We start from the raw sequence: 54,348 nt of genomic DNA on the forward strand, positions 1-54,348 counted from the left end.
TCGCTTGTTCATTTCACGCGGCGCGCCTGCGCCGCGACCGGAGACACCATGAAGATCCTGATCGTCGGCGGCACCGGCCTCATCGGCGGCCATGCCGCGCTGCACCTGCACGCGCAGGGCAACCACGTCACGCTCGCCGCGCGCAAGCCGCCCGCGGCCGGCAGCGCGCTCGCGCGGTTCGACGTGCTGCTGCGCGACTACGTGGCCGGCAATGTCACGCGCGACGATCTCGCGCCGTTCGATGCGGTGGTGTTCGCGGCCGGCAACGACATCCGCCACCTGCCGCCCGGCACCGACGAAGCCGCGCACTGGGAGCGCGCGAACGTCGACGCGGTGCCGCGCTTCTTCGCGCTCGCGCGCGATGCGGGCGTGAAGCGCGCGGTGCTGGTCGGCAGCTTCTATCCGCAGGTCGCGCCGGCGCTCGTCGACACGGTGCCGTACGTGCGCTCGCGCCATCTCGCCGACGAACGCGTGCGCGCGCTCGCGACGCCGTCGTTCGCGGTGTGCAGCGTCAATGCGCCGTTCGTGGTCGGGTCGGTGCCGGGGCTGCGCAACGAGATGTTCGCCGCGTACACAGGCTATGCGCTGGGCCGGCTCGCGGGGCTGCCCGTGTTCGGGCCGGCCGGCGGCAGCAACTTCATCTCGACGCAATCGCTGTCGGAAGCGATCTGGGGCGCACTGCAGCGCGGCGAAGCGGGCAAGGCCTACCTCGTCGGCGACGAGAACCTCAGCTTCGCCGACTACTTCGCGGCGTTCTTCCGCGCGGCCGGCAACCCGCGGGACGTGCCGTCGCTCGACCAGGAGCATCCGCTGCTGCCCGACATCGCGATCTACACGGGGCGCGGCAACGTGGTGTCGTACGAGCCCGATCCGGCGGATATCGCGCTGCTGCGCTACCGGCGCGGCGACGTGCAGCGCGCTGTTGATGAAGTTGTTGCGCATTGTCGCGCGCAGTGAGCGAACGGAGAGTGTGTGGTTTCGATGCAAAAACGTCCCGCCGCCGGCCACGAATGCCGGCGGCGGGACGTCGGGGGGTGTCTCCGAGCCTGTAGATACTCGGCGAGTACGACGTCGCAGTCGGTTTCAATGCATTTACTTGCCCAAGGCGTTGAACCAACCCGGACCGATCGGTGCATAACCCGCGGTGCCCGCGGCCGCGGCTCGTGCATTGATACCGAAATCCGGCCACGCGGGATAGTACGGACTCGATTGCGCCTGAGACGTACCTGCTATCTTTGCGACGCCGGGCGTACCCGTCGAGCCGGTCGTCGAACCGAGTGCGACGATTCCGAAATACGGCTCATAGATGTTCGTGCTGTTCGGCAACGACAGCGCCATGTCCGAATAGCAGTACGCATATACCGGACCGTATGCGCCCTTCGGTTGCTGCGCGATCCATGCCATCAGCGCGCGATATTCACGCGCCTGGTTGGCTTGCGTCAGGAATGGCGCATTCTGCATGGTCCGGAAATTGGCGTTCGTGTATTGCGTCGATGAACCGCCAAGTTGCCCGGTGAAGTTGGTCGCACCGTCCGTACCGGTTGTGGGCGCACCGAACTCGGTGAGCGCAATCGCCTTTGCGCCGTCGCCCGCCGCGTTCATCTGATCGCGCAAGCTCGTCCCGGTGTAGCTCGAAAACGTGTTGCCGCTGCTCGACGGCCACGCATACGACGGTGACGGGAAGGTATGCCACATCATGTTGAATGCATTCGAGTATTGCGGATACGTGGTGTTGAGCGTCGTACTCGGGCATTGGTCCGGAGCCGATTGCCAGTCGTCGGAATAGCAATACGGGTGATGGGCAAGTGCATCGAAATACCCGTGCGCGCCGCTCGCGTACATCACGGCCAGCCAGTCGCGCGGATCCCACTGCGTAGGCGCGGGATAATTCGGATTAGTCGAATTGACGAGCCCTGCCACACCATTCGAAGGCAGCGCGCCGCTCGTGTTGTTCGGATACGTCGTGCAGGCCGCGCTGCCGCCCGCATACACGTAGGCACCCGGATTCGCCTGCTTGATCGCCGGGTAGACGCTCTTCAGGATCTGCGTATACAGCACTGGATCGTGAGGCATGAAATCGATGCCGCAGTTCGGCTCGTTCCAGATTTCCCATGCATCGACCTCGCCGCCGTAACTGTCGCTACCGTAATGCTTGGCTGCGGCCCGCGCAAAATTGGTGTAGAACGCCGGATCCGGCGCGCACAGCCAGGATGAAACCCCGTTCGCTTGCTGATAGCTGCTCGAGCACTTCGAACTGGCAGCCCACGGCGGTGTCAGCAAGATCAGACCCAGCACACGCAGGCCATTGTTGCGAGCCGCACGAATGACCGTATCCGTCACGCCCCAGTTCAATCCGCTGCTGGCCCCCGGATTGGGATCATTGACGTCGATCGTGGTTTGGGATGGTTGAATGCGCGCCCAGTTGATATCGATCCGGACCCAGCGGGCATTCGTCGCCGCGAGGCCAGCCATGTAGTTGTTGATGGCTTGCGTGGGGTCGCTTGCGTTGCGGTTGATGATGTCGTTGATTTCGCTGCCCAGGTTGATCGCGGGCACGGGCGTATTGGTCTGGCCGATTGCGGATTGGCCCGCCAACAGCGCAGCGATGAACGCGGCCCACCTCAAACCGGCCCGAGCGGACGATAGCGCACCGCCAGTTGCGCTCGATAGCCATCTCATTGTTCTTGAAATCATCAAGGCTCCCTGTGAGTTTGTATCAAGGTGCCGGCAACTTCACTGCCGAATTCACGGGCAAGGATACTGTGCCCGATACGATAGCCGCCCCTGCCCGCGAGTCCACGGCCTGTATCGCTTGCGATCCGACAAGACTGGCCGGCTACCCAACGAGCACAACCGGTTTCGATTTTCCCGAACCTGCCAGCACGCAACCGTGCGGTATCGCACTCATCCATCTGACGGATGTTGCCGATACCACTACCACCCCGCCCGTCACGGCAGACGAGGCTACTGAAGTGCGCATCGTGCGGCACCAAGATGCAAAAACGTCCCGCCGCCGGCCACGAATGCCGGCGGCGGGACGTCGGGACAACTCCGCCGATGCGGATCGTCAGCCGTCGATACGCTGCTCGATCTTCTTCATCGTGTCGGTCATCTCGGCCGGCAGGCGCAGCTTCAGCATCTCGAACAGCTCCGCATGCAGTTTCAGCTCGTCGCGCCATTCGTCGGCGTTCATCGACGTCACCGCGTCGAACTGATCGCGCGTGAAATCGAGGCCGTCCCAGTGCAGGTCCTCGTACGCGGGCGACACGCCGAACGCATGCTCGCTGCCGCCGCCGGTGCCTTCCAGACGATCGAGCATCCACTTCAGCACGCGCATGTTCTCGCCGAAGCCCGGCCACACGAACTTGCCGTTCGCATCCTTGCGGAACCAGTTCACGCAATAGATCTTCGGCAGTTTGGCGCCCGCGCCTTCGAGCTGCTTGCCGAGCTTCAGCCAGTGCGCGAAATAATCGCTGACGTTATAGCCGCAGAACGGCAGCATCGCGAACGGATCGCGGCGCACGATGCCCTGCTGGCCGACTGCGGCCGCGGTCGTCTCCGAGCCCATCGTCGCGGCCATGTACACGCCTTCGACCCAATCGCGCGCCTCGGTCACGAGCGGCACCGTCGTCGAGCGGCGGCCGCCGAAGATGAACGCGTCGATCGGCACGCCGGCCGGGTTCTCCCAGTCGCCGTCGATCGACGGGCACTGCGCGGCCGGCGCCGTGAAGCGCGAATTCGGATGCGCGGCCTTGCGGCCGGTTTCCTTGCCAATCTCGGGCGTCCACGGATTGCCCTGCCAGTCGGTCAGCTTTGCGGGCGGCGTGTCGGTCAGCCCTTCCCACCACACGTCGCCGTCTTCCGTCAGCGCGACGTTCGTGAAGATCACGTTTTCCTTCAGCGTCGAGATCGCATTCGGGTTGGTCTTCACGCCGGTGCCCGGTGCGACGCCGAAGAAGCCGGCTTCCGGGTTGATCGCATACAGGCGGCCGTCGCGGCCCGGTTTCAGCCACGCGATGTCGTCGCCGATGGTCGTGACCTTCCAGCCGTCGAAGCCCTGCGGCGGAATCAGCATCGCGAAGTTGGTCTTGCCGCACGCGGACGGGAACGCAGCCGCGACGTGATACGTCTTGCCGGCCGGCGACGTCACGCCGAGGATCAGCATGTGCTCGGCGAGCCAGCCCTGGTCGCGGCCCATCGTCGACGCGATGCGCAGCGCGAAGCACTTCTTGCCGAGCAGCGCGTTGCCGCCGTAGCCGGAACCGAAGCTCCAGATCTCGCGCGTCTCGGGAAAGTGCACGATGTACTTGACCGGATTGCACGGCCACGGCACGTCCTGCTGGCCCGCTTCGAGCGGATGGCCGACGCTGTGCACGCACGGCACGAACTCGCCGTCCTCGCCGAGCACGTCGTACACGTCGCGGCCCATGCGCGTCATGATCCGCATGTTCACCGCCACGTACGGGCTGTCGGACAATTCGACGCCGACGTGCGCGATCGGCGAGCCGAGCGGGCCCATCGAAAACGGCACGACGTACAGCGTGCGGCCGCGCATCGAGCCGCGGAACAGCCCGTTGAGCGTCTCGCGCATTTCGGCGGGCTCGACCCAGTTGTTGGTCGGGCCGACGTCGTCGCGCGATGCCGCGCAGATGAACGTACGATCCTCCACACGCGCGACGTCGGACGGATCGGATTGTGCGAGATACGAGTTCGGGCGCTTCGCCGGGTTCAGGCGCGTGAGCGTGCCCTGGTCGACCATCGCCTGGCACAGCGCGTCGTTTTCTTCCTGCGAACCGTCACACCACACGACGCGCTCGGGCTCCGTGAGCGCCGCGATGCGCGACACCCAGTCGATCAGCTTGCGATGTTTGACGAAAGCCGGCGGAGCGATCAGCGGGCCGTGTGTTGCTGCGGCCAGAGTGTTTTGCGACATGAGGATGTCTCCAGATTATTGGGCGGGGATGGGGGATGCGGGGTGAGCCCGCCAGATGGGAAATGCGATTGGAGCGCAGGGGGCGGCGGCGCGCAGGACGGGACACGCGAGCGGAGCGCGTGTCGATGCCGCGATGCGAGCGAGAGAAGGTGATGTCTCTTTGGAAGATGCGAACGCGAGTTTCGCCATACAAGCAACCTGCCGTACAACTCCATGCCGGCCAGCATACCATCGCCGTTATTGGGCGGGCGTTGCGTTGCAACAAGAAACAAGTGTGACAGCGGGCCGGCACGGCGGTTGCCCGCCGATTATTTTTACGGCGCCGTTGCGCGCGCTTTGGGGACGAAACGGCCGGGACGTCCGCCCGGCAAGGGTTTCGCGCGCGCGGCAATTTCGGGCCGCCGCTGCCGCGTGGCGACAATGCGAACGCGGGCGGCGCGTATTCGTGTTTTCGCTACTCAGGCAAACCCTGAATTAGGTTGCGGACACAAACATCCGGCTCGGGCGCTTGACGATCGTCCCCGCTCAAAACGGCGCGCCCGGCAATCCGGGGTAATACGCGCCCGCCGCCATCCCGCCGTCGACGGCCAGTTCGGCGCCGTTGCAGTACGACGCTTCGTCGCTCGCGAGGAACAGCGTCGCGCGCGCGACCTCGTCGGGCAGGCCGACACGCTGCAACGGCACGTTCGCGTAGTGCTTGTTGATTTCCTCGAGCGGCGCGCCGGTCGGGTTCGACATCGCGGTATTCACGCCGCCCGGATGGATCGAATTCACGCGCACGCCCTGATGGCCGAGTTCGAGCGCCGCGACCTTCGTCAGCCCGCGCACGCCCCACTTGCTCGACACGTACGCGGCCAGCGCGTTCACGCCGCGCAGCCCGTCCACCGAAGAGATGTTGACGATCGACCCGCGCTTCTGCGCGATCATGTGCGGCGCGATCGTGCGGATACCGACGAACGTGCCGACGAGGTTGATCGACACCGCGCGTTCGAAATCGCGTTTCGACAGCTCGGTGATGCCGCCGAACGTCAGCACGGCCGCGTTGTTGACGAGCACGTCGATACGGCCGAACTGCTCGACCGTCGCTTCGGTCACGCGCACCCAGCTCGCCTCGTCGGCCACATCGAGCCGCATGAAGCGCGCCGCGCTGCCGAGCTCGCGCGCGAGCGCTTCGCCTTCCGCGTCGAGCACGTCGCCGATCACGACACGCGCGCCCGCTTCGACGAACAGCCTGCACGTCGCCGCGCCCATGCCGCGGGCGCCGCCCGTGACGATCGCTACCCTTCCTTCCAGTCGACCCATGTCGTCCTCTCTTCGATTCCGGTTTGCCGGCTGCCACGCGCACGCATGCCCGTGCTTGCCGGACCCATGACCGGCACGCGGCACGCGCCGCGCGCCTTCGGTGCCTGCCGTCAGCCCCAGTACGCCTGCCCGCCGTCGAGCGGCAGCGTCGCGCCCGTCAGGTACGCGGCATCGCGGCTCGCGAGAAACACGATCGCGCGCCCGATGTCGTGCTCGCAGTCGCCCACGCGGCCGAGCGGAATCGTGCGGAAGAACGCCGCGGCTTCCTGCGGATTCGCATCGACCCAGCCTTTCAGGCCCGGCGACAACGCATGCGGCGCGACCGCGTTCACGCGGATGCCGTCCGCGCCCCATTCGCAGGCGGCCGCGCGCGTCAATGCACGAATCGCCTCCTTCGTCGCCGCGTATGCGCCGTAACCCGACGCATCCCAGCGCACCGCGGCCGACGACGCGAAATTGACGATCACGCCGTCGCCCTTCAGATGCGAATGGCACGCGCGCATCATTCGCAGCGTCGCGATCGGCCCCGATTCGAGCCCGGCGAGAAAATCCGCGTCGGTCACGTCGAGCAGGCGGCCGAGCGGTACGACCTGCGCGTTGTTGATCAGGATCTGCACGCCACCGAATCGCTCGACGACGGCATCGACGCACTGTGCGATCTGCGCGGCGTCCATCACGTCGCACATGAACGGCTCCGCGATGCCGCCGCGCGCACGGATCGCGTCGCAGGTCGCGAGCAGCTTGTCGCGGGTACGACCGGCCACCGCGACCTGCGCGCCTTCGGCCGCGAGCGCATGCGCGACGCCCTGGCCGACGCCCTGCCCCGCGCCCGTCACGAGCGCGACCTTGCCCTTCAGGATGCCCATGCGCGCTCCTCAGGCGACGATCGCCGGATGGGCCTGCACGGGCCCGCCCAGCAGCTCGCGGTACGACGGCGGCTGCTTGCCGTCGAGATCGGCGATGCCGTACTGCAGCGCGGCTTCCGCGCCGACGAGCACCTGCCCCGACAGCGCCATGCGCTGCGGATCGCCGTGGATCGCGTGAATCACGCGGCCCGTGAACTCCGGGCTTTCGGCGACGAGCGAGAACTCCTTGTAGAGGTCCGGATGCTCTTCCCACACCCGTGTCGTGCGCTCGGTGCGCAACGGGCCCATCCAGATCGACACGGCCGCGACATCGAACGGCTTCAGGTCGACGGCCATGTCCTTCGCGAACTTGTCGACGCCGGATTTCTGCGCGCCGTACGCCGCGCCGTGCATGTAGCAGCTCGCGCCGAACGACGACGTGAACGCGATCAGCCCGCTGCGGCGCTTCGCCATCAGCGGCGCCGCGTGCCAGCTCGCGACATACGCCGAGCGCAGCCCGACGTCGAGGATGTTCACGAGATCGAGCGGCTTCTCCCAGAACGGGCCCGGCAGGATCAACTGGTCGTGCAGGCAGGTCGCGTTGTTGACGAGGATGTCGAGCCGCCCGCTGTCGCGTTCGACGCGCTCGAACAGCGCCTTGACCTGCGCGTCGTCCGCGTGGTCGCACGCCACCGCGATCCCGCGGCCGCCGAGCGCATCGATCTCGCGCGCGGTCCCGTGAATCGTGCCGGGCAGCGGCGCATCGCCTTCTTGCTGCGAACGGCCCGTCACGTAGACGGTCATGCCGGCCGCGCCGAGCGCGCGCGCGATGCCCTTGCCCGCGCCGCGCGATGCGCCCGTCACGACGGCGACCGGCGCATCGTGGTTCTGTGTCATGTTCGATGTCTCCTGTGGAAGGTGCGCCACGCACGTGGCGCTGGCGTGCATCAGGCAGCCGGCGGCTGCGCGCCGGCGAACAGCACGCCCGGCGCGTCGCCTTCATAGCGGGCCGACAACGTCGACGTGACGACGCAGCGCGTGCCCGCGATCCTCCATTCGCCGTCGACCTTCCGGTATTCGTCGTCGTAATACGCGCCGAGCTGCGTGAGCGTGCGCGCGTTCGTGTCGATCATCTGATAGTGCAGGCCCCACGTGCCGCGCGCATGCGTGTCGTCGAGCACGGCGATGTCGGGATTCACGCCGTGGTGCATCTCGACGATGTGCGGATGGCAGCCGAGTTGCTCGAACACGTCGACGAGCGCGTCGCGCGTGTCGAACGTGCCGATCCGGCCGTAGTCGATGGGCACGCGGCCGGCCACGAAGCAGTCGCGCATCCCTTGCGGATCCTTGCGGTCGCAGCACGTGAAATAGCGCGCCTTCAGGCGGCGGATCGCATCGGCGTCCTCCAGCCTGCGTACGCGCGTTTCCAGCGATTCGATGAGAGTCATTCCGTCTCCTTGGTCGGTGCCGGCGCGGTTCGAAGGCCGCGTCGATGCCACGTTACCGCCGCGCGATGCGCCGGCCATCACCCGTTCGGATGAAATCGGCGAATCGCGCAGGCGGCGTCGCGGGCATGCGCGCCCGGCGTTCGTCCGAACAGACGATGTGACGCAGGCAGCTTCGTTCCTACCATCGAACGACACCACCACGAGACACGGCGATGGACGACACGACCCGCACGCTCCATGAATACGAGCAGATCCGACAGTTGAAGTACCGGTATTTCCGCGCGATCGACACGCACGACTGGGCGCTGCTCGCGGATTGCCTGACCGAGGACTGTGAGGCGCGGCTGTACGGCGGACGCTATGCGTACGACGGCCGCGACGCGTTCGTATCGAGCCTGCGCGAGCTGATCGGCAAGCCGACCTTCCTGACGATGCATCACGGCCATCACCCGGAGCTCACGCTGGTCTCGGCCGATCACGCATGCGGCGTGTGGTTTCTCGAGGATCACGCGATCAATCTGGAGGACAACTACCTGCTGCACGGCACCGCGTTCTACGACGACCAGTACGTGAAGCGCGACGGCGTGTGGCGCATTCACGCGACGCGCCACGAGCGGCTGTTCGAAACCGTCACGTCGCCGATCCCGCCGTCGTTCACGCTGACCGCGAACCGGTTCGCGCCGGGCGCGCACCGGGCGGCCGGATCGACGGCCGCCGTTTCTTGAACCCCGGCGGCAGCGCCGCCGATCCCGTCATTCCCCCTGGAGCCGGAACAATGGAGAAAGTCATTTACGTGTTGTGGCGCGATGCGCAGGCCGCGCTCGATCAGTGGAGCCGCACGGTGCGCGCGCAGCTCGCCGACACGCTGCTGTCGCTCGGCGCGCACGGCGTGCAGGTGAACCTCGCCGATGCCGAGGTCGCGCCGGCCGCCGGCCTGAAGCAGACCAACACGCACCCGGGCATCGACGGGATCGTCGCGGTGTGGGTCGACAGCGCCAACGCGATGTTCCGCCAGCCGTTCGACGATGCGGTGCGCGCGGTGGTCCCGCACATGGCCGCGTATCTCGTCACCGAGTCGCAGCCGATTCCGAACACGCGCTTCCCGGCGCGGCCGGGCGAGCGCACGACCGGCTTCTCGCAGCTCGCGTTCCTGAAACGGCCGCCGCGCCTCACGCACGAAGCGTGGCTCGACGTCTGGCACGGCCATCACACGCGCGTCGCGATCGATACGCAGGACAACTTCCTGTACGTGCAGAACGTGGTCGTGCGCGCGCTCACGCATGCGGCGCCCGGTTACGACGCGATCGTCGAGGAGTGCTTTCCCGCTGCGGCGATGACCGATCCGCACGCGTTCTTCGATGCGCTCGGCGACGACGAGAAATTCCAGCGCAACGTGGCCGAAATGATGGATAGCTGCGCGCGCTTCATCGATTTCGACAAGATCGACGTGGTGCCGACGAGCCAGTACGTCGTGAAGGCCGTGCGCGGGTAAGCCGCCGCGATCGCGCGGACGAAAAAAAACGCCAACCCGCGATGACGGGTTGGCGCCGTGCTTCGGCTCTGACCGGTATCAGAACTGGTTCATCGTGTTGTCCTTGCCGGCCGCCTTCAGCGCCGCTTCGCCGCTGAAGTACTCCTTGTGATCGTCGCCGATATCCGAGCCGGACATGTTCTGGTGCTTCACGCACGCGATGCCCTGACGGATTTCCTTGCGCTGCACGCCCGCCACGTAGCCCAGCATGCCCTGGTCGCCGAAGTATTCCTTGGCCAGGTTGTCGGTCGACAGCGCAGCCGTGTGGTACGTCGGCAGCGTGATCAGGTGATGGAAGATGCCTGCTTCACGCGACGCGTCGGCCTGGAACGTGCGGATCTTCTCGTCGGCGAGCGCAGCCAGTTCCGTCTCGTCGTATTCCACGCTCATCAGCTGAGCCCGGTCGTAGGCCGACACGTCCTTGCCTGCCGCCTTCAGCGCGTCGTACGCCTGCTGGCGGAAATTCAGCGTCCAGTTGAACGACGGGCTGTTGTTGTACACCAGCTTCGCGTTCGGGATCACCTTGCGGATCTCGCTGACCATGCCGCCGATCTGCGAGATATGCGGTTTTTCGGTTTCGATCCACAGCAGGTCGGCGCCGTTTTGCAGCGACGTGATGCAGTCCAGCACGCAGCGCGCTTCGCCCGTGCCGGCGCGGAACTGGAACAGGTTGCTCGGCAGGCGCTTCGGACGCAGCAGCTTGCCGTCGCGCTTGATGACGACGTCGCCGTTGCCCAGTGCGTCGGCCGAAATTTCATCGCAATCGAGGAACGAATTGTATTGGTCGCCCAGGTCGCCCGGCGTGTTGGTCACGGCGATCTGCTTGGTCAGGCCGGCGCCGAGCGAATCGGTACGGGCCACGATGATGCCGTCGTCCACGCCCAGTTCCAGGAACGCGTAGCGGATCGCGCGGATCTTCGCGAGGAAATCCTCGTGCGGCACGGTGACCTTGCCGTCCTGGTGGCCGCACTGCTTCTCGTCGGACACCTGGTTCTCGATCTGGATGCAGCATGCGCCCGCTTCGATGAACTGCTTGGCCAGCAGGTAGGTCGCTTCCGCGTTGCCGAACCCGGCGTCGATGTCCGCGATGATCGGCACGACGTGCGTGACGTGGTTGTCGATCTTTTCCTGGATCGCGGCCTTGGCGGCGCCTTCGGCGGCATCCAGCTGGCGGAACAGGCCACCCAGCTCACGGGCGTCGGCCTGGCGCAGGAACGTGTACAGCTCGCGGATCAGCGCGCTGACGGACGTCTTTTCGTGCATCGACTGGTCCGGCAGCGGGCCGAACTCGGAGCGCAGCGCTGCGACCATCCAGCCCGACAGGTACAGGTAGCGGCGTTCGGTGCTGTTGAAGTGCTTCTTGATGGAGATCATCTTCTGCTGGCCGATGAAGCCGTGCCAGCAACCCAGCGACTGCGTGTACTTGGACGGATCGGCATCGTACGCGGCCATGTCGGCGCGCATGATCTTCGCGGTGTACCGGGCGATATCCAGGCCCGTCTTGAACTTGTTCTGCGCGCGCATGCGGGCGGCATACTCGGGGCTGATCGCATTCCACGCGCTGCCGTTGTTTTCCTTCAAACCGGCCACTGCCTTGATGTCGTCTTGATATTGGGACATGTCTATCTCCTGGGAACGAAGCGCATTTGAGTAAAGGGTTCAGCGTGCCCGCTCCGTGTGTCGAAGCGAACTGCATGGACTCAATGGTAACGCTGCCCGGCCCGCCTTCGATCAAGTCTTATATAAGACATAAGATATAAATTCCTGTTGATTTTCAATGAGATAAGCAAGCGTTTTTGCGATGCAAAACAGGTTTTCAAGCGGCGGGAAGGCGGCGCGGCCGGAATTCGAAGTGAATTCCGCAATATGAAACGTGCTTTCGGCTGCTGGAGGCCGACCGCACGGTGCGCGGGCCACGACGACCGCCCGCCGCCGGTTGCTCGCGTCTTTGCCACACTCATGACAAAACGTCTATACTTGGACGATTCTTTGACCCGCGCGCCTCGCTGCGCCGGCCTGCCTGCCCGGAGCGACATGAACGACCATTCCGTTTTCGACACGCTTTGCAACCTGCTGAATACGTCCGGTGCGCGGTTCCGCGTGCTGGAACATCCGGCCGAAGGCAAATCCGACGTGATCGCCGCGCTGCGCGGCACGCGCCCCGAACAGGGCGCGAAGGCGATGCTGTGCACGTTCAAGGATGGCGGCGACGCCACCGCGCTCGCCGTGATTCCCGGTCACCTGAAGATCGATTTCCGCAAGGTCGCCGATGCCGTCGGCCGCCGCAAGGCGACGCTCGCGTCGCCCGACCTCGCGGCCGCCGTCACGCGCTGCGTGATGGGCGCCGTACCGCCCTTCGTGTTCGACGACAACGTGACGCTCGTCGTCGATCCCGCGCTGGTCGAACGCAACGCCGAGATCGCATTCAACGCGGGCCGCCTCGACCGCTCGGTCGTGCTCAACGCGGCCGACTATGTGCGGATCGCGCGCCCGCTGCTTGCCGACATCACGCGGCCGGAAATGACGGACGGCCTGGAACACGCCGGTTGACCGTGTCCCGAAACCGGCGCATCGATCCGAAACCCGAACGCAAACACACCATGACCACGACCCGGAAAAAAGCGCTGTCGGAGCAGGCGTCGCTGATCGAACAGGTGCAGCGCATCGCCGAAGGGCTCGGCGAGATGTTCGCGCCGTTCACCGAGGTCGTGGTGCACGACCTGCGCACGCCGGCGCACGCGATCCTCGCGATCCACAACAACCTGTCCGGACGCGCGGTCGGAGACCCCGCGACCGAGCTCGGCCTCGCCCGCATCGCGGACGACGATTTCCCGCCGGTGCTCGCGAACTACCCGAACCGCTTCGCCGACGGCCGCACCGCGAAAAGCACGTCGGTGGGCATCAAGGATTCGACCGGGCACTACGTGGCCGCGCTGTGCCTGAACGCGGACGTCACGCTGTTCCGAGGCTTCCAGGGCATGCTGAACCAGTTCTGCCGCACCGACGGCGAAGCCGTCGCCGAAACGCTCGACCCGGCCGGCGCGGACGCGATCCGCCAACGCATCGACGCGTTCGCGACGCGGCTCGCGACGACGCCACGCGAACTGAAGACCGACCAGCGCCGCGAACTGATGCAGACGCTGAAGGCCGACGGCTTCCTCGAGGTGCGCCGCGCGATGGAGATCGTGTCGCAGCATCTCGGCGTGTCGCGCGCGACGGTGTACAACGATGCGAAATGACGCAAGCGCGACGCAAGCGCGTTGGGCGCCCTGCTTTCCTGTTGACTGACCATTCCGACCATCGGGCCACCATGAACTCTCCCACGCTCCCCACGTACGACGATGTTGCCGCCGCCGCGGCAAGGCTCGAAGGCCATGCGCACCGCACGCCGGTGATGACGTCGCGGACGATCGACGAAGCGCTCGGCGCGCAGGTGTTCTTCAAGTGCGAGAACCTGCAGCGCATGGGTGCATTCAAGTTCCGCGGCGCGTTCAACGCGCTGTCGCGCTTCGACGCCACGCAGCGCCGCCGTGGCGTCGTCACGTTCTCGTCCGGCAACCATGCGCAGGCGATCGCGCTGTCGGCGCGCATGCTCGGGATTCCCGCGACGATCGTGATGCCGCAGGATGCGCCCGCCGCGAAGATGGCCGCGACGCGTGGCTACGGCGGCAACGTCGTGACCTACGACCGCTACACCGATGACCGCGAGCAGATCGGGCGCGATCTCGCGGCGAAGCACGGGCTCACGCTGATCCCGCCGTACGACCACGCCGACGTGATCGCCGGCCAGGGCACGGCGGCCAAGGAGCTGTTCGATGAAGTCGGGCCGCTCGACGCGGTGTTCACGCCGCTCGGCGGCGGCGGGCTGCTGTCGGGCACCGCGCTCGCCACGCGCGCGCTGTCGCCGCACGCGAAGCTCTACGGCGTCGAGCCGGAAGCCGGCAACGATGGCCAGCAATCGTTCCGGTCCGGCGCGATCGTGCATATCGACACGCCGCGCACGATCGCCGACGGCGCGCAGACGCAGCACCTCGGCAACCTGACGTTCCCGATCATCCGCCGCGACGTCGACGACATCCTGACTGCGACGGATGCGGAACTGGTCGACTGCATGCGCTTCTTCGCGACCCGTATGAAGATTGTCGTCGAGCCGACCGGCTGCCTGTCGTTCGCCGCCGTACGACGGATGAAGGACGCGCTGCAGGGCAAGCGCGTCGGCGTGGTGATCAGCGGCGGCAACGTCGATCTCGAGAGCTTCTGCAAGCTGGTGTCGGCGCCGGCATGAACGGCGCGGCGCGCGTGAACATTCTGTCATCCGCGCGCCGCCGCACCTTCACGCCGCGTTAAGTTTCGCGCCCTAGACTGATTACGTTGTCCCGAAGTCAGTCGTGAAGGAGCCACCATGAATACCCACGCGATCGTCGCCGCCGCCCTGGCGGCCGTTTCCGTTTCGGCGTTCGCTCAACCGGGCGTGACGTCATCCGGTTTTCCCGCCGCATCCCCGCACAACGCAGTCGCGCCGGCAACCCACCGTTCGCCCGGCGCGTTGCCGGCCGCCGGCTTCGTGCTCGCGAAGATCGATCAGAACAATACGCCGCCCGATCGCGGCGGCGACCCGAGCGGCCGCGCGCACGCCGGCTCCCGCATGTAACGGGGCGCCGGTCCGCCACGCTCAGAACGACGGCAGCGACGGATCGCGTGCGGCGAGGATGTCGTCGGTGCGCCGCTGCAGCGCGCCGTCGATCGTCTCCGGTTGCGGAATCAGCCAGTAGCGCCCTGCGCGGATGCCGTCGAACACTCGCTCGGCGAATGCGTCGGGCGTGAGCCCGTGCGCGTTCAGCATCGAGCGCATCGTGTCGACGAAGCCGCGCACCTCGGGCCGGTCGTGCGCCGCGCCGAACGGATCGTTGAAGATGCCCGACTGCACGGGGCCCGGCGCGAGCAGCGACACGCCGACCGGCGCGCCAAGCATCTTCAGTTCGCCGTACAGCGATTCGGTCAGCGCGACCACCGCGAATTTGGTCGCCGAATAAGGCGACATCAGCGGGCTGGGCAGGAACCCGCCGACCGATGCGGTATTCACGACCCGTGCCGGCACGTTGCGTTCGAGCATCCGCGGCACGAAGCTGCGGATCCCGTTCAGCACGCCGTGCACATTGATCGCGAAGCTGCGTTCGAAGCGCTCCGGCGTGATTTCCCAGCTGAAGCCGGTCGCCATCACGCCCGCGTTGTTGAACAGCAGGTCGACGCCGCCGAAACGCCGCCATGCGGCTTCCGCCAGCGCGTCGACGGCTTCCGGCCGGCTGACGTCGGTCGGCACGCACAGCACGTCGGTGTCGAGCGTCGCGGCGAACGCGTCGAGCTTCGCCGGGTCGAGATCGGCCAGCACGACGCGCATGCCGAGCGCGGCCGCGCGGCGCGCGAGCCCGCTGCCGATGCCGCTGGCCGCGCCGGTGATCACGGCGGTGCCGCCGTCGAAGCGAATCGAATTCGTCATGTCGGTCACAGTCCTGTCGGGTCGATGAGGGGGTGCGCGTACGCGGGAATCACCGGCGGCGGCAGCGGCGTACGGCCGTCGAGCGAACGCACCGCGAGCTGCTGCGCGAGCGGGAAATGCAGGCTGTGCGTGACGAGGCCCGTGCGTTCGCGCGCCGGCAGGCGGCACAGCGCGAGCGCGGTTTCGGCGAGATACGCGACGTCCTCGGTCGGATAGCCTTCGGGGATGTAGCGCGCCGCGCCCGGCGTGCGGATCGCCGTGCTCGGCGCGACGAGATTCACCGCGATGCCGTCGGCTTCGAGTTCGGCCGCGAGCCCCTGCGTGAAGCGCGACAGCGCGGCCTTCGCCGCCGCATAGACGGTCGCGCCGCCCGCGCGCGAGAAATCGTCGAACGGCCGCAGCGGCGGCAGCGCCGTCACCGAGCCGACGTTCACGATCCAGCCGGCGCCGCGTGCGCGCATCAACGGGATCGCGGCCTGCGCCAGCGCGAACGGAATGCGCAGGTAGTGTTCGATCGTCGTGTCGAACATCGTCATCGGCATCGCGTCGACGCACGCGTAGTCGGCCACGCCTGCGTTGTTGACGAGGATGTCGAGGCCGCCGGCCGCCTGCGCCGCGCGCCCGACGAGCGCATCGCGTTCGGCCGCGTTCGACAGGTCCGCTGCGAGCGCGATCGCGCGGCCGCCTGCCTGTTCGATCAGCGCAACCGTTTCGGCGAGCGTGCCGGCGGTGCCGGCCGATTGCGCGAGGCTGCGCGCCGTCACGACGACGGTCGCGCCTTCGGATGCGAGGCGCTGCGCGATCGCGCGGCCGATGCCGCGGCTCGCGCCCGTCACGAGCGCGCACTTGCCGGCCAGTACGCCGGTTCGGTTATCGGTCATCGTTGTCTCCTGTGAGGTGCGTGCGGGCCGCTCAGCCGGCGATATCCGCAACATGAAGCACCAGCTTCGTTTTCGCCTCGCCCGTTTGAACGAGATCGAGCGCTTGCGCCGCCTGTTCGAGCGGAAAACAGTCGAAACGCGGCACGCGCAGCGTGCGCCGCCCGAGCTGTTCCGCGATCAGACCGAGCGTGCCGCCGCTCGGCATCCGGCTGTAGGTCATCGCGGTGCGCAGGCCGCGCCGCGCGGCTTCGGCGGCCGTCGCGGCCAGCCGCTGCGCATCGCCGGCTGCCAGCGTCATGATGTTCACCAGCGTGCCGCCCGGCGCGAGCAGGTCGAGCGCGGCGGGCAGCGTGTCGCCGCCGACTGCGTCGAGCACGAGGTCGACGCCGCCGGGCGCCCATGCGCGCAGCGCCGCGGCGATGTCCTGCGCGCGATAGTCGATGCCGACCTCCGCGCCCAGCGATTCGACCGTGTCGCGGTTGCGCGCCGAACACGTCACGGCGACGCGCGCGCCGGCCTGCACCGCGAGCTGGATCGCGAACGTGCCGACCGCGCCCGCGCCGCCGTGCACCAGCACGGTCTGGCCCGCCCGCAGCCCGCCGTCGTCGAACAGGCCGGCCCACGCGGCGAGCGCGGGCGTCGGCGTCGCGGCCGCTTCCGCCAGGCTCACCGCGTCGGGCAAGCGCACGACCGAGTCGTGGCGCACCGCGACGTATTCCGCATACGCGCCCCAGCGCCCCGCGCCGACGTCGGTCTGCGCGAACACGCGCATGCCGGGCGCGAAACCGTCGACGCCGTCGCCGACCGCCTCGACCACGCCCGCCGCATCGAAGCCGATCACGAACGGAAACGTGTACTGCATGAACGCGCCGAGATAGCCTTCGCGGCATTTCCAGTCGGCGGGATTGACGCCCGCATACGCGACGCGGATCAGCACGTCGCCGGGGCCCGGCTTCGGTGCCGGCACGTCGGCCAGCCGTAAAGCGTCGGAATGGCCGACGCGGTCGATCAACAGGGCTCGCATCTTCATGTCTCCAGGGTTGTTGTCGGCGCGGTGTGCGCCAAGCGTCACGCCGCCATGTCGGCCAGCAGGCTCGACGCGAGCGGACAGAACGCATGCGAGATCGCATCGACCGTCCAGTCGGGGCTTTCGGCATCGAACCGGCGGTCGACCCAGCCCCAGTGATACGGATGCATCAGGTATTCGCCGAGCAGATCGCCGACGTACGCGAATTCCTGCTGCCATACGTGCGTCCATGTGCCGGGCGTCGCGATCCGGCTCAGGCGCCAGTTGCGGATGCCGGGCATGAACGCGGGCATCTGCAGCAGTTCGCGTTCGAGCGCGGCGCGCTGCGCTTCGCTTGCCTGCGGCCGCACGCGCAGCATCAGCGTGCGCCACACGCCGTCGCGCAACGCCGGCTCGCGCAGGCCGGCGCCGATCGTATGGCACACGGCGGCGTCGATGCGTGCGATGCCCGGCAGTTGCGCCAGCGCGGCGAAATCCGCTTCGGCACCGATCGCCCGTTCGTCACGCAACACGTCGAGCGTGTAGTCGCCCGCGCCCCAACTGCCTTCCTGATTGCGCGCGAGCGCCACGCGTTTCGCACCGGCCAGCGCGTGCGCGGCCTCGTGCAATGCGCGTTCGATTGCGTCGGCGTCGTGATCCGCCGAAACGAATACCTGTGCCGTGTCATGCCGCATGGTCGACCTCCGTCAGCGCGGGCAGCGGCGCATCGGCGTCCGTCATCACGTGGCGGCGGCGCATGTCGCACAGCGCGTCGACGGCCATCCAGAAACCGACCACGTCGGCATCCGTCAGCGCGCGCATCCGGTAATAGGCCGGCGCGTCCGCCACGTGCCAGGTCAGCCACAGCGTGCACGGCTGCCCCGGCACCGCGACGGGCGGCGACACCCAGCGGCCGGCCGCCGTCAACCCGCGCGCCGCATGGCCCGGCAGGTAACGGTCGCGCAGCAGCGCGAGCACGTCGGGAATGCGCTCGGGCGCGAGCGTGATTTCGTCTACGATCTGGATCATTCGCGTGTCGTCCGTGGTCGTTCGGTCAGGGGATGCGTGGCCGGCCTACGCCGTTCCGGCGAGGCCGCAGGCGGCCGGCGTGGATAGCATTCTTGCGTGGCGACGGTTCGCGGACCCCTACCGGCCCGCTCACCCGCCCCTGTCGCAACGATCAGATCGGGAGACTCATGAAACAGCGCGCCATGCCGGCCAGCGGCCGCGTCCTGCCGGGCCTCGGCGCGCGCCTGCTGAGCGAACTCGCGCGCAGCGGCGCGCCGCCGGCCGACCGGGATGCACCGCCGCCGCAAGCGGCGACGACGCCGGGCGGCTTCGTCGCGCTGTACCGCGACGCGATCGAGCGGCTCGAGGCGCAGGTCGCGCGCGGCGACGGCCATCCGCCGATGCGCAAGCAGGAAGTCGACCTGATGTGCCGCTGCCTGCTGAGCTGCGCGACGCTCGCCGACGCGATCCGCTGCGCGCGCGAATTCTGCGAGATGCTGACGCCGCGCGCCGGCGTGCTGTCGCTCACGGTGCGCGACGCTCGCGCGACGTTCCGGATGGACTCGCTGCGCCGCACGCGCAGCCCGGCCGCGTGCCTCGTCGACCTGACGGGGCTGTTCTGCTATCTGCAGCTGTTCGGCTGGCTGATCGGGCAGCCGCTGCGGCCGACCGGCGTATGGCTCGGCCATCCGCGCCGCGACGACGCGATGCCGCTGCTCGGGCTGTTCAATGCGCCGGTCGACGTCGGCCGTCAAACCTACGGCTTCGCGTTCGACGCGGCGCGGCTCGATTGCCGCGTGATCCGGCAGCCGGGCGAACTCGACGCGTTTCTCGTCGACTTCCCGTTTCGTCTGATCGATGCGGCGCCGGCCGTCGTGTCGTGGGCGCAGCAGGTGCGCGGTTTTCTCGATGCGGCGCTCGCGCACGAACAGGCGCTGCCGCCGCTCGCGGAGCTGGCCGCGTGGCTTGGCGTCAGCGACGCGACATTGCGGCGGCGGCTCGCAACCGAAGGCAGCGGATATCACATGCTGCGCGAGCAATGCCTGGCCGACGCGGCACGGCGATGCCTGCACGAGACCGACTGGCCGGTGACACGCGTGGCCGCGCATCTCGGCTTCGGCGGCGAGGAAGCGTTCCGGCGCGCGTTCGTGCGCTGGACGGGCGTGGCGCCGAGCCGGTTCAGGCGCGACTGCGCGACCTCAAATCACCCGGTTTCGTCAGACGAGAAACGCGGCGCCGGCGCATGAAAGAAAGGATTTCGAAAGATTTTTTTGCCGAGCGATGACGTTTTTTCGCATCCCCGCGCGGCGCGGCAATTGACGCGCCGGAGCGCACGCCATTACCCTTGCGCGCTGATGGTTCCCGGAGACGGGATCAAAAGGGAACGCAGGAGAGGCCACGCCTCGAATCTGCGGCTGCCCCCGCAACTGTAAGCGGCGAATCCGTGCCACTGCATGCCACTGGGAAACCGGGAAGGCCGGCGCAGATGACGACCCGCGAGCCAGGAGACCTGCCATCGACCCGAGGTCCAAGCAGCCGCACCGGGCGGGGTGTCCCGATGCGCCAAGCACCGCCTTTTGGCGGTCGCCCGTTGCATGGACGGCCCGACCTCAGGATCCGCCAGATGTCCACCGTTATCGAATCCGCTTCCGCGCCGGCAGCGTCGCGCCGACACGCCGTCGGCATGCACGGCCCGCCCGCGTGGCCGCGCCGTTCCAGTTCGATCGCGCCCGCCGGCCTGCGCCGCGCCGACGCCCGCGACGCCGGGCCGCTCGGCCCGGTCGCGCGATAACCCGATCACCGACAACAAAACCGGCGCTGCCCGCCGCCCGCTCACGATCGCCGCACGCACAGCCCGACAGCAACTACCGCCTCATGAAGATCCGACACCTCCTTGCCACGTCCGCCGCGACCGCGCTCCTCTCGCCCGTCGCCCACGCCGCCGGCGACACCGCGGTTTCGCAACCGGCCCAGGCCGCCGAAGGCGCCGAACTGCCGACGATTGCCGTCACCGACACGCGTCGGCTGCCCGAATCGTTCGACGGGCGCTATGCGTCGACCCAGGTGCTCACGCGCACCGATCTCGACCGATTGTCGCCGAGCGACCCGAGCATCACGCAGGCGCTCGCGACGCTGCCGGGCGTCACCGTTTCGCAGAGCGGCGGCCCCGGCTCGTCCGCGTCGGTCAGCATCCGCGGCTCGTCGGCAAGCCAGGTCGCCGTGTTCATCGACGGCATCCGGATCGGCTCGCCGACCACCGGTATCGCACCGTGGGCCGACCTGCCGACCGACGCGTTCGAACGCGTCGAAGTGATTTCGGGCCCCGCCGCCGCATCGTTCGGCGCCAATGCGATGGGCGGTGTCGTGCAGCTGTTCACGCGCCGCGCCGCCAACCAGCCGAACCAGACCACCGTCTCGTTCGGCGGCGGGTCGAACAAGACGTTCGACACGCAGTTCCGCACGTCGGGCACCGTGCCGTCGACCGGGCCGCTGGCCGCGCTCGGCGGGCTCACCTACTCGCTCGGGCTGCACGCGTACAACACGGCCGGCATCGATTCGACGCGGCCGGTGTTGCCGTACCACGAGGACGGCCGCAATCCGTACCACGCGCAGGACCTCGACGCGCGCCTCGGCTACGCGCGCGACAACTGGTCGATCTCGACGTTCGCGCTGTATCACCGGTCCGATCTGTCCTACGACAACCTCGGCTATGCGAACCGCCAGCTCGATCATCAACTGACGGCCGGTATCGCGTTCCACCTCGACATCACGCCGGACACGCAGTTCGACCAGTCCTTCGGTTATTCGAACGATCGCCAGTTCCTCTATGCGAGCGATCCGACCGTCCCGACCGACCAGATCAATTCGCAGCGCATCAGCACGTCGACGTCGCTGACCCATCAGGAGCGCGGATTCCGCCTGTTCGGCCTGCCGCTGTCGGGCGAGACCAAGCTCGCCTACGACTTCACGCGCGAACAGGCATTCCTGCCGGTCGACGCTCCCGGCGGCGTGCCGACGCGCAACGATTCCGCGTTCTCGCTGCATCAGTCGGCCACGCTCGGCAGCGTGACGATGTTCCTCGCGGGCCGTCACGAGATCATCGCGGGGCAATCCGTGAACACCGGCAACGCCGCGCTGTCGTGGGCGATCACGCCGGTCTATACGGCGCGCGTGTCGTACGGCAATGCGTTCCGCCTGCCGAGTTTCAACGACCTGTACTACCCCGGCTACGGCAATCCGAATCTCAGCCCGGAACGCAGCACGTCGGTCGAGGCCGCGGTCGATGCGAACACGTCGTACGGCACGTTCACCGCCGCGATCTACGACACGCGGGTCAACAACCTGATCGCGTACAACCCCGCGACGTACTCGCCGATGAACATCGGTCGCTCTCATATTCGCGGGATCGACCTGTCGTACAAGGGGACGATCGGCCGCTCGACGCCGGTGAGCGTCGCGATCGGCTTCCTGAATCCGCAGGACGAAACCAACGATTCGTGGCTGAACCGCCGCCCGCGGCAGACGGCCAGCGTGAGCATCGACCACACGTGGGACGAACTGCACCTGCACGCGCTGAGCACGGGCGCATCGCTGCTCTACGGCGGCACGACGTTCGACGACCCGGCCAACACCACGTATCTGCCGTCGTACCTGACGGTGAGCCTGCGCGCGTCGTACCGGATCAATTCGCACCTGACGGTGTCGGCATCGCTGTCGAACCTGTTCGACCGGCAGTACATGACCGCGTATGGTTACAACACGCTTGGACGGACTGCGTTCGGGAAGGTCAGCTATACGTTCTGATGGGCTGATGCAGAGGCCTTGGCGCGGTGTGCGACGAGGCCTCGGTCGGGAAGTTGGGCGGCCTGTGCCGGCGGGTTTTGGAATGGCGGATTCCGACCCGGAGCGGTCCTTCAAATGCACCGGCAGCGGTCATTCGTTATTGGGTTTCCGCGTTGGTATGATTCGCATCTGATTGAGAGGGATCGAGATAGATCAATTATGAAACTCGAAATCGAGGGCAGACCGGTAAACGCCGTGCCGACTCCCGTACAGGTCGCACGTGCGCTCAAGTCGCTGCGAAGCTACGGCAAGTCATCTTATGCGTCATTGACTGACGATGCAGGCAACTACGTGCAAGTAGCCGGCGGTGGCGCCAGCTGTATGATCGAGCGCTTTGAATTCGGCGCGCATCGATGGAGAGCCTTCCATAACAAACCTTCGCCTGTACGCCCTGACGGCACGATCCTAGTCTTCCGAGCGGGCAACATTCCGATGCGCTCAGATGAATGGTTCATGGCCGATCAGGTTGTGGAAGTATTTCTGGCCTTCCTCGGCGGAACATCGTATCCGCCATTTGTTCACTGGCGGTTAGCGCCGGACTTCTGAGCTTGAGACCCTAAGCGAGCCGTCTCGAAGCAAGTACGCCGTCTGGCGCTCGTACGCAGCAGGCGGATAGGGTTGCCGATCGAGATCGTCCTGCACACTATATTCTCCGTAGCCTACAAATTCGTAGTAGACAGCCATAGTCTCTGCATGTGAACGCGTCCAGAATGTCCAGACCCATTCACTTCCAGACTCATTAAGCGCACGTGCTGCGTCGCCATCTGGTCCATATGGAATGCATGCAGGAAGCGATTGTCCCTGCCCGTCGGGACATAGCCAAACCTCATGCAGATATCCGAGGGAGTGTCTCATTCCGTGCGTTCTGGATTGATGATTCGATCGTCATGCGCGAGCGCGTGGCAATCGAACTCTTGAGCGAGGCATTGTCAACCGTCCTCGTGTTTGGGTCGAGTGTCTCTTCCTGGCCGCAGGCTGACTCACGGCCAAACACGGACATCCGGCAATCCGACGATATCGATAGTCGCACTACCCCGCCCGACGACTCAACGGACTACCGCTCATCATTCAGCCACCGCCGACGGTCCGCCTTCCGTCGACCTCAGTCAGGGCTTCCCATCCCCTTGCCTGGCGCCCATGGCCGCGGCCATGCGACTTTGTACGGCAACGAGTTGGTCATCCGTGGTCGCCACCAGCCACAGACGTGCCTGCTCCTCGATCTTGCGGTTGTGGTCTTTCAACGGGCCCATCGCGGCAGCGGCCTTCCAGACCACCGGGGCGATTCGGCTTTTCCTGCCCGACGGCGCGCCTACCAGCAGACAGTAAGGCCCCAGCGGAAGCGACACGAACGGAAGTGCCGGACTGACGCACACGCGCCAGTCAATGAAGGGCGTGTCGCCGATAAGCAGCGGCATGGGCAAGCCGTAGAGCACACTGAAATCGTACAGCGCAAGTTGCTCCCGCATGCCGACGTAAATACGCCGGATGTCGTCGACAACCGCCGCGCGGATCTCGTCGTCGAACATGGGCTCCTGCGAGTATCGGGCAAACGCCTTTCGAGCCTCCCATTGATATGCACTGAACAGGCCAATCTCCACGCAGTCCTGCACCGCGCGCTGCACATCCGCGACAGAACCGGCTTCTTCCGGCGTACCCAACTGCGCAGCCCGCAAAAACCGGGCAAGTCCGGCGTCCTGAATGGCAGGGCCATCCACGGACGCATCGTCGTCCGTGTCCTTGCCAAGGGGCACATAGATATATTTCTCGGCCGCGAAATGCGACTTCTTGCCTTCATCAAACTTGATTTCGCCGTCCACACAGTCGAGATAGCGAGTCCCGATTCGGCCATGCTCCCAAACCCAATTTTTCAGGAGCGGACGTAGTGGATGCAGTCTGTCGTGATCGGTCATGGAACCCTCCAGGTTGCCCAGTATAGTTCCAGTTGCCGATTGCTCCGTGGAGGACATGGCGATCGATCAATCCGATGGATCGGAGGCTCCGGTCAGATTGGACGCGACACAAGCTCACGCAGAACCGTCTCCAGTTCGACGTGCCCACGCACGATTTCGTCAGGATGACTTTCGAAATCGATCCAGCCTTCGTTGAAGCCGTCCAGCATGCGCATCCGGCGTAGAGGATGCTTCATGCCCTACCCGCGGAACAGCGCTTCCCACGTCTGCCTGTCGACAACTTCCGCGCGCACCTGAGCGCCCAGCACGCGGGCGAAGGCCAATGCGAGTTCATCGCGCGTGACAGTCTTGGCGACCTCGTCATGGATGGCTTCGACATCGCCGTGCGATTCGGCGAACCCCGAGCATCGACCCTGATCGCGAGAAAGTTGCTCGATACCGGCATCGTTACGGTCGCGGCGCCCTCGTACATCGCTCGCCGGGGACGGCCGGCAAAACCCGAGGACCTTGAAAGCCGAAGCCACAGATGCGTTGAATTTCGCAACTCGGAGACAGGCAAGCCGTTCCCGTGGGAATTCCATCGCCGGCGCAAACGCATGGTGGTTGACACCCGAGGGCGCCTCACGGTCAACGATCCGGGTGCCCTGCTCAACGCATGCCTCGCCGGTTCCGGAATTGCGCAGATGTTGCTGCTCGGTGCCGAGCCCCTGATCGCTAACGGCCGCTTGATCAATCTCTTTCCCGAATGGGCAGACGAGCGATATCCCATATACGCGTACTACCCGTCCCGGCATCACCTGCCGGCCAAGACACGGGCTTTTCTTGACTTCATTGTCGAACTGACGGGCAACCACGAGCGCGTCGGCACGCGCTAGTGCTGTTGTGGCGAACTGGCGAAGCAAGATCGAATGGCCCGTTCCGTATGGGGTGCGGTCTATCATGATCACATCGCGAACGTCCGGTTCTGGCCGCCTGTTGCCTGTCGCGCCCACACACGTTCGATCCGGCGCAAGAGCGCCGCGATCACGGCTCTCGTGGTCGCAATGGCGAGTACACTGAAAAAGCATTAAAAGCAGGAGAACGTGGTGACTAACTCTGACCCCCAAAACACCTTCCGAGGACTGCCGCTCACCGCGGAGCAGGACGCGGAAGTGAGGCACTACATCAAGGACCGAACTCGGCGTGGGCTGCCATGGGACACGGCGGAGTTGAGCGCGATGCTCAAGGACATGCTGCAGCCCCCGGATGACGGCGACGGAGATGTCGCCTCCCCGGCAGACGAAACCATAGCGGCCGCCGAGCGCGCAACGGCGTCGCTTGACGAAGCGATGGACCCCATCGAGGCGAGCGAGGAGTGGAATGCGGCCATGGAGTCGGAAAGCATGAAAAGACCCAGACGATAAAACCGGCGCAACGATGCCCGCTTCCCGGTAGCGCCGCATACAGGGAATGTGAAGCACGCGTCATGGGTTCGATGCGCATGATTTCAATGCTTGAGCGGGTGCCGTCGGTTCCCGTCGCGGTCGGCGCCCACGACATCTCCGTTGAACACAAAGGGGGCGAACATGCGGCTAATCGAAACGGATGAACACGAGGCGTTTCTGGCGACGCTGGAGCGTCATGGTTTGGCAGAAGACGATTTCGCTGTTCTGGAAACGGATACGACGGATCCGAAGGGTGACGAGAACCTCGGTCTACAGGGCTATGTCGCCATCACCCGACTTTCGACGCAGATTACGAGGGAATACGTGATCGGCGACGAAAGCGATTGGTTACAGCATTTCAGAAAAGATCTCGATGCGGGCGTCTTCGACAGGCCTCGATGAAATCCCGAATTCCGTCGAAGCGTGGCTGAAAGATGGTCGCCACGGCGAGCCGCCAAACCCGAACCTGATCGCACGACCGCTCGGCCGTCTACGTTCGATCGAACAGCGCCCCGCTTCAGGCCTAGACAAGGCCGTGCACGCCCGCGACCAGCTGGATCGCGCCGAATACCGCGATGACGGCGGCCGACACGCGCGACAGCCCGTGCATGAACGCGAACGACATCCTCGTGCGCAGCGCAGCGGTCGCACTGCTCAAGCACAGCCACCAGGTCGCGGAGCCGATGAACACGCCGGCGACCATCAGCGCCACCGTCGACCCCATCGCGCCTTCCCGGGTAGCCGACAGCGGGCCGAGCGCCGCGAAAATCCCGACGAACGACAGGATCGTCATCGGGTTCGACAGCGTGAGGCCGAAGGTCGTCAGGAAATCGCGCAGGACGGTCGTGCGCGGCAGGTCGCGTTGCATCGCCGACGCGGCCGGCGCCTGCCGCGCGATGGTCCACGCCAGCCACACGAGGAACGCGCCGCCGGCGATTTTCAGGCCGACGGTCAGCATCGGGAATGCCGTGACGATGCCCGCGATGCCGAGCGCGCCGAGCAGCCCGTAGATCGCATCGGCGCACGCGGCGCCGACGCCCGTCGCGAACCCTGCGTGAAAACCGCGGCTCAGGCTGCGCTGGATGCACAGCATGCCGATCGGGCCGACCGGCACCGCGATCGACAGCCCCATCACGACGGACTTGATGAACAGCATCGCCTGCTCCTTGCGACATGCAACGGGTTGAACAGGCATCGTAGGGAAAATCCGGTCACCGCTGAATGCGGTTTTTAAGGAAAAATGGCCGCTTCTCCTTAAAAATCCCACCGCGATGGACGATCTGGACTGGAAGGTACTGGCGCTGTTGCAGGCCAACGGCCGCATCAGCTATACCGAACTGGCGCGCCAGGTTCACCTGTCGGTGCCGGCGGTGACGGAGCGCGTGAAGCGCCTCGAAGCGGTCGGCGTCATCGACGGTTACACGGCCCGGATCAATCCGGCGGCGGCCGGCTATCCGGTGAGCGCGCTGATCGGCATCACGGTGCCACAGCCGGCGAAAGCGAAGTTCCTCAAGTTGCTGGAGACGATTCCCGAAGTCGTCGAATGCCATCACGTGACGGGCGCGGACTCGTATGTCATGCGGTTCGTCGCCGTCAGCATGGCCCATCTCGAACAACTGATCGAACGCATCAACCTGTACGGCGAAACGCGCACGTCGATCGTGATGTCGACGCCGCTGCCGGCGCGCGGGCTGGCGCGGCCGCCGTCGAAACTCGACGACAACCGAAGGTAACGGCCGGGCTCCGGGTCGTCCGACGGATCCCGGCCGGGCCGGTGACAGCCGGGGATAGCCGGCCGTCCCTGGCCATTCGGCCGGTTTCCTGCCTGACCGATCAGGCCGATCGGCTATTTGCCGGCCACGCCGCCGAGCAGGCCGCCCACCAGCGACGTCACCGGCGCGAGCGGATTCGCGAGACCACCCAGCGGCGAGCCGCCGCCCGTGCCGGTCGCGGCCCCGTCGTGCACGGCCGCCGGCATACCGCCGACCACGCTCGTCACCAGGCCGGCGACCGGCACCGCGCCGTTCGCACCGCTCGGATTCACGAGACCGCCTGCATTGGTCACCGTATTGCCGACCGCACGGACGAGACCGCCGACATCGCCGACCAGCGGCTGGGGCGATGTGGACGTCACCTTCCAGCCGGCCGACGTCAGCGCACCGCCGACCTGCCCGAGCAGGCCCGCGACCGGCTGCCCGAGGCCGGTTGCGGTGCCGACCTGCTGCGTGACCTGGCCGACCGTCGTCACGAGCGGCGTGATCGCCGTGCTGATCGCCTGGGTAGCCTGCTGGACCGGGCCGGACGAAAGCGTCGAGCCGAGCATGGTGCCGCCCGACGTCAGACCGCCGGCCACCGTGTCGAGCAGGCCGCCGACCGGTGCCGTGATCGGCGCGAGCGGCGACAGCGTGCCGGAGCCGATCGCCTTCACCGTTTCGCCGAGGCCGGCGATCGGGTTGCCGGCCGTGCCGACGATGGTGCCCAGGCCGGCGACCGTCGTACCGACCGGGTTCGACGTAAAGCCGATCTGGCCGATGCCGTTGCTCACGGCGTCCGACGTATCGCGGACGATCGTGCCCGCTCCGGTGACCGTATCGCCGAGCCCGGTGGGCACGCCCTTGCTCACGCCGATCGGGCTCAGGCCGCCGGTCGTGATGCCCGCGTCGATGACAACCCCGCCGACCGAACTGATGATGCCGTTCGTGCCAGGCGTGCCGCTGGTACCCACGCCGCTGGTGTTGCCGCTGCTTGTACCGCTGCTGCTTGTACCGCTGCTGCTCGTGCCACTGCTGCTTGTGCCGCTGCTGCTCGTGCCGCTGCTGCTCGTGCCACTGCTGCTTGTGCCGCTGCTGCTTGTGCCGCTGCTGCTTGTGCCGCTGCTGCTTGTGCCACTGCTGCTTGTGCCGCTACTGCTTGTGCCACTGCTGCTTGTGCCGCTACTGCTTGTGCCACTGCTGCTTGTGCCACTGCTGCTTGTGCCACTGCTGCTCGTGCCACTGCTGCTCGTGCCACTGCTGCTCGTGCCACTGCTGCTTGTGCCGCTGCTGCTCGTGCCGCTACTGCTTGTGCCGCTGGTCCCGCTCGAACCACTCGTCGTCCCGCTCGCACTCGTTCCGATGTTGTTACCGCCTGGCGTCGGCACCGTCATGTCGCCGCCGCCGCACGCTGCCAGCGCGCACGCTGCGGCGATGGCGGCGAGCGCAACATTCGCCTTGATGAAATGATTTTGCATGGAAGCCCCGTTAGCTTTTTAGCGTAATCATTCCAACAAGCATCTATCGTGCCATTACGATCGATATCGACGACGACTCCGCAAGCCCGCCGGATCGCGTCTGCCGACGGCCGTCCGGCGGCGATGCACGGCGTCCAGGCTCAAGCTCCCAGGTGCGATCAGGCCTCGTATGCGGGTAACGCGGGCGTAACACGGCCTCCGCGTTACGTAGCATCGAGCGGCGAAATACGCAGTGCTGCCCCGTGTTGCCATTTGAAAGCATGCAACGACGCCGTCGCCAGCCCCCATAATTCACGGTGCCCCGACCTTCGGACAGTACAAACGATGAGCACCCCGCGCGAAATCCTGAAAGCCGCCGACATCACGGCAATGGAACCGGACCATTCCGTCCATCCGTTGAACGAGAATGCCGTGCGCCTGAAGCGGTCGCTTGGCGACGCAACAGGACTGACGCAATTCGGCTTTCATCTGATGACCTTGATGCCCGGACACGAATCAACCGAATACCACCGGCATCTCTACGGGGAAGAATGCGTCTACGTCCTGTCGGGAACCGGCGAGGCAACCATCGACGGTCACACCTGTCCGATCGGCCCGGGCGACTTCATGGGATTCCCGCGCGGCGGCACCGCACACACGATGATGAATACAGGAAACCAGCCCCTCGTCTATATCGTGGCCGGCGATCGCCCGGAGCATGACGTGTGCGACTATCCGAAGCTCGGCAAGCGGCTGTACAAGGCGGGCGCCAACAAGGTCTTCGTGGATCTCGATACCGCCACTGCGTGACGCGGCATTGCGCGGCGAAAAATCAGCCACGGCCGCACACCGCCTGGCCCGCACCGCCTCGCGCCATCAAGGCCGCTTCACGAGTTTCACGATCGTAAGCGTGCCGTTGACGCTTTCCACCCGCACCCGGACCTTGTCGCCCACATGAAGCGGCTGAATCATGGCCGCGTCGGCGACCTTGAACGCCATCGTCATCGGCGGCATCCCGATATTGTCGAGCGCGCCGTGCTTCAACGTCACCAATCCGCGTCCGGCATCGATTTCCCTGACCTCGGCGTCGGTCAGCATCGAATCCGGCGCCGACATCTTCGTGCCACCCATGTTCATGTCGGACATGTCGCCGCCCGCGACCGCCGGCGTCGCGACGACGACCATCGCACACAACGCGGCAACAGCATGAAAGCAGGTCTTCATCGAGAGCCTCCCGTCGGGCCGGACACGTTTCCCCGGCGGACAGGCGCCGCGCATCGCGCACGACCGCACGACCGCCCGTCACACGATCAATGTCACCCCGGCCCACGCAATCAGTACGACGCCCAGCGCGCGCCCGATCCGTTCGCCGCCGGGCAGGATCTTTTCCGCGAACACGAAGAGCGACAGCGCGGCAATCCACACGACGTTCATCACGCCGCCGACGAACAGCAGCGCCATCAGCAACCAGCAGCAGCCCACGCAATACAGGCCGTGCCGCGCGCCGAGCAGGAAACTGCCGGCGACGCCCGGACGCCAGTGCGCGACCAGGAACCCGGCCGGCGCACGGCATTGCCGAAGGCATGCGCGTTTCAGCGGCGAGAATTGATAGAGCCCGGCCAGCGCCAGCACGATCGCGGAAAGGACGGCGCTCTTCGACCACAGCATCATCGCGGAGATCAGCCCGGCCGGCTGCAGCAGCGCCTGAAGCAACGCCGCGCCGATCGAGAACACGAGCCATGCGACCAGATAACCGGCCAGCAGCGCCGCCGACATGAACGCCGAACCCGAACCGTCCGCGCCGCGCTGCCGCAGCACGCGCCGGTACAGCATCACGAGCGGCGCCGCGCTGGGCGTCATCATCGCGATCATCATCACCCACCACATCACGATCACGGTCGGCAGCGACGGATCCATGCTGCCCATGTCGCCCGCTAGGCGATGCGGAAAGAGCGCGACTGTCGTCATCTCCAGCGCCGACATGCCGGTTCCCGCGCCCGTCCACAGATAGAACCAGCACACGCCGACGAGCACGGCCATGCCGAGCAGCGTGATGACGCGCTCGCTCCAGAGCCGGTTGCCGAGGGGAATCATGCCGCGGCGCGATGCCGGATCAGCCCGTGGTTGTTCAGATGCAGCCGCGCGAACTGCGCATAGGTGCCGTCGAGGGTCAGCGCGATATTGCCTTGCGAGTGCGCCCTGCCCGAGCCGATCTCGGCCAGTTCGTATTCGAAACCGTGCGGCAGGTCGATCCGCACGCGATGCTCGGCGCCCGTCACCGGGTTGCGGATGGGATCGCCCGCGACGTCGAACACGCCTTCGACGTGAATCCGGCCGCGCCGCGCATCAACATCGACGTCGAAATCGATCGTCGTGAAGATCGGATCGAACGCCTGCTCGAGCGTCGACGCGAATACCGAGAACATCGTTGCAAACGGATCGGTATCCTGACCGGTCATGATCTTCAGCACAGCGTCGCGCTGCTCCGGACTCGCGCGCTCGTCGACGATCGGCTGGCACTTGCCCCTGCCCTCGTGGATCGGCCCCGGCCACTGGAACACGACCGCGATCGTGACGCCGTCGAGCACCACGTCGCCGTAGTGGCCGCTGTCGATCGAAATCGCGCCCAACGCTTCGCAATTGCCGTTGGTCGGCAGCGCATTGAACTGGCAGGGACAACCGTATGAGCAATTGCAATTGATCAATTCGGTGCCCTGAATCTCCCACGGAGTCATGGCTTCACCTCGCGCTCGGTCACATATGAACGCTTCGAATCTAGTGCACGCCACAGGGGAAATCAAAGCCGGAATGGCGCCCCGATTCGACACCTGAAAACCGTGCGTTCCGGCCTCGCGCAAGACGTCTCGAGACGCTCGCGCAACGCCGTTCCGGCGGCCGTCATCCCGCCCGGAGCTCACACGAACAGCGATGCGACGATCGCGCACCACACCGCACTCGCGCCGCACAGAAACACGCGTCGCGCGACGAACATCCGCGACTCGTCATCGGGTGTTTTCATCGGCGATGTGGCAAGAAACGGCACGCTGGCGAGGCTCGCGAAGCCCGACAGCGCGAGCACGATCACGACGTAGTCGCCGAACCGCCACGGCGGCGGCTCGTGCAAACCCCAGTAGACGAGAAACAGCATGCCGATCGAAAACATCGTCGCGGCGGCCGAACTGAGCGCGACCACCGATCCCGTCGGAAATTGCATGGGAGCCTCCCTTCGCGCGGCTTGCGCGACGCCGGATCATTATCCGGGCACGGAAGGAAATAACACAACGACAGCCGGCGGCCGCCATCCCGTCGCACGCGCCGCGCTCAGCCGCTCGTCTCGCTCAGGATCGCCATGAGCGTCTCGGCCGGCAGCAGGCTCGCGCGCTCGTTCCAGGCTCGAATGGATCCGGAACGGCCTCGCCGCCGATCATCAAATACGCGTTGTCACGGATTGACAGGGACGATTCGATCGAGCGCCATGTCGCGGCACGTTTCGTCGAACACGCGCCCCGACCGCTAACCCGGCTTCTTCGCGGCCTGCGCGACGGAAATCCAGCCCACCACCGCCGCGGCGACCCAGCAACAGGTAATCAGCAGGTCGAGATCCATCCAGCCTTCGAAATTCGTACTGTTTTCGAAACTGCAGCGCTGATGGCCCCTGACCCACAGGCAGCCACTGATGAACTGCTGAATGTGCATATAAACGTTGAAGGCGGCAAAGGCGGAGGTAATGACGGCGACCCGCAGGCGTATGCTAGTTTTCATTTGCGCTGAAGGCGTGGGATGAACTGCTGATGATCTTAAGCTAACGGCGACGGGTGACGCAATCGATCCGGTGTCGTCCCGATTGACCGACGGGCGCGGGCGATACGCGATATCGCGAAAACACGGAGAACATCCATGACGAAGCAGGACACGATCGCGCTCGTTGTCGACCCGGGAAGCGGCGAACGGATTCGCGACATCGCCGCAAGCGTACGGCATACGTGGGTCGTGACGAGCGACATCAACGATACCGTGGTCAAGCTGATCTGGAATGCGTCTCCAGCGCTCCCCGGGCAAGCCGCCGAAGGTGGGGTTACCACGTTCCTGCGATATGGCGGCGATCGCGAAAGCTGGTGCGCCGGAATACTCGATGTGGTGGACGAGCACCACAACCAGTATTCCGGCGATGGTTATGCGATTCTGGACGTCTACGGCACGCCGCTTTCGGAGCGCCTTCAGCAAGCCTTGTCCGCACTCGGATTTTCAAGCGTGACGTCAACAGCAGAAGGTTTTCGCGCCATCAAGCACGAGACGACATGATTGACGGGGGCCCGCACGTGCGATGAAACCCTGCCTGCCGGCTTCTCGATGTGCGTCCTCCGCCCGTACCCCGCTTACCCGTCGATCCGCCGGATCGTCCTCAAACAATCCGCCGCCAACTGCTGATAAATCCGCGTGCCGTTCGCCTTCGCGTCGATCTCCGCGTCGCTCAGCCGCCGCACGACGCGCCCCGGCATGCCCGCGAGCAGCACGCCGCGCGGCACGTCGTAGCCGGCTTTCACGAACGCGCACGCGGCGACGATCGTCGTCGCACCGATCGTCGCGCCGTCCATCACGACCGCATTCATCCCGATCATCGTGTCCGGTTCGAGCGTCGCGCCATGCACGATCGCGCCATGGCCGATGTGGCTGTTGACGCCGAGCCGGCACGTCTCGCCGACACCGACATGCAGCACGCAGCCGTCCTGTACGTTGCTGCCGTCTGCGACGACGATCACGCCGAAGTCGCCGCGCAGGCTCGCATGCGGGCCGATGTAGCAGCGCGCGCCGATCGTCACGTCGCCGATCACGACCGCGCTCGGGTCGACGTACGCCGACGGATCGACGCGCGGCCGCATTCCGTTGAATTCGAACAGCGGCATCGGTCAGAGCGCCGCGGCCGCTTCCGGCACGAGCGTGAACAGGTCACCGACGACGCCGTAATCGGCCACGCTGAAGATCGGCGCCTCCGGATCCTTGTTGATCGCGACGATCACCTTCGAATCCTTCATGCCGGCCAGATGCTGGATCGCCCCTGAAATGCCGACCGCGATATACAACTGCGGCGCGACGATCTTGCCGGTCTGGCCGACCTGGTAATCGTTCGGTACGTAGCCTGCGTCGACTGCCGCGCGCGAGGCGCCCAGCGCCGCGTTCAGCTTGTCGGCCAGCGGCTCCAGCACCTTCGTGTAGTTTTCGCCGCTGCCGAGACCCCGGCCGCCCGACACGACGATGCTCGCGCTGGTGAGTTCCGGGCGGTCCAGCTTCGTCACCTCGCGGCTCACGAAGTGCGACACGCCGGCATCGGCTGCCGCATCGATCTTCTCGACCGTCGCGTTGCCGCCTTCGGCTGCTGCCGGATCGAAACCCGTCGCGCGCACCGTGATCACCTTGACCGGATCGCCCGACTGCACCGTCGCGATCGCGTTGCCCGCATAGATCGGGCGTTCGAACGTGTCGGCCGAAACAACGGCCGTGATCTCGGAGATCTGCGCGACGTCCAGCTTCGCGGCGATGCGCGGCGCGATGTTCTTGCCGTAGGCCGTGGCCGGCGCGAGGATGTGCGAGTAGTCGTTCGCGATGTTCATCACCGTCGCTTCGACGTTCTCCGCCAGGCCGTCGGCCAACTGCGGCGCGTCGGCCAGCAGCACCTTCGACACACCGGCGACCCTCTCTGCCGCAGCGGCCGCCGCTTGCGCGTGGTGTCCCGCGACCAGCACGTGAACGTCGCCGCCGCCTGCCGCGGTGAGCGCTTGCGCGGCAGCCACGGCATTCAGCGTCGCGGCCTTGATCGACGCGTTGTCGTGTTCCGCGATTACCAGAATCGTCATTTCCTTGCGCTCCCTGTTACAGCACCTTGGCTTCGGTCTTGAGCTTCTCGACCAGCGTCTTCACGTCCGGCACCTTCACGCCGGCCGCGCGCTTCGGCGGCTCGACCACCTTCAGCGTCTTCAGGCGCGGCGCGACATTCACGCCCAGGTCTTCCGGCTTCACGATTTCCAGCGGCTTCTTCTTCGCCTTCATGATGTTCGGCAGCGTCACGTAGCGCGGCTCGTTCAGGCGCAGGTCGGTCGTGATTACCGCCGGCAGCGTCAGCGACAGCGTTTCCGCACCGCCGTCGACTTCACGCGCGACCGTAGCCTTGCCGCCGGACACCGTCACCTTCGACGCGAACGTCGCCTGCGGGAGACCTGCCAGCGCAGCCAGCATCTGCCCGGTCTGGTTCGAATCGTCGTCGATCGCCTGCTTGCCAAGGATCACGAGCTGCGGCTGTTCCCGGTCGACTAGCGCCTTCAGCACCTTCGCGACACCCAGCGGCTCGACGCCGTCGTTCGATTCGACGAGGATCGCACGGTCCGCGCCGATCGCCAGCGCCGTGCGCAGCGTCTCCTGCGCTTGCGCGACGCCGACCGACACGGCCACCACCTCGGTCGCGACGCCGGCCTCCTTCAACCGCACGGCCTCTTCCATCGCGATTTCGTCGAACGGGTTCATCGACATCTTCACGTTCGCGATGTCGACGCCCGTCCGGTCGGATTTCACGCCGACCTTCACGTTCGCGTCGACCACGCGTTTCACTGCCACGAGCACTTTCAACTGCCTGTCTCCTGTTTCGTTGCGCGCGCCACGCCGCGTCAGCGCGCGGTAAACCCGCCGTCGATCACGAGCTCCGCGCCCGTCACGTAACGGCCTGCCGGCGACACGAGATACAGGATGCCGGCCGCGATGTCGCGCGGGCTGCCGATCTTCGCCATCGGCACGTTCGTCTGCAGGTACTCAAATACACGATCGGGGTCCTGCCCCATCTGGCGGAACGCCTCCTCGAGCATCGGCGTGCGGATATAGCCGGGATGCACCGAATTCGCACGGATGTTCTTCGCCGCGTACAGCATCGCGTCGACCTTCGCCATCATCCGCACCGCGGCCTTCGACGCGTGATACGCGGGCACGTCGGGGCCGCCGACGATCCCGTACATCGACGACAGGTTCACGATCGAGCCGCCGCCGGCCGCGTCGATATGCGGAATCGCCGCGCGCGTGCACAGGAACACGCCGTTGACGTTCACGTCCTGCACGCGCTGCCATTGCGCGAGCGTGAGCTCGTGGGTCGGCACGTTGTGGCCTTCGATGCCCGCGTTGTTCACGAGCACGTCGAGGCGCCCGAAGCGCGCGACGATCTCGCCGAACACGCGCGCCACATCGGCCTCGTGCGTCACGTCGAGCGACCAGAACGCGGCCTGGCCGCCCTGTGCGCGGATTTCCTCGACCAGCGCTTCCGCCGGCTGCGACAGCACGTCGAGAATCGCGACGCTCGCGCCGGCGGCGGCCAGCGTGCGCGCCGTCTCCGCGCCGATGCCGCGCGCGCCGCCGGTGATCGCGGCCACCTTGCCGCGCAGGTCGAACAGGTCTTCGATGAGTTTCATGGTGTCTCCGTGTAGTCGGACGGGCCGCCCATGCCGGGGCCGGCCTTCAAGGGCATCCGGCGTTATCGCGTATTGCGCGCCGCAAGAAAATCGAGGCATTCCCGATTGAAATAACCCGCGTGTTCCACCATCACCCAGTGGCCGCACCGGTTCATCAGCACGAAGCGCGCGTCGCGGCAGCGTTCGAGGAATTTCAGCGCTCCGCCGACCGGATTGAAGCGATCATCCGTGCCCCAGAAGCCGAGCACCGGGCTGCGCAGGTCGCCGAGCGCATCGGTCAGGTTCGGCACGCTCATCGTCGACAGTACTTCGGTCGGCTGTTCGACGCAGACCTTCATCCGCTCGGCGACGAGCGCGTCGGTCACGATCGCCGGGTCGTGCACGAGCAGCGTCAGCAGTTCGCGCATCGTGTCGTCATTCATCTGGCGATTGGTGAACAGCTTCACCATCCGCTGGATCCCTTCCATCCGGAAATAGGTGTCGCGATCCTCGACGCCGCCCGGCGCCATCATGATCAGCCCGTCGACTTCGTCCGGGTAATCGAGCGCGTACTTGAGCGCAATCGCGCCGCCGAGCGAGTTGCCGAGCAGCACGGCCGGCCCGATCCCGAGCGCCGCCAGTTGCGCATGCAGCGCGCCGACGAAGAAATCGAGCGTATAGGCGACGTCGGACGGCTTCGACGACTGCCCGTAGCCGGGCAGGTCGACGACGATCGCGCGATAGCCTGCCGCCGCGAACGCCGGGTAGTTGTGCTTGAAGTTGCTGAAACCGCTGGCGCCCGGGCCGCTGCCATGAATGAACACCACGGGCCGGCCCTCGCCCGCTTCGAAATGGTGCAGGCGCAGGCCGCCCGGACCGTCGGTGAAGATGCCGGCCGGCGGCGTCGTGGGGATCGTCATCGCGGGTTGTCTCCTTCGTCGTTCGATGGATGCTTGGCCACGATGATTGCGCCGCGGGCGCCGGCCGGCATCATCCTTTCAGACTACGAAGCCGCGCGCGCTTGTTCCTATCATCGGCCCACCGAAACGGAGGCTGACGATGAACGGATTCGACTATAGCGGCAAGACGGTGCTCGTGACGGGCGGCACCAAGGGCATCGGGCGGCGCATCGCCGAACGGTTTCTCGCGGCGGGAGCGCGCGTGTTCGTCTGCGGACGCAGCGCGCCCGACACGCCGCCTTCGGCCGGCGGCCGCACGGCGGCGTTCATCGCGGCCGACCTGCGCGACATCGAACAGGTCGACGCGATGCTCGCGACGATTAGCGAGACGGCGGGCGGCCTCGACGTGCTCGTCAACAACGCGGGCGGCTCGCCGTTCGCGCTCGCGGCCGATGCGTCGCCGCGCTTCACCGAATCGATCGTGCGGCTGAACCTGATCGCGCCGCTGCAGCTCGCGCAGCGCGTGAACGCGATCATGCAGCCGCAGCCGGAAGGCGGTGTGATGCTGTTCATCGCGAGCGTCAGCGCGTCGCGGCCATCGCCCGGCACGGCCGCGTACGGCGCCGCGAAAGCGGGCCTCGTCAACGCGGTCGCGTCGCTCGCGGTCGAGTGGGCGCCGCGCGTGCGCGTGTGCGCGATCAGCCCGAGCCTCGTGCAGACGGAAGCGGCCACCGAAGGCCACTACGGCGACGGCGACGCGCTCGATGCGATCCGCGCGACGATTCCCGCCGGACGGCTCGCGACGCCCGACGACGTCGCCTCCGCGTGCCTGTTCCTCGCGTCGCCCGACGCGTCGTACACGTCGGGCGCGAACCTGCGGCTCGACGGCGGCGGCGAGCGGCCGGCGTTCCTGTCCGCGGCACAGGCGGAAGCGCGATAGCAGGTGCGACGCAAGCGGTACGCAGACGAATCGTTTCCAGTCCTAGGGAAGTCATCTAGTTCATTTCGACGATTCCCTGCTACCGCGATCTCCCTACTCTGCCTCTCACGACAACACACACAGTCGACCGTCGTCGATACCCCAAGAGGAGACACCATGCATCAACGGATTTCGCGCCGTACCGACAGGCGGGCAACCGCCACGCTGTCGACGCTGGCCGCCGCGTTGCTGACGTGCGCCGTTCCGAACGCGCACGCAGGCAGCACGATCGAGCTTGGCGCCGACACGACGCTGGACTATACGTTCACGCTCAGTTACGGCCTCGGCATGCGCACGCGCGCACCGAGCGGCAATCTGCTGACGCCGGCGAACATCAACGGCGACGACGGCGACCGCAACTTCGCGAAGAACAAGCTGATCGAGAACCAGGTCAGCCTGCTCGGCGAAGTGAACCTGAAGCACGACGACTGGGGCGTGTTCGTTCGCGCGAACACGTTCTACGACCAGGCCTATCACCGCCCGAACTACAACGACGCGCCGGGCACCGTGAACCAGTCGGGCCAGTACAACAACTTCACGAGCGACGCGCGCTACTGGTCGGGCGGCCACACGACGCTGCTCGCCGCGTATGCGTACAACACGTTCCACATCGGCTCGACGAGCCTGAACGTGAAGGTCGGCGACCAGGTGGTCGCATGGGGCGAGAGCCTGTTCTTCCCGAACATCGCGGGCGCACAGGGGCCCGCCGATGCGACCAAGTCGTATATGGCCGGCGCCGAGGTGAAGGACATCCTGCTGCCGGTGCCGCAGATCTCGACGCAGTGGCAGATCACGCCGAACTTCAGCCTGCTCGGCTACTACCAGTTCTCGTACCAGCAGAACCGCCTGACCGCGCCCGGCACGTACTGGAGCTACTCCGACGTGACGGGCCCCGGTGCGCAATTCATCATCGGCCCGGGCGGGATGATCATTCCGCGCGGCCCCGACGACAAGCCCAGCGCACGCAACCAGTGGGGTATCGGCGCGCGCTTTCGCGTGCTCGGCGACACCGAGCTCGGCCTGTACCACCTGCACTACAACGACATGAACCCGAGCGTCGTCACGACCTACTTCCCGACGCTCCAGTACCAGCAAAAGTATTTCAGCAACATCAAGCTGACCGGCGCGAGTTTCTCGACCCAGGTCGGCCCCGTGAACGTCGCGGGCGAAGTGTCGTACCGCCAGGGCGCGGCCGTGCTCGTCAATACGCCGACGGGCCCGCAGTCGACCCGCGCGAACGTGCTGCAGACCAACCTGTCCGGCATCTACTCGATCGGGCCGAGCTTCCTCGCGAACTCGCAGTCGCTGATCGGCGAACTCACCTATGTGCACGCGGGCAGCATCTCGGAACTCGACGGCTCGACCACGCTGACGAATTCGCGCAACGCGCTCGCGATGGAAATCGCGTGGACGCTCAGCTACAAGAACGTGTTCAACGGCTGGGATCTGGACGTGCCGCTGACCTACACGCACGACCTGACGGGCACGTCGCCGCTCGCCGGCGCGCTTGGCTCGCTGACGGGCCAGGGCGACCACCGCGTGACCGCCGGCGTGACCTTCACGCGCCTGAGCAACCTGCAGCTGTCGCTCGTCTACGCGAAGTTCCTCGGCTCGCCGAACCCGGTCACGCGCCCGCTTTCGGATCGCGACTACGTGCTGGCCACGGCGACCTACCACTTCTGAGCGGCCCGGCCGCTCGTCACTCAGCAAGAGGATTGTCATGAAGCGAATTCGTCTCCCCCTCCTGCGCGCGTCGGTGATGGCCGCGTGCGCACTCGTTGCGACGGCATCGTTCCCGAAGGTCACGCCGGACGACCTGAAGGCGCTCGACGGCCCGCTGACGCCGATGGGCGCGGTGCGCGCCGCGAGCAAGGACAGCGGCGTGCCCGAATGGTCCGGCAAGTGGCTCGGCACGCCGCCCGACGTGCAGTACAAGCGCGGCAGCCGCTACCCCGATCCGTTCGCGAGCGAGAAGCCGGTCGCCACGATCACCGCGGAAAACATGGCGCAGTATGCCGAGCACCTGACCGACGGCCAGAAGGCGATGTTCAAGCGCTATCCGGCCACGTTCAAGATCAACGTCTACCCGAGCCATCGCGACTTCCGCTACGCGGATTCCGTCTACAAGGACATCCGCGCGTATGCGCCCGATTCGACGATGACGTCCGACGCGAACGGTCTCACGAACGCGCCGCCGACGGTGCCCTACCCGATCCCGAAGACGGCCGCCGAGCTGCTGTGGAACCAGCGCTTCTCGTCGGCGATCGGCGCCGAGCAGGCCACCTACGACCAGGCGGTCGTGTACTCCGACGGCAACATCGCATGGGGCAAGGTGCGCTATGACATCTACTCGCCGCGCAACGCCGGCAAATTCGACGTGAAGAGCGACCTGAACAACCGCACGTACTACCGCAACGCGACGGAGCTGCCGCTGTCCGACCGCGGCTCGCTGATCGTCGGCTTCACGAACTGGGACAAGGCCGGCGCGGACAACTCGTCGCGCACGTGGATGTACAACCCCGGCACGCGGCGCGTGCGCCAGGCGCCCGAATACGGCTATGACCAGCCGCAGGGCCCGGGCGGCTTCCGCACCGTCGACGACGACCGCCTGTACAACGGCCCCGGCGACCGTTACGACTGGAAGATCGTCGGCAAGCGCGAGATCTACGTGCCGTACGACAACTACAAGGCGATGGACAGCTCGGTGAAGTATGCCGACCTGCTGACCAAGGGCCACGAGAACCCGTCGGCCATCCGCTACGAGCTGCATCGCGTGTGGGTGCTGCAGGCGACGCTGAAGAGCAACTACCGTCACCAGTATGCGAAGCGCGTGCTGTACATCGACGAGGATTCGTGGATGACGCTGCTCGCCGACAACTACGACGCGCGCGGCCAGCTGTGGCGCACCAACGTCGCGACGACGCTGTATGCGTATGACGCGAAGGTGTTCTACCCGGGCGTCGTGTTCTACCACGACCTGATCTCGGGCGCGTACATGGCAGACCGACTGACCAACGAAGGCCCGATGCCGAAGCTCGACAACAGCCCGCAGTTCAACGAGGCGTACTTCTCGCCGGACGCGATCCGCAGTTCGGGGAACTAACCGACTGACGCGGCATGCCCGCGCTCCACGCGCCGGAGCCCCGCTCCGGCGCACGACGCCGCCCGCGACGGCGGCCTTTTCCATTCGAGGGCCCTTTCATGTCTTCCCGCCTGCATACGACGCTCGGCGACGAGCTGTACGCCGCGTGGCACGCACGCGCGCCGGTCGCGCCGCTGTCGAGCCGCCCGCGCCGGCTGTCGCTCGACGACGCCTACCGCATCCAGCAGCGCTTCGTCGAACGCCGCCTCGAACACGGCGAAGCGGTCGTCGGCAAGAAGATCGGCGTGACGAGCCAGGCCGTGCAGGACATGCTGAACGTGCGCCAGCCCGATTTCGGCATCCTGCTGTCCGGCATGCACTACGCGGCCGGCGAGGCAATTGCCGCCGATTCGCTGATCGCGCCGCGCGCCGAAGGCGAGATCGCGTTCATCCTGTCGCGCGACCTGCGCGGCCCCGGCATCGACCGCACCGACGTGATCGCCGCGACGGCCGCCGTCGCGCCCTGCTTCGAGATCGTCGATTCGCGCATCCGCGACTGGGCGATCCGCATCGAGGACACCGTCGCCGACAACGCGTCGTGCGGCGTGTACGTGCTCGGCGATGCACGGGTCGACCCGCGCACGCTCGATCTCGCCGCATGCGAGATGACGATCGAGAAGAACGGCGAACCCGTCGCGCAAGGCCGCGGCGATGCGGCGCTCGGCCATCCCGCCGACGCGGTCGCGTGGCTCGCGAACACGCTCGCCGAATACGGCGTGCCGCTCCTCGCGGGCGAGATCGTGTTGTCCGGCTCGCTCGCGAAACTGATACCGGTCACGGCCGGCGACGCGCTGTCGATGCACATTTCCGGCATCGGCAGTTGCGATGTCCGCTTTATCTAAAGGAAAGATCCTGATGAAGAAAATCAAATGCGCACTGATCGGGCCGGGCAACATCGGCACCGACCTGTTGTACAAGCTGCGCCGCTCGCCGGTGCTCGAACCCGTATGGATGGTCGGCGTCGATCCGGCGTCCGACGGCCTCGCACGGGCGCGCGAGTTCGGCCTGAAAACCACCGACAAGGGTGTCGACGGGCTGCTGCCGCATGTGGCCGCCGACGGTATCCGCATCGCGTTCGACGCGACCTCGGCCTACGTGCACCGCGACAACTCCGACAAGCTCACCGCGCTCGGCGTGCGGATGATCGACCTGACGCCCGCCGCGATCGGGCCGTACTGCGTGCCGCCGGTGAACCTCGACGCGCATCTCGACAGCGCGCAGATGAACGTGAACATGGTGACCTGCGGCGGCCAGGCGACGATCCCGATGGTGTACGCGGTGTCGCGCGTGCAGCCGGTCGCGTACGGCGAGATCGTCGCGACCGTGTCGTCGCGCTCGGTCGGCCCCGGCACGCGCAAGAACATCGACGAATTCACGCGCACGACCTCCGGCGCGATCGAACAGGTCGGCGGCGCGCGCCAAGGCAAGGCGATCATCGTGATCAACCCGGCCGAACCGCCGCTGATCATGCGCGACACGATCCACTGCCTGACCGACGGGCCGCCCGACGTCGACGCGATCACCGCGTCCGTGCACGCGATGGTCAGGGAAGTGCAACGCTACGTGCCCGGCTACACGCTGAAGAACGGTCCCGTGTTCGACGGCAATCGGGTATCGGTGTTCATGGAAGTCGAAGGGCTCGGCGATTACCTGCCGAAGTACGCGGGCAACCTCGACATCATGACCGCCGCCGCGGCCGCGACGGCCGAGCGTTTCGCCGAACAGATGCTGGCCGCGACGGCCGCCACCGCTTGAGTCGAGGAGTCACACGATGTCACTTGCAGGCAAGAAGATCACTGTCCACGACATGTCGTTGCGCGACGGGATGCACCCGAAGCGCCACCAGATCACGCTCGACCAGATGCGCAACATCGCGCGCGGGCTGGATGCGGCCGGCGTGCCGCTGATCGAGGTCACGCACGGCGACGGCCTCGGCGGCGCGTCGGTCAACTACGGTTTCCCCGCGCACACCGACGAGGCGTACCTGAGCGCCGTGATTCCGGAACTGAAGCAGGCGAAGGTGTCGGCGCTGCTGCTGCCCGGCATCGGCACCGTCGAGCACCTGCGCATGGCGCACGAACTCGGCGTCGGCACGATCCGCGTCGCGACGCACTGCACCGAGGCCGACGTGTCGGAGCAGCACATCGGCCTCGCCCGCACGCTCGGGCTCGACACGGTCGGCTTCCTGATGATGGCGCACATGTCGTCGCCCGGGCAGCTCGTCGTGCAGGCGAAGCTGATGGAGTCGTACGGCGCGAACTGCATCTACATCACCGATTCGGCCGGCCACATGCTGCCCGACGACGTGACCGCTCGGATCGGCCAGGTGCGCGACGCGCTGAAGCCGGAGACGGAGCTCGGCTTCCACGGCCACCACAATCTCGCGATGGGCGTCGCGAACTCGGTCGCGGCGGTCGCCGCCGGCGCGAACCGGATCGACGCGGCCGCGGCCGGCCTCGGCGCCGGCGCGGGCAATACGCCGATGGAAGTGTTCGTCGCGGTGTGCGACCGGATGGGGATCGAGACCGGCGTCGACGTGTTCGCGATCTCGGACGTCGCCGAGGATCTCGTCGTGCCGATCATGGACACGCCGATCCGCCTCGATCGCGATGCGTTGACGCTCGGCTATGCGGGCGTCTACTCGTCGTTCCTGCTGTTCGCGAAGCGCGCGGAAGCGAAGTACGGGATTCCGGCGCGCGACATCCTCGTCGAACTGGGCCGCCAGCGGCTCGTCGGCGGCCAGGAGGACATGATCGAGGATGCGGCGCTGACGATGGTGCGGGCGCGGGAGGTGGCGGCGTAATCGACGTAACCGGAGATCTCGGCGATATCGGGCGGCACGGCCCGATGCGGCGGCGATCATTCACCGGGCCCGATCGGCGCCGAAATCAAGCTGGCATTGACGGGCCTCGGAATGGGAGTCGCGACCGGCCCGTTGATGACCGTCGCCGTCGGCGCGGTCGAGGCCGCGCGCTCGGGCACCGCGAGCGCGCTCGTCAACGTCGCGCGGATGACCGGCGCGACGCTCGGGATCGCGGTGCTCAGCACGCGGCACGCGGCGTGACGTGTCACGCGTCCGTCAAACAGGCGCCGCTCCACCCGTCAGCGATGCTTCCCGCCGTGCCGCCGGTGTCGATGCGCTGCGCGCGCCTGCAACAGCGTCGGCATCAGTTCCTCGATGTATTGCCGCGCCTGCCCGCGCGTGACGATCTCGCTGAAGCGCAGGTGGGCCGTGTCGTGGCCGACCAGCGCCGCATGCGCTTTCTTCAGGATGTGCAGATAGGCGATCAGGCTCGTGCCGTCGCGCACGGGCAGCGCATCGCGCGGGTCCGGGGCCGGGGTCGTGCTCATGATGATCCGATCCTTTGCGGGCAGTCGGTCCGGCACGTAGCCGTAACAAGTGCCAGCAGGTTGTTGGCGAGACGGTCGCGGTCTGTCAGCGGGGCCAGCCCGAACAGCCGTTCGAGCGTCGCGGCCACCGACGCATGATCGTACGGCGTGTGATCGACCTGCCCGGCCGCGACCCACGGCGAAATCACGATCGCCGGCACCCGCACGCCGTACACGTCGAAGCCGAAGCCGCTCGCGTTCAGCGTCGCGGGCGCGCCGTCGTTCGGCGGCGGCGCGGCGCCCGGCCTGACCGAATCGTAGAAGCCGCCGTGCTCGTCGTAGACGATCACGAGCAGGCTGCTGTTCCATACCGGCGAATTGCGGATCGCGTTGTACACGCGCGCGACGAGCTGGTCGCCGCCGGCCAACCCGTCCATCGGGTGCTGCGAGCTGCCGTTCTGGTACGTGCCGTGCACGATGTCGCCGTAGCCGGGCTCGATGAACGTATAGCGCGCCGTGTAATCGGCCGCGAGATCGGCCTCGAAATGCGCGAGGTCGTCGACGTCGAAGAAGCTGATGCCCTTCAGCGACGCTACCTGCGGCACATGGCCGAGCGGATCGCCGGTCTGGTCCTGGTAGATGCGCCAGTTGCCGTCGCCGAGCGCGCCGAAGATCGACCCCTTCGGATAGGGGAAGCCGTCGAACGCATCCCACCCGCCCATTTCTTCCCGGGTCGGCGAATGGTCGAGGCCGGCCGACGACGCGCCGTGCAGGAAAAAGCGGTTCGGCCAGGTCGGCCCCGGCACCGACGCGTGCCACGCGTCGCACAGCACGAACGCGTTCGCGAGCGCGTACAGCGACGGCGCCTGCGTCGCGACGTTGGCGCCCTGCATGATCTTGCCCGCATCGGCCGGCCGCGGCGGCGTGCCTTCGGATTGCGATATCGCGTAGTTCGACACGAACCCCGAATTGTCGACGCCCGGATACGCGTGCCCTTTCACGAACGTCACGCCTGCGCCGCAGAGCTGCTCGAGCACGTCGGTGAATTCGTGGCATGGGTCGGTCGGCATCCGGTCGGGCGCGCCGCCGCCGAACGGATAGACCGCGCCGCCGTATGCGTTGCTGTTACCCGGCGACGCGGCGACGATATCGGCGATACCCGACAGCGCGAACAGGTGATCGAAGGAGCGGTTCTCGAGCATCAGCACGAACACGTGCCGGATGCGATCTTGAACCGAAGAGGATGCGGGGGCTGCGTCTGCACTCATGGCGCCTCCTGGCGTCGCGCGACGAATGTCCGGCTGGCACGGTCGTTGGCCCGCTGAAAGCAACTGAAGGGAATTGAAAGCCGCGCGCGGGCCGCGAATTGCCGACGAGTGTACGACCGCGCCGGCCCGCGCGTAAAGCCGCACGCGAACCGCGTTGCAACGCGTGCGGTCAGCCGTCGGTCGGCGCGGCTTTCAGCGTGACGATATCGCGCCGCGGCGGCGCGCCGAACATCCGCGCGTATTCGCGGCTGAACTGCGATGCGCTTTCGTAGCCGACGCGATACGCAGCCGTTTCCGCATTCGCCGCGCCTGTCACCATCAGGTGCCGCGCCTCCAGCAGGCGCAACTGCTTCTGGTACTGCAGCGGTGTCATCGACGTCAGCGCCTTGAATTGCCGGTGAAACGCGGACGGACTCATCTGCGCGACGGCAGCCAGTTCGTCGATCCGCACGGCTTCGGCAAACTGGCCACGCAGCGCGCGGATCGCCGCGACGACGCGCTGTGCATGGCCATTGGCAAACACGACGCGCGAGACTTCGCCGCCGTGCGGCCCTGCGAGCAGCCAGTAGCAAATCTCGCGCATCACGAGCGGCGCAACGACCGGAATCGCGGCACGCGTATCGAGCAGCCGCATCAGGCGCAGCACGCAGTCGGCCAGCGGCCCGCCGAAATCGGTCACGCAGACACCATGCCCGAGCGGGCCGGCCGCGTGCGGCGGTGTGTCGAGCCGTTCGAGCACGTCGCGCATCATCGCGAGATCGAATTCGAGCACGATACCGAGGAACGGCTCGGTCTCGCTGGCCTGCACGATGCGGCTCGTCGCCGGCATCTCGACGCTGACGACGAGTGCACGGCCGGGCCCGTAGTCGTAGCGTCGCCCGCCGAACGTCGTCCACTTGGCACCCTGCACGACGACGCACAGCGCCGGTTTCATGATCAGCGGCGCGGGCAGCCGCTCGCGGTTGGAACGCAGCAGGATCAGTCCGTCGATCGCCGTCGCGAACTGGCGTTCGTCGCCCTGCCCACCCGTCAGGCGCGTGACGCGTTCGACCAGTTCGTCCGACATGGTGCAACCCCTCCGCATTCCGATGTCCGGATGGTACACGCGGCGTCGGGCGCACCGGCGCGGCCCGGCAGGATCAGGCAAGAACGCGGCCGGTTCCGGCATTCAGCGGGGGCGGCGGCCGCCGTACGCTTGTCACTGTTCGTCACCGACTTCGACCAGGAGCACAGCATGGCAGCAGCACACCTCACCGGTTCAACCCCGAAAATCGCCGTCGTCACCGGCGGCAGCCGCGGGCTCGGCCGCAATACGGTGCTTCATCTCGCGCAACGCGGCGTGCGTTCGATCTTCACGTACCGCTCGAACCGCGCGGAAGCCGATCACGTCGTCGCGCTGGCCGCCGGCGCCGGGCAACCGGCGATCGCGCTGCCGCTCGATACGGGCGATACCGCTACGTTCGCCGCCTTCGCCGGACAGCTCCGCGAAGCCCTTTCAGGCTGGGGCGCAGACCGCTTCGATTTCCTCGTCAACAATGCGGGAACGTCGCATCACGCGCCGATTGCCGAGACGACCGAAGCCGATCTCGACGCGCTCTATCGCGTGCACTTCAAGGGGGTGTTCTTCCTCGCGCAGACGCTGCTGCCGCTGATCCGCGACGGTGGCCGCATCGTGAACGTGTCGTCGGGCCTCACGCGGGTCGCGGTGCCCGGCAGCGCGGCCTACGGGTCGATGAAGGGCGCGGTCGAGGTACTGACGCGCTATCTGGCAAAGGAACTCGGCCCGCGCCGCATCGCGGTGAACGTCGTCGCGCCGGGCGCGGTGGCAACCGATTTCAGCGGCGGGATGGTGCGCGACAATCCGGAAGTCAACCGGCGCGTCGCGGAATGGACCGCGCTCGGCCGCGTGGGCGAACCCGACGACATCGGGCCGATGATCGCGTCGCTGCTGTCGGACGACAACCGCTGGGTCAATGCGCAGCGTATCGAGGTGTCGGGCGGGATGGCGCTCTGAACGCGCAACTCGTGACGATACGGAACTGCGGGCATTACCCGATGCAGGAATGTCCGCCGTATTTCGCGATGGTCGTCGAGGATTTCCTGCGGGACGCGGCGGCCTGAGCGTTGCGCACGCGCGGCGGCCGGAAAAGGCGGTGGTGGCCGCCGCGGCGCGATGGCGCCGCCGGCGACCGACGAACGGCATGCAACGTGCCGTTCATCCGGTTGGCCCGGCCGCGTGGCCGGACGGGATTCGATCGGCGCGGTGCGCTGCGCCCGATCGTTGCCGCTCAGCGGCGCGGCTGCCCGCTACGCGCCGGACGCGGGGAATTCGCGTCCTTGTGCCGGAAGTTGATGCGGCCCTTGGTAAGGTCGTACATCGACAGTTCCAGCGTCACGCGGTCGCCCGCGAGAATGCGGATGTGGTTCTTGCGCATGCGGCCCGATGCATACGCGCCAACCACCACGCCGTTTTCCAGCGTGACACGGTATTTGCTGTCCGGCAGCACTTCGTCGACGATTCCGTCGAGTTCCAGCAGTTCTTCTTTTGCCAAACCAATTCCTCCAGACAAGGTGATTGACCGCGGCCGCGGCGATCTGCCCGGCGCCGTTTCCCGCAACGCGGGACGGCGGCCGGCAGGCTGCCGGGTATCGGTTCGTTCAGACGGGCCACAGGCTCGTCTTGCGATCGGAGCCCGGCGCGTTGCGGCGTTCGGGCGGTCGGTGGCGGCGGCGCAATGCGCGCCGCGCAAGTCGGGACCGCGCCGGCTACGACAGGGCGGCGGTCTGCTCGGGTTGATGCGTTGAAGCGGTGATGCGCAAGCGAAGCGGCGGCCGCTTCGCGAGGGCGTTGCGTCGCACGCCGTCAGGCATGCGATGAAGGAGGCGTCACGACCGATGCATCGTGAATGTCGCGATGCATCGGTCGTGCGCATCGGAAACGCGCAGGCCGCCGGAACAGCGGCGCCCCGCGCGAAAATCCGTCCGGCAACGGCCGCCGATTGGCGGCCGCCGCCGATGCGGCTTACAGCGGCGTGATGTTCGACGCTTGCAGGCCCTTCGGGCCACGCTTCACTTCGAAGTTGACCTTCTGGCCTTCGGCCAGGGTCTTGAAGCCCGTGCCGCGAATTTCCGAGAAATGGGCGAACAGATCGTCGCCGCCGTTATCCGGGGAGATGAAACCAAAGCCCTTGGTTTCGTTGAACCACTTGACGGTACCGGTATCCACAAATACTTCCTTAATACGAATAATTGAACATGCGCCCGTGACGGGCACAGAAAGAATCAAAGAGGGAGAGACCAACGACTGCCGCATGGACTGCGGCCAATGATGAGCAATCGAACTTCTTGAATACTTCGACTGTACACACTACGCGGTCGCGACGACTCCGTCAAGTTATTTCGGCGCAACGCAGGCGCGCGGTCGCGACGCGCGCGTTCTACGGCGCACGCCGCCGGCCGACGGGACGCATTTCGATGCGCCCCTTTTTTCGGCCGGCGCGCCCGTTTTACTGCGGCTCGAACACGTGATGCAGCGCCGGCGGCGCGTCGCCGTCGCGAATCCGCATCTCGAATGCCTTGCGCGCGACGCTCGTCGGCCGCACGTCGGCCACGTCCAGGTAGAACTGCGAATACCAGTCGCGCATCTGGTACAGCGGCCCGTCGCCTTCGCACAGCAGCGGGTTGTCGATCCGCGTCTTGCTGTGCCAGATGTCGACGTCCTCGTAGAACGCGCGCTGCGCTTCCTTCACGTAGGCGTTCGCGATCGCCATGTTCTGCTCGTCGGTCAGCCCGGCCACCTTCTTCACGATCACGCCGTAACGCAGCTCGAAGCTGTTCATGTCGATCGGCACGTGGCAGTTCAGCAGCACCGAATGGATCGGCTGCCCGTTGCTCTGCCCCGTCATCTGCGTGATGTGCACGGCCGGCCCGAAATAGGTCGACAGCGCGGTCAGCGCGTCGCCGCCCAGCTTCTCGCTGCGGCCGACCATCAGCTGCGTCGCCTTGTGATCCTCGAACAGGTTCGCGAAATAGTCGATCGGTGCGCGGTGCACGGTCGCGAAGTGCGCAACATCCGAGATGTTGTCGACCAGTTCGCGGCAGTTGGCGTGGATCACCATCTTGTCGACCACCCAATCCGACCATTCATCGGAGAAGCACACGTCGAGACGCGGAATCGCGACGTCCGCCGGCGGCGCGTTGCCTTCCGGGTCGTTCCACACGAACAGCAGGTTGTTTTCCTCGCAGGTCGGCCACGCGCCGATGCGCGCCTTCGGCGGAATCCGCTTGCAATACGGGATCGACGCGCACTGCCCTTCGCCGCTCCAGGCCCAGCCGTGGAACGGGCACACGAGGTTGTCGCCCTGCACCGTACCGAGGCTCAGGTCGGCGCCCATGTGCGGGCAGTACGCGTCGACGACATTGACCTTGCCGGTCGAATCGGCGAACGCGGCGAGCTTGCGGCCGAACACGTTCAGCGTGTGCGGCTGGCCGTCCTTGTAGTCGCGGGCGAGCCCGAGGCAGTGCCAGCCGCGCGCATAGCGCTGCGCGAGCGGCTGGGCTTCGATCTTGTAAGGGCGTGCGGACATGTGGGTTGACTCCTCTTGTGGAGAGCGCGCGACGGCCCGCCGCGCGCGGGGGAAATGGGGTGCGCCGTTCAGCGCATCGGGTTGCCGTGCTCGAGCGCGGGCGACGGCTTCAGCGGCGCGGGGGCCGCCGGCGACGGCGGCTGCCGCTGCGAAACGCGGCGCTCGGCACGCTCGACGCCGAGCCACGCGGCGAGCGCGGGCAGCAGGAACACCGCGCCGAACAGGTTCACGAGGAACATGAACGCGAGCAGCACGCCCATGTCGACCTGGAACTTCAGCGCGGAGAACGCCCACGTGCCGACGCCGATGAACATCGTGACGGCCGTGAACAAAGCCGCCGTGCCGCGCTGGCGCATCGCGTCGGCAAACGCGTCCGGCAGCGTCGCACCGTGGCGGATGTCGTGCTGCAGGCGCTCGTACAGGTAGATCCCGTAATCGACGCCCACGCCCACGCCGAGCGTGATCACCGGCAGCGTCGCGACCTTCAGCCCGATGCCGAGGCGCGCCATCACCGCATTGCACAGGATCGACACGAGCGTGAGCGGCACGACGATGCACAGCACCGCGCGCCACGAGCGGAACGTCACCGCGCAGAGCAGCGCGATCGCGCCGAAGATCGACAGCAGCATCGCGATCTCCGCGTCGCCGACGGCCTCGTTGGTCGCGGCCATCACGCCGACGTTGCCGCCCGCGAGCCGGAACGCGACGTTCGGCGTCGGGTTCCCGGCCGCGAAGCGCCTGATCTCGTCGACGATGTGCGCGATGGTCGTGCCTTCGTGGTTCTTCGTGTAGATCAGCACCTGGATCGCCTTGCAGTTCGCGGTGTTCATTCCGTTGTCGGGATCGAACGCGCTGGAACCCTGCGTGAGCCCGTCGCTGGAGCGCGGCAGCGCGGCCCAGCGCGGATTGCCTTCGTTGAACGCGGCGATGAACACCTTGCCCTGCGACGACACGCTCGTCACCGACTGCACGCCGGCCACGCCGCGCATGTTCATCTCGAACTTCTCGATCGCGCTCATCACCGGGTAATGCAGGCACGCATCGTCGAAGCCGGTCGTCTCGACGATCACCGACAGCACGTCCACGCCGATGTTGTACTGGTGCGTGATCGCCGCGTTGTCGATGTTGTAGCGCGAGTTCGCGCGCAGCTCCGGCGCGCCGGTGCCGATGTCGCCGATCTCCAGCTTGCGCGATTCGAGCGTGCCGTACGCGAGCAGCGCGAGCGCCACCGCGAACACGCCGAGCGCGGGCGCCGGCCGCGCGAACACCGCGAAGCGCGACCATATCCGGCTGCCGCCGGCCGCCGCCGTACGCTGCGCGCGCGCCAGCGTGCCGCGTTCGAGGCGCGTGTACGACAGCAGGATCGGCAGGAACACCTTGTTCGTGACGATCATCAGCAGCACGCCGAGGCACGCGGTGATGCCGAGCTCGCGCACGATGTCGATCCTGATCCGCATGATCACCATGAAGCCGAGCGCGTTGGTCAGCAGCGCGACGGTGCCCGGCACGAACAGCTTGCGGAACGCGTCGCGTGCGGCGTCGACCGACGACGCGCCGCGCACCAGCGCCTGCTTCCATGCGTTGGTCATCTGCACCGCATGCGACACGCCGATCGAGAAGATCAGGAACGGCACGAGGATCGACATCGGGTCGATGCCGAGCCCGAGCAGCGGCAGCGCGCCGAGCAGCCAGACGACCGGCAGCAGCGCGACGACGAGTGCCAGCACGGTGGTCTTCAGCGAGCGCGTATAGCCGAACAGCAGCGCGGCCGTCACGAGGAACGCGAGCGCGAAGAACGCCATCACGCCCGCGATGCCGTTCTCGACGTCGCCGACCAGCTTCGCGAAGCCGATGATGTTCACGTCGATGCCCTGCTTCGCATACTTCGCGCGGATCTCCTCGAGCTGGCGCGCGACCGCGCTGTAGTCGAGCCGCTTGCCGGTCGCGGGATCGGTCTCGCGCAACTCGGCACGGATCAGCGCCGACTTCAGGTCGTTGCCGACGAGGCGGCCGATCTGCCCGGAGCGCGCGACGTTGCGGCGCACTTTCGCGAGATCGTCGGGGTTCGCGCTGGAGAACTGGCCGGGCACGACCACATCGCCGCGAAAGCCGGCCTCGGTCACCTCGGTGTAGTGGACGTTCGGCGTGAACAGCGAGAACACGCGCGACCGGTTCACGCCGGGGATGAAGAAGACGTCGTCGGTCGCATGGCGCAGCGCGTCCATGAACGTCTGGTTGTAGATGTCGCCGTCGCCCTTCCAGCGCAGGCTCACGAGGATCGTGTTCGCGCCGGGGAACGCCCCCGCGTAGCGCTCGAACACCTGCATGTACGGGTGCTGCATCGGGATCATCTTGTTGAAGCCCGGATCGAGCTTCAGGCGCGTCGCGGACAAGCCGAGCGCGAGCGTCACCGCGACGCAGAGCAGCGTCAGCAGCCGGCGCCGGCGAATGATCGTGTTGGCGCAGCGCTCGACGAACGCGGCGAGGCGCGATGCGGGAACGGCTTCGGGGGGGCGTGACAGGTCGTTCATGGAATTCTCGGGTCGGTACGGACGGGCGATGCGAAACGAACCAAAGCGGACGGAAACCGGCGGCCGCGGCGGCTGCAACGGCCGCCGTGGCCGCGCATCAGGACGGCGCCGCGGCGAGCGGCGCGACGCCCGCCTCGCCGCCGAGCAGCAGCGCGCCGTGGCCCATGTCGAGCACGGCCGCGAGGCTCTGCACGCCGCCGAGCTTGCGCACGTCGAAGGTCAGCCCGCCGTCGCGCGACGCGACGATCGCGCCGCCCTGGCCGACCAGCACGAGTTCGCCGTCGGCGAGCTGGGTCGCGCCGAAATACGACACCGGCACGCGGCTGTCGACATGCGTCCACGTCGCGCCGCGATCGGTGCTGCGCACCACGTTGCCGCGCATCCCGTACGCGACCCAGTCGCCGTTCGCGAGCATCAGCGCGCCGAACAGCGAGCCGGCGTACGGCGAAGGCAGCTTGTCCCACGTGGCGCCGTTGTCGGTCGAGCGCAGCAGCGTGCCGCTCTCGCCCGCGACCAGCAGGTTGCCGTGGCCGTCGCCGACGATCGCGTTCAGGTGACGGTCGCCCGCCGGCGTCTTCACGGTCTGCCACGTGATGCCGGCGTCGTCCGAGCGCAGCAGCTGGCCGAAGCTGCCGGCCGCGAACAGCCGGCCCTCCGCGGTGCCCCACACGGACAGCAGCGGATCGGAATGCGCGTGGTCCATGTGCACCTCGCGCCAGTGCGCGCCCGCGTCGTCGCTGCGGACGATCCGGCCGTCGTGGCCGACCGCGATCCCGAGCGTCGGCGTGATGAAGCGCACCTGCGTGAGCGTCGACCCCGGGTCGGGGGTGACCGACGCGGGCCGCCAGTGGCTGCCCGCGTCGTCGCTCAGCAGGATCACGCCGCGTTCGCCGACCGCGACGATGCGCGTGCCGGCCCTGGCGAGCCCATTGACCTGCAGCTTGTCCGCATGGATCGCGGTGACCGGGAACGCCGGCAGCGGGCGCGGCGAAAACGCGAACAGCGCAGCGCCGAGCACGAGCGCCGACATCGCGAGTCCGGGCAAAGTTCGTTTCATCGCTTGTCTCCTTCCTGGGGCTGCGTCCGACGGCGGTGCACGCCGAAGCGCCAACCTCCGTCGGCTGCAAGTCTCCGGGCCGTCGGTCGTCGCCGCGGCCTCGAATGGTCCTGAATGGCTGGCCGCCGCTTCCGGCGGCCGGTCCGGCTCGGGCTACGCGCCGACCTCGAACAGCGCGGCGGCGCCCATCCCGCCGCCGATGCACATCGTCACGACCGCGTGCCGCACGCCGCGCCGCGCGCCCTCGAGCAGCGCGTGCATCGTCATCCGCGCGCCCGACATCCCGAACGGATGGC

56 protein-coding genes, 3 pseudogenes and 1 riboswitch (1 of these 60 cut by a window edge) are annotated in these 54,348 nt (G+C 66.8%); of the genes and pseudogenes, 24 read left to right on the forward strand and 35 right to left on the reverse strand.

Features of this window, described 5'->3' with window-relative positions:
* The first annotated feature begins 48 nt into the window (after positions 1-48).
* A complete protein-coding gene (locus BFF94_RS09370) occupies positions 49-957 on the forward strand; it encodes an NAD-dependent epimerase/dehydratase family protein (RefSeq protein WP_128841666.1) in 909 nt (302 codons plus the stop codon).
* A gap of 135 nt (positions 958-1,092) precedes the next feature.
* Here the strand turns inward: BFF94_RS09370 and BFF94_RS09375 are convergent, their stop codons facing one another.
* From BFF94_RS09375 to BFF94_RS09400, 6 genes are all read right to left on the reverse strand, one after another.
* Positions 1,093-2,694, reverse strand: coding sequence for a glycoside hydrolase 5 family protein (locus BFF94_RS09375; protein ID WP_128841680.1), 1,602 nt, complete (start codon positions 2,692-2,694; stop codon positions 1,093-1,095).
* A gap of 373 nt (positions 2,695-3,067) precedes the next feature.
* Positions 3,068-4,933, reverse strand: coding sequence for a phosphoenolpyruvate carboxykinase (GTP) (locus BFF94_RS09380; RefSeq protein WP_128841667.1), 1,866 nt, complete (start codon positions 4,931-4,933; stop codon positions 3,068-3,070).
* Positions 4,934-5,458: 525 nt separating this feature from the next.
* Positions 5,459-6,235, reverse strand: a complete 777-nt coding sequence (locus BFF94_RS09385) for an SDR family NAD(P)-dependent oxidoreductase (RefSeq protein ID WP_128841669.1) — start codon at positions 6,233-6,235, stop codon at positions 5,459-5,461.
* Between the two features lie 110 nt (positions 6,236-6,345).
* Complete coding sequence (locus BFF94_RS09390) at positions 6,346-7,101, reverse strand: SDR family NAD(P)-dependent oxidoreductase (protein ID WP_219139238.1); 756 nt, start codon at positions 7,099-7,101, stop codon at positions 6,346-6,348.
* Between the two features lie 9 nt (positions 7,102-7,110).
* Positions 7,111-7,977, reverse strand: coding sequence for an SDR family NAD(P)-dependent oxidoreductase (locus BFF94_RS09395; RefSeq protein WP_219139239.1), 867 nt, complete (start codon positions 7,975-7,977; stop codon positions 7,111-7,113).
* A 50-nt stretch (positions 7,978-8,027) separates the two neighbouring features.
* Positions 8,028-8,528, reverse strand: coding sequence for a nuclear transport factor 2 family protein (locus tag BFF94_RS09400; protein WP_128841671.1), 501 nt, complete (start codon positions 8,526-8,528; stop codon positions 8,028-8,030).
* Positions 8,529-8,740: 212 nt separating this feature from the next.
* Between BFF94_RS09400 and BFF94_RS09405 the strand changes: the two genes are divergently transcribed.
* Together BFF94_RS09405 and BFF94_RS09410 are read left to right on the forward strand one after the other, a co-directional pair.
* Positions 8,741-9,253: a nuclear transport factor 2 family protein gene (locus BFF94_RS09405; protein WP_128841672.1), complete on the forward strand. Its 513-nt coding sequence runs from the start codon at positions 8,741-8,743 to the stop codon at positions 9,251-9,253.
* A 50-nt stretch (positions 9,254-9,303) separates the two neighbouring features.
* Positions 9,304-10,020 (forward strand): EthD domain-containing protein, encoded by a 717-nt coding sequence (locus BFF94_RS09410; RefSeq protein ID WP_128841673.1) that lies wholly within the window; start codon positions 9,304-9,306, stop codon positions 10,018-10,020.
* A gap of 78 nt (positions 10,021-10,098) precedes the next feature.
* On the opposite strand, the gene BFF94_RS09415 is transcribed toward BFF94_RS09410, so the two are convergent.
* Entirely contained in the window at positions 10,099-11,679 is a 1,581-nt protein-coding gene (locus tag BFF94_RS09415; RefSeq protein WP_128841674.1) for an isocitrate lyase, read from the reverse strand.
* 414 nt (positions 11,680-12,093) lie between these two features.
* Between BFF94_RS09415 and BFF94_RS09420 the strand changes: the two genes are divergently transcribed.
* From BFF94_RS09420 to BFF94_RS09435, 4 genes are all read left to right on the forward strand, one after another.
* On the forward strand, positions 12,094-12,609 hold the full coding sequence (locus BFF94_RS09420) for a YbaK/prolyl-tRNA synthetase associated domain-containing protein (protein WP_128841675.1): 516 nt from the start codon (positions 12,094-12,096) through the stop codon (positions 12,607-12,609).
* A 50-nt stretch (positions 12,610-12,659) separates the two neighbouring features.
* Positions 12,660-13,298 carry a helix-turn-helix transcriptional regulator gene (locus BFF94_RS09425; protein WP_128841676.1) on the forward strand — a complete coding sequence of 213 codons (639 nt, stop codon included), beginning with the start codon at positions 12,660-12,662 and terminating at the stop codon, positions 13,296-13,298.
* Between the two features lie 71 nt (positions 13,299-13,369).
* Positions 13,370-14,344 (forward strand): threo-3-hydroxy-L-aspartate ammonia-lyase, encoded by a 975-nt coding sequence (locus BFF94_RS09430; protein WP_128841677.1) that lies wholly within the window; start codon positions 13,370-13,372, stop codon positions 14,342-14,344.
* Between the two features lie 117 nt (positions 14,345-14,461).
* Positions 14,462-14,710 carry a hypothetical protein gene (locus tag BFF94_RS09435; protein WP_128841678.1) on the forward strand — a complete coding sequence of 83 codons (249 nt, stop codon included), beginning with the start codon at positions 14,462-14,464 and terminating at the stop codon, positions 14,708-14,710.
* A gap of 21 nt (positions 14,711-14,731) precedes the next feature.
* Here the strand turns inward: BFF94_RS09435 and BFF94_RS09440 are convergent, their stop codons facing one another.
* From BFF94_RS09440 to BFF94_RS09460, 5 genes are read right to left on the reverse strand one after another with little or no spacing between them, the layout of a single operon-like run.
* Positions 14,732-15,556 carry an SDR family NAD(P)-dependent oxidoreductase gene (locus BFF94_RS09440; RefSeq protein ID WP_219139240.1) on the reverse strand — a complete coding sequence of 275 codons (825 nt, stop codon included), beginning with the start codon at positions 15,554-15,556 and terminating at the stop codon, positions 14,732-14,734.
* A 5-nt stretch (positions 15,557-15,561) separates the two neighbouring features.
* A complete protein-coding gene (locus BFF94_RS09445) occupies positions 15,562-16,437 on the reverse strand; it encodes an SDR family NAD(P)-dependent oxidoreductase (protein ID WP_219139241.1) in 876 nt (291 codons plus the stop codon).
* A gap of 31 nt (positions 16,438-16,468) precedes the next feature.
* The gene (locus tag BFF94_RS09450) at positions 16,469-17,461 is read right to left on the reverse strand and encodes an NADP-dependent oxidoreductase (RefSeq protein ID WP_219139242.1); all 993 of its coding nucleotides are present in this window, start codon (positions 17,459-17,461) and stop codon (positions 16,469-16,471) included.
* Between the two features lie 44 nt (positions 17,462-17,505).
* Positions 17,506-18,138, reverse strand: coding sequence for a Dabb family protein (locus tag BFF94_RS09455; protein ID WP_219139243.1), 633 nt, complete (start codon positions 18,136-18,138; stop codon positions 17,506-17,508).
* On the reverse strand, positions 18,128-18,472 hold the full coding sequence (locus BFF94_RS09460) for a hypothetical protein (protein WP_128849380.1): 345 nt from the start codon (positions 18,470-18,472) through the stop codon (positions 18,128-18,130). Before BFF94_RS09460 ends, BFF94_RS09455 begins: the two co-directional genes overlap by 11 nt.
* A 167-nt stretch (positions 18,473-18,639) precedes the next feature.
* Between BFF94_RS09460 and BFF94_RS09465 the strand changes: the two genes are divergently transcribed.
* The 3 genes from BFF94_RS09465 (at position 18,640) to BFF94_RS09475 (ending at position 22,840) form a co-directional block, all read left to right on the forward strand.
* Positions 18,640-19,698, forward strand: a complete 1,059-nt coding sequence (locus tag BFF94_RS09465) for a helix-turn-helix domain-containing protein (protein WP_219139244.1) — start codon at positions 18,640-18,642, stop codon at positions 19,696-19,698.
* A 92-nt stretch (positions 19,699-19,790) separates the two neighbouring features.
* A riboswitch (cobalamin riboswitch) is annotated at positions 19,791-19,983 on the forward strand.
* A 343-nt stretch (positions 19,984-20,326) separates the two neighbouring features.
* Positions 20,327-22,255 carry a TonB-dependent receptor domain-containing protein gene (locus BFF94_RS09470; RefSeq protein ID WP_128842411.1) on the forward strand — a complete coding sequence of 643 codons (1,929 nt, stop codon included), beginning with the start codon at positions 20,327-20,329 and terminating at the stop codon, positions 22,253-22,255.
* A 198-nt stretch (positions 22,256-22,453) separates the two neighbouring features.
* Entirely contained in the window at positions 22,454-22,840 is a 387-nt protein-coding gene (locus tag BFF94_RS09475) for a hypothetical protein (RefSeq protein WP_128842410.1), read from the forward strand.
* Positions 22,841-23,400: 560 nt separating this feature from the next.
* Here BFF94_RS09475 and BFF94_RS09480 read toward each other — a convergent pair.
* Both BFF94_RS09480 and BFF94_RS09485 read right to left on the reverse strand, forming a co-directional pair.
* Positions 23,401-24,204: a hypothetical protein gene (locus BFF94_RS09480; RefSeq protein WP_128842408.1), complete on the reverse strand. Its 804-nt coding sequence runs from the start codon at positions 24,202-24,204 to the stop codon at positions 23,401-23,403.
* 92 nt (positions 24,205-24,296) lie between these two features.
* A pseudogene (locus tag BFF94_RS09485) lies at positions 24,297-24,533 on the reverse strand (NmrA family transcriptional regulator); the annotation flags it as partial.
* Between BFF94_RS09485 and BFF94_RS09490 the strand changes: the two are divergent.
* The 3 genes and pseudogenes from BFF94_RS09490 to BFF94_RS09500 all read left to right on the forward strand — a co-directional run.
* A pseudogene (locus tag BFF94_RS09490) lies at positions 24,519-25,079 on the forward strand (substrate binding domain-containing protein); the annotation flags it as partial. The pseudogenes BFF94_RS09485 and BFF94_RS09490 sit on opposite strands and share 15 nt — an antisense overlap.
* A 210-nt stretch (positions 25,080-25,289) precedes the next feature.
* Positions 25,290-25,607: a hypothetical protein gene (locus BFF94_RS09495; RefSeq protein ID WP_128842407.1), complete on the forward strand. Its 318-nt coding sequence runs from the start codon at positions 25,290-25,292 to the stop codon at positions 25,605-25,607.
* A 162-nt stretch (positions 25,608-25,769) separates the two neighbouring features.
* Positions 25,770-26,030: a transcriptional regulator gene (locus BFF94_RS09500; RefSeq protein ID WP_128842406.1), complete on the forward strand. Its 261-nt coding sequence runs from the start codon at positions 25,770-25,772 to the stop codon at positions 26,028-26,030.
* Positions 26,031-26,151: 121 nt separating this feature from the next.
* Here BFF94_RS09500 and BFF94_RS09505 read toward each other — a convergent pair whose 3' ends face one another.
* The gene (locus tag BFF94_RS09505) at positions 26,152-26,784 is read right to left on the reverse strand and encodes a LysE family translocator (RefSeq protein WP_128842405.1); all 633 of its coding nucleotides are present in this window, start codon (positions 26,782-26,784) and stop codon (positions 26,152-26,154) included.
* A 115-nt stretch (positions 26,785-26,899) separates the two neighbouring features.
* Here BFF94_RS09505 and BFF94_RS09510 point away from each other — a divergent pair, with 115 nt between their 5' ends.
* Positions 26,900-27,361 (forward strand): Lrp/AsnC family transcriptional regulator, encoded by a 462-nt coding sequence (locus BFF94_RS09510; RefSeq protein WP_128842404.1) that lies wholly within the window; start codon positions 26,900-26,902, stop codon positions 27,359-27,361.
* 113 nt (positions 27,362-27,474) lie between these two features.
* Here the strand turns inward: BFF94_RS09510 and BFF94_RS38550 are convergent, their stop codons facing one another.
* Entirely contained in the window at positions 27,475-28,857 is a 1,383-nt protein-coding gene (locus BFF94_RS38550; RefSeq protein ID WP_219139245.1) for a collagen-like triple helix repeat-containing protein, read from the reverse strand.
* Positions 28,858-29,181: 324 nt separating this feature from the next.
* Between BFF94_RS38550 and BFF94_RS09520 the strand changes: the two genes are divergently transcribed.
* Positions 29,182-29,646, forward strand: coding sequence for a cupin domain-containing protein (locus tag BFF94_RS09520; RefSeq protein WP_128842402.1), 465 nt, complete (start codon positions 29,182-29,184; stop codon positions 29,644-29,646).
* 66 nt (positions 29,647-29,712) lie between these two features.
* On the opposite strand, the gene BFF94_RS09525 is transcribed toward BFF94_RS09520, so the two are convergent.
* The 5 genes from BFF94_RS09525 to BFF94_RS09545 form a co-directional block, all read right to left on the reverse strand.
* The gene (locus BFF94_RS09525) at positions 29,713-30,060 is read right to left on the reverse strand and encodes a copper-binding protein (RefSeq protein ID WP_128842413.1); all 348 of its coding nucleotides are present in this window, start codon (positions 30,058-30,060) and stop codon (positions 29,713-29,715) included.
* A gap of 78 nt (positions 30,061-30,138) precedes the next feature.
* Positions 30,139-30,930 carry a DUF2182 domain-containing protein gene (locus BFF94_RS09530; protein WP_128842401.1) on the reverse strand — a complete coding sequence of 264 codons (792 nt, stop codon included), beginning with the start codon at positions 30,928-30,930 and terminating at the stop codon, positions 30,139-30,141.
* Complete coding sequence (locus tag BFF94_RS09535; protein ID WP_128842412.1) at positions 30,927-31,571, reverse strand: DUF1326 domain-containing protein; 645 nt, start codon at positions 31,569-31,571, stop codon at positions 30,927-30,929. Before BFF94_RS09535 ends, BFF94_RS09530 begins: the two co-directional genes overlap by 4 nt.
* Before the next feature lie 179 nt (positions 31,572-31,750).
* Positions 31,751-32,050, reverse strand: coding sequence for a hypothetical protein (locus tag BFF94_RS09540; RefSeq protein ID WP_128842400.1), 300 nt, complete (start codon positions 32,048-32,050; stop codon positions 31,751-31,753).
* 299 nt (positions 32,051-32,349) lie between these two features.
* Positions 32,350-32,598 (reverse strand): hypothetical protein, encoded by a 249-nt coding sequence (locus BFF94_RS09545; RefSeq protein ID WP_128842399.1) that lies wholly within the window; start codon positions 32,596-32,598, stop codon positions 32,350-32,352.
* A 135-nt stretch (positions 32,599-32,733) separates the two neighbouring features.
* Between BFF94_RS09545 and BFF94_RS09550 the strand changes: the two genes are divergently transcribed.
* Positions 32,734-33,138, forward strand: coding sequence for a hypothetical protein (locus tag BFF94_RS09550; RefSeq protein WP_128842398.1), 405 nt, complete (start codon positions 32,734-32,736; stop codon positions 33,136-33,138).
* 74 nt (positions 33,139-33,212) lie between these two features.
* Here BFF94_RS09550 and BFF94_RS09555 read toward each other — a convergent pair whose 3' ends face one another.
* From BFF94_RS09555 to BFF94_RS09575, 5 genes are all read right to left on the reverse strand, one after another.
* Entirely contained in the window at positions 33,213-33,740 is a 528-nt protein-coding gene (locus BFF94_RS09555; protein ID WP_128842397.1) for an acyltransferase, read from the reverse strand.
* Between the two features lie 3 nt (positions 33,741-33,743).
* Positions 33,744-34,688, reverse strand: a complete 945-nt coding sequence (locus tag BFF94_RS09560) for an electron transfer flavoprotein subunit alpha/FixB family protein (protein WP_128842396.1) — start codon at positions 34,686-34,688, stop codon at positions 33,744-33,746.
* A 16-nt stretch (positions 34,689-34,704) separates the two neighbouring features.
* Positions 34,705-35,454 carry an electron transfer flavoprotein subunit beta/FixA family protein gene (locus BFF94_RS09565; protein ID WP_219139246.1) on the reverse strand — a complete coding sequence of 250 codons (750 nt, stop codon included), beginning with the start codon at positions 35,452-35,454 and terminating at the stop codon, positions 34,705-34,707.
* A gap of 38 nt (positions 35,455-35,492) precedes the next feature.
* Positions 35,493-36,281: an SDR family NAD(P)-dependent oxidoreductase gene (locus BFF94_RS09570; RefSeq protein WP_219139247.1), complete on the reverse strand. Its 789-nt coding sequence runs from the start codon at positions 36,279-36,281 to the stop codon at positions 35,493-35,495.
* Positions 36,282-36,343: 62 nt separating this feature from the next.
* The gene (locus tag BFF94_RS09575; RefSeq protein WP_128842340.1) at positions 36,344-37,180 is read right to left on the reverse strand and encodes an alpha/beta fold hydrolase; all 837 of its coding nucleotides are present in this window, start codon (positions 37,178-37,180) and stop codon (positions 36,344-36,346) included.
* A gap of 139 nt (positions 37,181-37,319) precedes the next feature.
* Here BFF94_RS09575 and BFF94_RS09580 point away from each other — a divergent pair, with 139 nt between their 5' ends.
* The 7 genes and pseudogenes from BFF94_RS09580 to BFF94_RS38420 form a co-directional block, all read left to right on the forward strand.
* Complete coding sequence (locus BFF94_RS09580; protein ID WP_219139248.1) at positions 37,320-38,099, forward strand: SDR family oxidoreductase; 780 nt, start codon at positions 37,320-37,322, stop codon at positions 38,097-38,099.
* Positions 38,100-38,255: 156 nt separating this feature from the next.
* Complete coding sequence (locus tag BFF94_RS09585) at positions 38,256-39,821, forward strand: DUF1302 domain-containing protein (protein WP_128842339.1); 1,566 nt, start codon at positions 38,256-38,258, stop codon at positions 39,819-39,821.
* Positions 39,822-39,858: 37 nt separating this feature from the next.
* Complete coding sequence (locus BFF94_RS09590) at positions 39,859-41,241, forward strand: DUF1329 domain-containing protein (RefSeq protein WP_128842338.1); 1,383 nt, start codon at positions 39,859-39,861, stop codon at positions 41,239-41,241.
* A gap of 98 nt (positions 41,242-41,339) precedes the next feature.
* Positions 41,340-42,122: a 2-oxopent-4-enoate hydratase gene (gene dmpE, locus BFF94_RS09595; protein ID WP_128842337.1), complete on the forward strand. Its 783-nt coding sequence runs from the start codon at positions 41,340-41,342 to the stop codon at positions 42,120-42,122.
* Between the two features lie 13 nt (positions 42,123-42,135).
* Positions 42,136-43,035, forward strand: coding sequence for an acetaldehyde dehydrogenase (acetylating) (locus tag BFF94_RS09600; protein WP_128842336.1), 900 nt, complete (start codon positions 42,136-42,138; stop codon positions 43,033-43,035).
* A 16-nt stretch (positions 43,036-43,051) separates the two neighbouring features.
* On the forward strand, positions 43,052-44,083 hold the full coding sequence (gene dmpG / locus BFF94_RS09605) for a 4-hydroxy-2-oxovalerate aldolase (RefSeq protein ID WP_128842335.1): 1,032 nt from the start codon (positions 43,052-43,054) through the stop codon (positions 44,081-44,083).
* A 60-nt stretch (positions 44,084-44,143) separates the two neighbouring features.
* A pseudogene (locus BFF94_RS38420) lies at positions 44,144-44,338 on the forward strand (MFS transporter); the annotation flags it as partial.
* Between the two features lie 44 nt (positions 44,339-44,382).
* Here the strand turns inward: BFF94_RS38420 and BFF94_RS09615 are convergent.
* The 3 genes from BFF94_RS09615 to BFF94_RS09625 form a co-directional block, all read right to left on the reverse strand.
* A complete protein-coding gene (locus tag BFF94_RS09615; protein ID WP_128842334.1) occupies positions 44,383-44,631 on the reverse strand; it encodes a hypothetical protein in 249 nt (82 codons plus the stop codon).
* Positions 44,628-45,878 (reverse strand): alkaline phosphatase family protein, encoded by a 1,251-nt coding sequence (locus BFF94_RS09620; RefSeq protein ID WP_128842333.1) that lies wholly within the window; start codon positions 45,876-45,878, stop codon positions 44,628-44,630. Before BFF94_RS09620 ends, BFF94_RS09615 begins: the two co-directional genes overlap by 4 nt.
* A 169-nt stretch (positions 45,879-46,047) precedes the next feature.
* Entirely contained in the window at positions 46,048-46,944 is an 897-nt protein-coding gene (locus tag BFF94_RS09625; protein WP_128842332.1) for an AraC family transcriptional regulator, read from the reverse strand.
* A 168-nt stretch (positions 46,945-47,112) separates the two neighbouring features.
* Here BFF94_RS09625 and BFF94_RS09630 point away from each other — a divergent pair, with 168 nt between their 5' ends.
* Entirely contained in the window at positions 47,113-47,892 is a 780-nt protein-coding gene (locus tag BFF94_RS09630) for an SDR family NAD(P)-dependent oxidoreductase (protein WP_128842331.1), read from the forward strand.
* A gap of 274 nt (positions 47,893-48,166) precedes the next feature.
* On the opposite strand, the gene infA is transcribed toward BFF94_RS09630, so the two are convergent.
* The 6 genes from infA to BFF94_RS09665 form a co-directional block, all read right to left on the reverse strand.
* Positions 48,167-48,430 carry a translation initiation factor IF-1 gene (infA, locus tag BFF94_RS09640; protein ID WP_128842330.1) on the reverse strand — a complete coding sequence of 88 codons (264 nt, stop codon included), beginning with the start codon at positions 48,428-48,430 and terminating at the stop codon, positions 48,167-48,169.
* Between the two features lie 470 nt (positions 48,431-48,900).
* Positions 48,901-49,104: a cold-shock protein gene (locus tag BFF94_RS09645; protein ID WP_128842329.1), complete on the reverse strand. Its 204-nt coding sequence runs from the start codon at positions 49,102-49,104 to the stop codon at positions 48,901-48,903.
* Positions 49,105-49,384: 280 nt separating this feature from the next.
* The gene (locus BFF94_RS09650; RefSeq protein ID WP_128842328.1) at positions 49,385-50,464 is read right to left on the reverse strand and encodes a 3-ketosteroid-9-alpha-monooxygenase, oxygenase component; all 1,080 of its coding nucleotides are present in this window, start codon (positions 50,462-50,464) and stop codon (positions 49,385-49,387) included.
* Between the two features lie 68 nt (positions 50,465-50,532).
* Positions 50,533-52,995 (reverse strand): efflux RND transporter permease subunit, encoded by a 2,463-nt coding sequence (locus BFF94_RS09655; protein ID WP_219139249.1) that lies wholly within the window; start codon positions 52,993-52,995, stop codon positions 50,533-50,535.
* Positions 52,996-53,092: 97 nt separating this feature from the next.
* The gene (locus tag BFF94_RS09660; RefSeq protein WP_219139250.1) at positions 53,093-54,052 is read right to left on the reverse strand and encodes a WD40/YVTN/BNR-like repeat-containing protein; all 960 of its coding nucleotides are present in this window, start codon (positions 54,050-54,052) and stop codon (positions 53,093-53,095) included.
* A gap of 153 nt (positions 54,053-54,205) precedes the next feature.
* A protein-coding gene (locus tag BFF94_RS09665) for an acetyl-CoA C-acyltransferase (RefSeq protein ID WP_219139251.1) crosses the window boundary here: on the reverse strand, positions 54,206-54,348 show its end. The gene runs 1,063 nt beyond the window's last position; 143 of the gene's 1,206 nt are visible here — the last part of the coding sequence; the start codon falls outside the window, past its right edge — the gene reads right to left on this strand; the stop codon is at positions 54,206-54,208.

Source organism: Burkholderia catarinensis (genome assembly GCF_001883705.2).
Lineage (GTDB): Bacteria > Pseudomonadota > Gammaproteobacteria > Burkholderiales > Burkholderiaceae > Burkholderia > Burkholderia catarinensis.

What these genes read in the sequence shown, in the direction of transcription:
- BFF94_RS09370 (WP_128841666.1), top strand. Translation starts at nt 49, where the DNA reads ATGAAGATCCTGATCGTCGGCGGCACCGGCCTCATCGGCGGCCATGCC.
- BFF94_RS09375 (WP_128841680.1), bottom strand. Translation starts at nt 2,694, where the DNA reads ATGATTTCAAGAACAATGAGATGGCTATCGAGCGCAACTGGCGGTGCG.
- BFF94_RS09380 (WP_128841667.1), bottom strand. Translation starts at nt 4,933, where the DNA reads ATGTCGCAAAACACTCTGGCCGCAGCAACACACGGCCCGCTGATCGCT.
- BFF94_RS09385 (WP_128841669.1), bottom strand. Translation starts at nt 6,235, where the DNA reads ATGGGTCGACTGGAAGGAAGGGTAGCGATCGTCACGGGCGGCGCCCGC.
- BFF94_RS09390 (WP_219139238.1), bottom strand. Translation starts at nt 7,101, where the DNA reads ATGGGCATCCTGAAGGGCAAGGTCGCGCTCGTGACGGGCGCGGGGCAG.
- BFF94_RS09395 (WP_219139239.1), bottom strand. Translation starts at nt 7,977, where the DNA reads ATGACACAGAACCACGATGCGCCGGTCGCCGTCGTGACGGGCGCATCG.
- BFF94_RS09400 (WP_128841671.1), bottom strand. Translation starts at nt 8,528, where the DNA reads ATGACTCTCATCGAATCGCTGGAAACGCGCGTACGCAGGCTGGAGGAC.
- BFF94_RS09405 (WP_128841672.1), top strand. Translation starts at nt 8,741, where the DNA reads ATGGACGACACGACCCGCACGCTCCATGAATACGAGCAGATCCGACAG.
- BFF94_RS09410 (WP_128841673.1), top strand. Translation starts at nt 9,304, where the DNA reads ATGGAGAAAGTCATTTACGTGTTGTGGCGCGATGCGCAGGCCGCGCTC.
- BFF94_RS09415 (WP_128841674.1), bottom strand. Translation starts at nt 11,679, where the DNA reads ATGTCCCAATATCAAGACGACATCAAGGCAGTGGCCGGTTTGAAGGAA.
- BFF94_RS09420 (WP_128841675.1), top strand. Translation starts at nt 12,094, where the DNA reads ATGAACGACCATTCCGTTTTCGACACGCTTTGCAACCTGCTGAATACG.
- BFF94_RS09425 (WP_128841676.1), top strand. Translation starts at nt 12,660, where the DNA reads ATGACCACGACCCGGAAAAAAGCGCTGTCGGAGCAGGCGTCGCTGATC.
- BFF94_RS09430 (WP_128841677.1), top strand. Translation starts at nt 13,370, where the DNA reads ATGAACTCTCCCACGCTCCCCACGTACGACGATGTTGCCGCCGCCGCG.
- BFF94_RS09435 (WP_128841678.1), top strand. Translation starts at nt 14,462, where the DNA reads ATGAATACCCACGCGATCGTCGCCGCCGCCCTGGCGGCCGTTTCCGTT.
- BFF94_RS09440 (WP_219139240.1), bottom strand. Translation starts at nt 15,556, where the DNA reads ATGACGAATTCGATTCGCTTCGACGGCGGCACCGCCGTGATCACCGGC.
- BFF94_RS09445 (WP_219139241.1), bottom strand. Translation starts at nt 16,437, where the DNA reads ATGACCGATAACCGAACCGGCGTACTGGCCGGCAAGTGCGCGCTCGTG.
- BFF94_RS09450 (WP_219139242.1), bottom strand. Translation starts at nt 17,461, where the DNA reads ATGCGAGCCCTGTTGATCGACCGCGTCGGCCATTCCGACGCTTTACGG.
- BFF94_RS09455 (WP_219139243.1), bottom strand. Translation starts at nt 18,138, where the DNA reads ATGCGGCATGACACGGCACAGGTATTCGTTTCGGCGGATCACGACGCC.
- BFF94_RS09460 (WP_128849380.1), bottom strand. Translation starts at nt 18,472, where the DNA reads ATGATCCAGATCGTAGACGAAATCACGCTCGCGCCCGAGCGCATTCCC.
- BFF94_RS09465 (WP_219139244.1), top strand. Translation starts at nt 18,640, where the DNA reads ATGAAACAGCGCGCCATGCCGGCCAGCGGCCGCGTCCTGCCGGGCCTC.
- BFF94_RS09470 (WP_128842411.1), top strand. Translation starts at nt 20,327, where the DNA reads ATGAAGATCCGACACCTCCTTGCCACGTCCGCCGCGACCGCGCTCCTC.
- BFF94_RS09475 (WP_128842410.1), top strand. Translation starts at nt 22,454, where the DNA reads ATGAAACTCGAAATCGAGGGCAGACCGGTAAACGCCGTGCCGACTCCC.
- BFF94_RS09480 (WP_128842408.1), bottom strand. Translation starts at nt 24,204, where the DNA reads ATGACCGATCACGACAGACTGCATCCACTACGTCCGCTCCTGAAAAAT.
- BFF94_RS09500 (WP_128842406.1), top strand. Translation starts at nt 25,770, where the DNA reads ATGCGGCTAATCGAAACGGATGAACACGAGGCGTTTCTGGCGACGCTG.
- BFF94_RS09505 (WP_128842405.1), bottom strand. Translation starts at nt 26,784, where the DNA reads ATGCTGTTCATCAAGTCCGTCGTGATGGGGCTGTCGATCGCGGTGCCG.
- BFF94_RS09510 (WP_128842404.1), top strand. Translation starts at nt 26,900, where the DNA reads ATGGACGATCTGGACTGGAAGGTACTGGCGCTGTTGCAGGCCAACGGC.
- BFF94_RS38550 (WP_219139245.1), bottom strand. Translation starts at nt 28,857, where the DNA reads ATGCAAAATCATTTCATCAAGGCGAATGTTGCGCTCGCCGCCATCGCC.
- BFF94_RS09520 (WP_128842402.1), top strand. Translation starts at nt 29,182, where the DNA reads ATGAGCACCCCGCGCGAAATCCTGAAAGCCGCCGACATCACGGCAATG.
- BFF94_RS09525 (WP_128842413.1), bottom strand. Translation starts at nt 30,060, where the DNA reads ATGAAGACCTGCTTTCATGCTGTTGCCGCGTTGTGTGCGATGGTCGTC.
- BFF94_RS09530 (WP_128842401.1), bottom strand. Translation starts at nt 30,930, where the DNA reads ATGATTCCCCTCGGCAACCGGCTCTGGAGCGAGCGCGTCATCACGCTG.
- BFF94_RS09535 (WP_128842412.1), bottom strand. Translation starts at nt 31,571, where the DNA reads ATGACTCCGTGGGAGATTCAGGGCACCGAATTGATCAATTGCAATTGC.
- BFF94_RS09540 (WP_128842400.1), bottom strand. Translation starts at nt 32,050, where the DNA reads ATGCAATTTCCGACGGGATCGGTGGTCGCGCTCAGTTCGGCCGCCGCG.
- BFF94_RS09545 (WP_128842399.1), bottom strand. Translation starts at nt 32,598, where the DNA reads ATGAAAACTAGCATACGCCTGCGGGTCGCCGTCATTACCTCCGCCTTT.
- BFF94_RS09550 (WP_128842398.1), top strand. Translation starts at nt 32,734, where the DNA reads ATGACGAAGCAGGACACGATCGCGCTCGTTGTCGACCCGGGAAGCGGC.
- BFF94_RS09555 (WP_128842397.1), bottom strand. Translation starts at nt 33,740, where the DNA reads ATGCCGCTGTTCGAATTCAACGGAATGCGGCCGCGCGTCGATCCGTCG.
- BFF94_RS09560 (WP_128842396.1), bottom strand. Translation starts at nt 34,688, where the DNA reads ATGACGATTCTGGTAATCGCGGAACACGACAACGCGTCGATCAAGGCC.
- BFF94_RS09570 (WP_219139247.1), bottom strand. Translation starts at nt 36,281, where the DNA reads ATGAAACTCATCGAAGACCTGTTCGACCTGCGCGGCAAGGTGGCCGCG.
- BFF94_RS09575 (WP_128842340.1), bottom strand. Translation starts at nt 37,180, where the DNA reads ATGACGATCCCCACGACGCCGCCGGCCGGCATCTTCACCGACGGTCCG.
- BFF94_RS09580 (WP_219139248.1), top strand. Translation starts at nt 37,320, where the DNA reads ATGAACGGATTCGACTATAGCGGCAAGACGGTGCTCGTGACGGGCGGC.
- BFF94_RS09585 (WP_128842339.1), top strand. Translation starts at nt 38,256, where the DNA reads ATGCATCAACGGATTTCGCGCCGTACCGACAGGCGGGCAACCGCCACG.
- BFF94_RS09590 (WP_128842338.1), top strand. Translation starts at nt 39,859, where the DNA reads ATGAAGCGAATTCGTCTCCCCCTCCTGCGCGCGTCGGTGATGGCCGCG.
- dmpE (WP_128842337.1), top strand. Translation starts at nt 41,340, where the DNA reads ATGTCTTCCCGCCTGCATACGACGCTCGGCGACGAGCTGTACGCCGCG.
- BFF94_RS09600 (WP_128842336.1), top strand. Translation starts at nt 42,136, where the DNA reads ATGAAGAAAATCAAATGCGCACTGATCGGGCCGGGCAACATCGGCACC.
- dmpG (WP_128842335.1), top strand. Translation starts at nt 43,052, where the DNA reads ATGTCACTTGCAGGCAAGAAGATCACTGTCCACGACATGTCGTTGCGC.
- BFF94_RS09615 (WP_128842334.1), bottom strand. Translation starts at nt 44,631, where the DNA reads ATGAGCACGACCCCGGCCCCGGACCCGCGCGATGCGCTGCCCGTGCGC.
- BFF94_RS09620 (WP_128842333.1), bottom strand. Translation starts at nt 45,878, where the DNA reads ATGAGTGCAGACGCAGCCCCCGCATCCTCTTCGGTTCAAGATCGCATC.
- BFF94_RS09625 (WP_128842332.1), bottom strand. Translation starts at nt 46,944, where the DNA reads ATGTCGGACGAACTGGTCGAACGCGTCACGCGCCTGACGGGTGGGCAG.
- BFF94_RS09630 (WP_128842331.1), top strand. Translation starts at nt 47,113, where the DNA reads ATGGCAGCAGCACACCTCACCGGTTCAACCCCGAAAATCGCCGTCGTC.
- BFF94_RS09650 (WP_128842328.1), bottom strand. Translation starts at nt 50,464, where the DNA reads ATGTCCGCACGCCCTTACAAGATCGAAGCCCAGCCGCTCGCGCAGCGC.
- BFF94_RS09655 (WP_219139249.1), bottom strand. Translation starts at nt 52,995, where the DNA reads ATGAACGACCTGTCACGCCCCCCCGAAGCCGTTCCCGCATCGCGCCTC.
- BFF94_RS09660 (WP_219139250.1), bottom strand. Translation starts at nt 54,052, where the DNA reads ATGAAACGAACTTTGCCCGGACTCGCGATGTCGGCGCTCGTGCTCGGC.